The following is a 57,112-nucleotide window of genomic DNA, read 5'->3' as shown; positions in this document are numbered from 1 at the left end:
AGGTGGGGCCTGCTGTACGGCGTGATTCTGTGCAATGCGCGGGCGATGGGCGAGTTCGGCGCGGTGTCGGTGGTGTCGGGCCATATTCGCGGCCAGACCGACACGATGCCGTTGCACGTCGAAATCCTCTACAACGAATACAACTTCTCGGCGGCGTTTGCCGTGGCGTCGGTGCTGGCTTTGCTCGCACTCGTGACGCTGGGGCTGAAGCTGCTCGCCGAGCGCCATATGTCGGCGGAACTGTCGGCCGCGCGCGATGTGCCCGCGTACGCCGGTCCCCTCACGCAATCCGCCGCCGGGTCGTCAGTTATGTCGGCGGTTATGCCGTCGGCTTCACAGTCCCTTTCGCAGTCCATCCACGCAGCGCATGGACCGCAGCAACACCCGCTCAAGCAAGGAGAGCTGTAATGGGTATCACCGTTCGTCACCTGCAAAAGCGCTTCGGCGATTTCGTCGCGCTCGATAACGTCTCGCTCGACTTTCCGCCGGGCGAACTGGTTGCGCTGCTCGGACCTTCCGGTTGCGGCAAGACCACCCTGTTGCGCGTGATCGCGGGGCTCGAATACGCGGACGGCGGCCAGGTCGTACTGCAAGGCCAGGACGTCGCAACGGTCGGCGCGCGTGAGCGTGAAGTGGGCTTCGTGTTCCAGCATTACGCGCTGTTTCGTCATATGACGGTGTTCGAGAACGTGGCGTTCGGCTTGCGCGTGAAGCCGCGCAAGGAGCGGCCGTCGGAAGCGGTGATCCGCGAGAAGGTGCATGAATTGCTGAAGCTGGTGCAGCTCGACTGGCTCGCGCAACGCTATCCGTCGGAGCTGTCGGGCGGTCAGCGGCAACGGATCGCATTGGCGCGTGCATTGGCTGTCGAACCGAAGGTGCTGTTGCTCGACGAACCGTTCGGCGCGCTGGATGCGAAGGTGCGCAAGGAATTGCGAAGCTGGCTGCGGCGCCTGCACGACGATCTGCACATCTCGACGATCTTCGTCACGCACGATCAGGAAGAGGCGCTCGAAGTGGCCGACCGCATCGTCGTGCTGAATCGCGGACATGTGGAGCAGGTCGGCAGTCCGCAGGACGTGTACGACCATCCGCAGACCTCGTTCGTCTACGAGTTTCTCGGCGCGGCCAACCGTCTGCACGGCAAGGTCGACGCAAGCGGCTTCGTGGTCGACGGCGCGGCGCTGCCGGTCGCGATCACCGCGGGCTTCAGCGGTCCGGCTTTTGCGTACGTGCGGCCGCATGATCTGCAGTTGTATCCGCAGGCGTCGGGCCATCGCGAAGGCATCGTCGTCGATGTGCGGCGCGTGGTGACGCTGGGCGGTTCGGTGCGGGTCGAACTCGCGGGACGCGAGGGCAATCTGCTCGAAGCCGAACTCGATCGCGAATCGTGGCGCGATCTGCAACTGTCGGTCGGCGATGGCGTGACCGCCGTGCCGCGTGCATTGCGCGTTTTTCCGGCGCAATGAGCCGGGTGAGAGCAGGGCGGGAAGCCGTGCAAAAGGCACAGTAAAAAGCAGAGTCAAAAAGCCGGGCAGCGGTAGCAGATAGCGCAACCCTGCCCGGCGTTTCAATCGAACTCGAATAACTCAACTCTGGCCGAACCGGAGACATACCGATGAATTTCCAGCAATTGCGCTTCGTGCGCGAGGCCGTGCGTCAGAACATGAATCTGACCGAAGTGGCGAACGCGTTGTACACGTCGCAGTCGGGCGTATCGAAACAGATCAAGGATCTGGAGGACGAACTCGGCGTCGATATTTTCATTCGGCGCGGCAAGCGTCTGACGGGCCTGACCGAGCCGGGCAAGGCGGTGCATCAACTGATCGAGCGGATGCTGCTCGATGCGGAGAATCTGCGCCGCGTCGCGCGCCAGTTCGCCGATCAGGACAGCGGCCACCTGGTGGTGGCGACCACCCACACGCAGGCGCGTTACGCGTTGCCGAAGGTGATCCGTCAATTCACCGAGGTGTTTCCGAAAGTGCATCTGGCGCTGCGCCAGGGCAGTCCGCAGCAGATCGCGCAGATGATCATCAACGGTGAAGCGGATATCGGCATTTCGACCGAAGCGCTCGACCGCTTCCCGGATATCGTCACGTTCCCGTGCTATTCGTGGCATCACGTCGTGGTCGTGCCGCAGGCTCATCCGCTGGTGGGCCGGCCGAATCTGACGCTCGACGAGATCGCCGAATTCCCGATCGTCACCTACGACCAGGACTTCACGGGCCGCTCGCACATCGACCAGGCGTTCGCGAAAGCGGGCGCGCTGCCCGACGTCGTGCTGACCGCAATCGACGCCGACGTGATCAAGACCTACGTCGAACTCGGCATGGGCATTGGCGTGGTCGCGGCGATGGCCTACGATCCGAAGCGCGACACGGAACTGGTCGCGCTCGACACGCAGCATCTGTTCGAAGCGAGCACGACGCGCGTCGGCCTGCGCAAGGGCGCGTTCCTGCGCGCGTACGCTTACCGGCTGATCGAGATGTTCGCGCCGCAGTTGAACGAAGCGGACATCGCCGCGCAGTTGCGCGAAGCGGCTTGACGAATGCGTCGGGCCGTCGAGGTCCGGCGCGGGCAGCGTGAGTGGATTCATGCGCGCAAAGTCGGCGCGGACGGGGCGCCAACCTCGGGCAAGTCCAAAACGAACGGATATCCGTTTTTTCACGCATGGCGGCGCGCGGCGCATCGCTTACAATCGCCGCGATGAATACTATGACTTCCTCTTCCCCGATGCCTTCCGGCCAGGGCGCCACGCCGCCTCTGCCGCCGTCGTTGCCCTGTATAGCCGTGCTGGCGACCGGCGGCACGATCGCCGGGGCGGCCGCGGACGCCACCAATACGTCCGGCTACCAGGCGGGTGTCGTCGGCGTGGAGCAATTGCTGGCCGTGGTGCCGGCCTTGTCCACGGTCGCCCGGATCGCGCCTGAGCAGATTGCCAGCGTCGACAGCAAAGACATGTCGATGCCGCTGTGGACCACGCTAGCGCAACGCCTCAACACATTGCTCGCCGCCGACGACATCGACGGCGTGGTGGTCACGCATGGCACCGACACGCTCGAAGAAACCGCCTACCTGCTGCATCTGACGATCAAGTCGGACAAGCCGGTCGTGCTGACCGCGGCAATGCGTCCAGCGTCGGCGTTGTCCGCCGACGGTCCGCTGAATCTGCTGAACGCCGTGACGGTCGCCGCGCATGCGGGCTCGCGCGGGCAGGGCGTGCTGGTGGCCTTCAACAACCGCATTCACAGCGCACGCGACGTGGTCAAGACGAGCACGTATGCGGTCGATGCGTTCCAGTCGCCCGAGATCGGTGCGCTCGGCTGGGTGCAGGACGGCCGCGTCGAATTTCAGCGCGGCGTGGTGCGTGCGCATACGCTTGCGACTGAATTCGTGATCGGGCCGAACTGGCCGCATGTGGAAATCGTCGCGAGCTATGCGGGCGTCTCGCGGATCGCCATCGATGCGCTGGTGGCCGCCGGCGTGCGCGGTATCGTCGTGGCGGGCACGGGCAACGGTTCGATTCATGTGTCGATGCTGCAAGCGCTCGCCGATGCCGCTTCGCAGGGCGTGGCGGTGGTGCGCTCGTCGCGCGTGGGCTCGGGGCATGTGATGCACAACGGCGCGGCCGCCGACGATACGCTCGGTTTTATCAGTGCGGGCTCGCTGAATCCGTACAAGGCGCGGGTTTTGCTGATGCTGGCGCTGGCCGCGGGCGGCACGGGACCGGTCGCGTTGCAGAAGGTGTTCGATATGTACTGACGCGGGACTGAGTGGTTCACACGCAGTGACGTGGTTGCGCCACGCATGAACGTTCAATGGCAACGCGGCGCTCGGGTCATCGACCCGAGCGCCGCGCTGTCGTTTCCGCATGCGCTTTTCAGCGGCACTGAATGGCCTGTCAAACCCGGCCTATGACGCGAGGCTCATCATACCGGCGGAATTACCAGCACCTGACCCGGATAAATCTTGTCCGGGCTTTTCAGCATCGGCGTGTTCGCCTGGAAGATCACATCGTTCTTCGCGCCGCTGCCGTAGTACTTCTCCGCGATCTTCCACAGATTGTCGCCGGACACGACAGTGTGAAACTGCGTGGGGGCGGCGGCCGGCGTGGTGACGGTCAGTTGATCGTCGACCTTGTCGACGTTCTGCACATTGCCGGCGGCGACGAGGATCTTGTCCTTGGTCGGCTGGTCGGCCGCTTCACCTGCGACCGTGACCGTGTGGCTCGTGCCGTCGTATGACACTTGCAGATTGGTGGCGTCCAGGCCCTGGCTGCGGATATACGTGACGATCGCGTCGCCCGCGGTTTTATTCTGCGCGTCGAGATCGGGCGCGGCGGCCTGGGCGGGCGTAGAGGCGGCGCCGAACAGCTTTTCGCCGGCTTCCTTGATGAAACTGAGAATACCCATTGATCACACTCCTGAGGTGGTGGCGCAAGAACGAATTGCGCACGGGGTTGAGCACTGGTGAGGAAGTCAAGCGAACGGATGCGGATGATGCGCGCTGCGATACTGCGATACGCAGGAAGCACCATCCCGGGGCAACGCTCTGGAACAATACAGGGCACGCGACGTCCGGAACGCAAGCAACTAGACTCAACGAGTGTAGGAGAAAAGCACGGAACGATGTGTCAAAAAAGGTGCGGGGGAATGCGCTGAGTTGCAAGCAAATGCAAACGGACGTGCAAGCGAGCGGCATGCGTGATTGCACCCGCTGCGAGAACCTGGCGGATAAAGCAGAACGATGAATCCGACAGCCGGACACCCGACGACGACGTCTGACCGACCAAGGCTTCCCCGGCATCGCCGGGCGCCGCTGCGGACCCCACTTGCCGCTCTCAGCCCAGAGCGGCACGATTTGCCCGTTGCGCCGCGCATGCTGCACGACGAACGGGCGCCCCACCTGCGCTTGCGATGACGCCGGCGATGCGGCGCTCACGGCAAGCCATATGACTGTCCGATGTATTTTTTATGTGCTGCATATGACGCTTGCGGCACGCTCCCCGATTAGCCTGTCGCTGCTTCGCATGGTCTGTCGCGGTACGCTGCTGCGCGTATTCATACGACTCGCGCAGCAGCGTGGTGAGCGCTGCGTGATTTGCAACGAATGTGTGCAATCAACGCGTGCAACGAACCCCCGCAACAAACACATGCAGCAACCCGCCTCAAGCCGCCTTGGCTGCGCTGCCTGGCGCTTGCGCGACTTCGTAGTTCGCCATGATTTCCAGCGCGCGCACCATCGCCGAGTGATCCCAGGCCTTGCCGCCGTTCGCCGCGCACACGCTGAACAGTTGCTGCGCGCTGGCGGTATGCGGTAGTGCGATGCCCAGCTTGCGTGCGCCGTCGAGTGCGAGGTTCAGATCCTTCTGATGCAGTTCGATGCGGAAGCCCGGGTCGAACGTACGCCTGGTCATGCGCTCGCCATGCACTTCGAGAATCCGCGACGACGCGAAGCCGCCCATCAATGCCTTACGCACACGCTCCGGATCGGCGCCCGAACGCGACGCGAACAGCAACGCTTCGGCAACCGCTTCGATGTTCAGCGCGACGATGATCTGGTTCGCGACCTTGCAGGTCTGACCCGCGCCGTTGTCGCCGATCAGCGAGATGTTCTTGCCCATCAGTTCGAACAGCGGCTTGGCCAAGGTGAAGGCTTTGTCCGGGCCGCCCACCATGATCGTCAGCGACGCTTCACGCGCGCCGACTTCGCCGCCGGACACCGGCGCGTCGAGGTAGTCGACGCCCAGCGCATTGATCTTCTTCGCGAAGGCCTGCGTGTCGAGCGGCGAGATCGAGCTCATGTCGATCACCAGCTTGCCCTTCGTGAGACCGGCGGCGACGCCGTCGTCGGCGAACAGCACGTTGGCGACGTCCGGCGTGTCCGGCACCATGATGATGACGATGTCGGCGGCCTGCGCAACAGCGGTCGAGTTGGCGACGACGCTGGTGGTTTTGGCGAGGTCTTCCGGCACCGGGTAGGCGCCGTTCACGAACAGCGAATGACCGCCCTTGATGAGGTTGCGCGCCATGTGCGCGCCCATGATGCCGAGGCCGATGAAACCGATCTTTGCCATGTGTCTGAATCTCCAGGGTTGTTTGGCGTCCCGCAACGGGACTGCCTTCGGGGCGAGAGGCGCGCGATAGGCGCCTGCTTCGCTCGTTGCGTCTGATGCGCCGCTCAGGCGGCGGCGTGTGCCGCGCCGCGGGCTTGTCCTGCCACGCTTTGCACCCAGCCGAGACCGGCCGTGGTAGTCGTGCGCGGCTTGTACTCGCAGCCGACATAACCGTCGTAGCCGAGCGAGTCGAGCAGCGCGAACAGGTACGGATAGTTGATTTCGCCGGTGCCGGGTTCGTTGCGGCCCGGGTTGTCGGCGAGCTGGATGTGCGCGATCTGCGGCAGGTTCTTTGTGATCGTCGCCGCGAGTTCGCCTTCCATCCGCTGCATGTGATAGATGTCGTATTGCAGGAACAGATTGTCCGAGCCCACCGCGCGAATCACGTCGAGGCCTTCGCCCGAACGGTTCAGCGCGAAGCCAGGAATGTCGTATGAATTGCACGGCTCGACTAGCAGCTTGATGCCGGCCTTCTTCAATTCGCCCGCCGCGAAACGCAGGTTGTCGACGATCGTCGCGCGCGCCTTGTCCGCATCGACGCCTGCCGTTGGAATGCCGACGAGGCAATTGAGCTGCGGCACCTTCAGCGCGCTCGCGTATTCGATTGCACGGCCGACGCCTTCCTGGAACTCGCCCACGCGATCCGGCAGACACGCGATGCCGCGCTCGCCCGCTTCCCAGTTGCCCGCGGGCAGATTGTGCAGCACCAGCTTCAGGCGGTTCTGCTGCAGACGCTCGCGCAGTTCAGCGATCTGATACGGATACGGAAACAGGAATTCGACGGCGTCAAAGCCCGCGTCCGCCGCCGTTGCAAAGCGGTCGAGGAACGGGACTTCGTTGAACAACATGGTGAGATTTGCTGCGAATTTCGGCATGGTGCGTTTGTCTCTCTCGGGTCGGTCAGGGGAATAACTTCGTGACGCGCGTGGCGAAGCGATCGGGCAGCGCGCCGTTGCGACGCTGCCCATCTCGCTCACGTGATGCTGATTTCTTCAGCGCGTCCGGACGTTCAGTCGAGCATGCTGATCGCGGTCGGCGCGTCTTCGCGCTTCGCGGCCAGTTCTTCGAACTCGTTGATCGCATCGATCTCGGTGCCCATCGAGATGTTGGTCACGCGTTCGAGAATCACTTCGACGATCACCGGCACGTCGAACTCCGCGAGCATCGATTGCGCTCTTTGCAGCGCGGGCTTCAGTTCTTCCGGCTTGAACACGCGGATCGCCTTGCAACCCAGACCTTCGGCGACCGCGACGTGATCCACGCCGTAACCGTTCGTTTCCGGCGAGTTGATGTTCTCGAAGCCGAGCTGCACGCAGAAGTCCATCTCGAACGCGCGCTGTGCCTGGCGGATCAGCCCGAGGTACGAGTTGTTGACGACCACATGCACATACGGCAGCTTGAATTGCGCGCCGGCCGCCAGCTCTTCGATCATGAACTGGAAGTCGTAGTCGCCCGACAGCGCGACGATCGGCCGTTGCGGATCGGCGGCACGCACGCCGAGCGCCGCCGGAATCGTCCAGCCGAGCGGGCCGGCCTGGCCGCAGTTGATCCAGTTGCGCGCCTTGTAGACGTGCAGGAATTGCGCGCCGGCGATCTGCGACAGACCGATCGTGCTCACGTAGCAGGTGTCGCGGCCGAACACCTGGTTCATCTCTTCATACACACGTTGCGGCTTCATCGGCACGTTGTCGAAGTGCGTCTTGCGCAGCATGGTCCGCTTGCGTTGCTGGCAATCGGCGACCCATGCGCTGCGGTCCTTCAGCTTGCCGGCGGCCTTCCATTCCTGCGCCACTTCGACGAACAGTTCGAGCGCGGCTTTCGCGTCCGACACGATGCCCAGATCCGGGCCGAACACGCGGCCGATTTGCGTCGGCTCGATGTCCACATGCACGAACTTGCGGCCCTTCGTGTAGACCTCGACGCTGCCCGTGTGACGGTTCGCCCAGCGGTTGCCGATGCCGAGCACGAAGTCGGAGGCGAGCATCGTCGCGTTGCCGTAGCGGTGCGAAGTTTGCAGACCGACCATGCCGGCCATCAGCGGATGGTCATCGGGAATCGCGCCCCACGACATCAGCGTCGGGATCACCGGCACGCCGACGGTTTCAGCAAACGTCACCAGCAGGTCCTCGGCCGCTGCGTTGAGCACGCCGCCGCCCGACACGATCAATGGCTTGTCGGCATCGTTGAGCATCGTCAGCGCGGCTTCGATCTGCTTGCGTGTCGCCTTCGGCTTGTAGACCGGCAGCGGCTCGTACGTTTCGATGTCGAATTCGATTTCGGCGAGCTGCACGTCGATCGGCAGATCGACCAGCACCGGACCCGGCCGGCCCGAGCGCATCAGATGGAACGCCTGCTGGAACACGCGCGGCACCAGCGCCGGTTCGCGCACGGTCACGGCCCACTTGGTGACCGGCTTGGCGATCGATTCGATATCGACCGCCTGGAAGTCTTCCTTGTACAGACGCGCACGCGGCGCCTGACCCGTGATAGCGAGAATAGGGATTGAATCGGCCTGCGCGGAGTACAAACCGGTGATCATGTCGGTGCCGGCAGGGCCGGACGTACCGATGCACACGCCGATGTTGCCCGGCTGCGCACGCGTATAGCCCTCGGCCATGTGCGACGCGCCTTCGACGTGGCGCGCCAGCACGTGGCTGATGTTGCCCGCTTTGCGCATGGCCGAGTAGAACGGATTGATCGCGGCACCCGGCACGCCGAATGCGGTATCGATGCCTTCTTTTTCGAGCACCAGCACGGCTGCGTCGACGGCTCTCATCTTGGCCATGAATGTCTCCTCAATGTCTGGAAATAGGGCGAATAAAAGTTGTTGAGAGCAACTGTAGGCCCGACCTAAAGGTTTGATAAGATCAGTCAGGGTCGCTTATTCCGAAACAAAAAGTATGGAATGTCGTGAGACGTGACTTGCGGCCCGCAGGAGACAACCATGGATCGCTTCAAACAGATCGAAACCTTCGTGCGGGTCGCGGACGCCGGCAGCCTCGCGGCGGCCGCGCTGGAGGAGGGGGTGTCGCCGGTGATACTCGGGCGCCGCATCGATGCGCTGGAAAAGCGCCTCGGCGTGAAGCTGATGTACCGCTCGACGCGGCGGCTGGTGGTCAGTGAAGACGGCACCGCGTTTCTGGAACGCTGCCGGGGCCTGCTCACCGAGTGGGACCAGGCGGAAAACGAACTGAGCGCCGGCCGGCGCGCGGTGAGCGGTCACCTGATCGTGTCGGCGCCGGCCGCGTTCGGCCGCAAGCACGTCGCGCCGCTCGCGCCTGCTTTTCTCGCCGACAAACCGGAGTTGCAGGTGTCGTTCAATCTGACCGACCGGGTCGTGGACCTGGTGCGCGAGGGTTATGACCTGTCGATCCGCATCGGCGGCTCGGTCGATCCGAACTTCGTCGCGGTGAAACTGGCGTCGAACCGGCGCGTGGTGTGCGGCACGCCCGACTATTTCCGCCGGCACGGCAAGCCGAAAACGCTCGAAGACCTGCCGCGCCACAACTGTCTCGCGTTCAATCTGCAGGGTGGGCAGAACCGCGGCTGGTATTTCCGCCGTAATGGCAAGCTCGCGACGGTGCGTGTGGGCGGCAGGCTCGACTGCAACGACGGCGAACTGCTGCATCGTTGGGTCTCCGAAGGACTCGGGCTCGGCTGGCGCTCGACGTGGGAAATCCAGCAGCAACTGGCGCGCGGCGAGCTCGAAACCGTGCTCGACGAATACGCGCTGCCCGACTACGACATTCTCGCGGTCTACCCGCAGCAGCGCTATGTGCCGGCCAAGGTGCGCTATTTCATCGATTATCTGAAAGAGGTGTACGCGAGCAAGGATTACTGGAATCGTCCGTCTTACTAGCGGGCGGTTTTGCGCCGGGTTTTTGCGCGCTTTTTCAGATCCGTGCCCGCAGCGGGAATAAACTCGGCTGGTGTCCGGTTATGCCGTGAGAGGGACATGACGACGAGCCGTGCAGCATAGCCGCAATGCCTTGGAGGGCCGAGGTGGTCCAAACCGATTCAGACGCCGCCGCGCGCGGGCGAAGCGAAACCGACGCAGCCAGGAGCCGCCGTTTTCAGCAGCTCGCGCTGCCGCACCTCGATGCCGCGTACAACCTCGCGCGCTGGCTGTGCGGCAATACCAGCGACGCGGAAGACGTGGTCCAGGAAGCCTTCCTGCGCGCATTCCGGTTCTTCGACACGTTTCGCGGCGACTCCACGCGGCCGTGGCTGCTGGCGATCGTGCGCCGCACCTGGTACACCGAATGGCGGCGGCGCGCGTCGCCGCACGAAATGCTCGAATTCGACGACACCATGGACGACGCCACCTTCGACGGCTGGAGCACAGGCGGGGCGGATCCGCAGGCGCTGCTGATCCGCGACGAGGATACGAAGCTGGTGCACGAGGCGCTGGCGTTGTTGCCGGTCGAGTATCGGGAGGTGCTGATCCTGCGTGAGCTCGAAGAGATGGGTTATCGGGAGATCGCGGCGGTGGCCGACCTGCCGATCGGCACGGTGATGTCGAGGCTCGCGCGCGGGCGTCGCAAGCTGGCCGCGCTGCTGATGGCGAAGCAGGGGGCGGGCTCGCCGGCGTGCGGCGACCCGGCGGCGCGCGCCGGATCGTCTGCCGCCGGCAAGTCGGCCGCCGCAAATGTCACACCGCTCCGGGCGTCCGCCAACGGCCGGCCACTCAACGCCCCCGGCGCAAGCGCCGCGGGCTCCGCACAGGAGACGCCAGATGGACTGTAACGAAGCGCGGCCGCTCCTCGATGCGAACGCCGATCATGAATTGCCCGCGCCGGAAGCCCGGCGCGTCCAGCAGCATATCGAGAGCTGCGACGCCTGCCGGCGCGAAAGCAAGAACCTGCGGGTGTTGAGCGATGCGCTGCGCGCAGCGCCTTATCATCGGGCACCGCAGTCGCTGCGGGACCGGATTGGCGCGGGGTTGCCGCAACTGGACGAGCCGGTTGCCGAGCGTGGGCCGCCGGTTGCAAACGTCAAGTTTCCGCCGCGCGAGCGTGCGCGGCGGGGCTGGCTCGATCGCTGGCTGGATGGCTGGCGCTCTGCGCAAGGCGGCTTCGGCGGGCCGAGTGCCGCGGGCGGCTCGAACGGCGTGCTGGCGCGCGGCTGGCTGGCGGCGCTGGTCGTCGCGTTGGGCGCGGTGGCGGCGGGCGTGGCGTTGAACCTGCACCGTCCCGCGGATGTCTCGCCGTTCGCCGACGAACTGGTGGAAAGCCACGTGCGCGCACAAGTGTCGGGGCGCGACATCGATGTGATTTCGACCGACCGGCACACGGTCAAGCCGTGGTTCAACGGCCGGCTCGACTATTCGCCGCCGGTCGAGGATCTCGCGGCGAGCGGCTTCCCGCTGCAAGGCGGGCGACTCGATTACCTCGCGCATCAGCGGGTGGCGGTGCTGGTCTACCGGTACGGCAAGCACGTGATCGACGTGTATGTCTATCCGCAAGCCGGCTCCGGTGGCACGGGCCGGAATACGGTCGGCGCCGCGCCGGCGACGCTGGGGCGGGACGGCTACTCGATCGCACACTGGAATACGGAAGGCATGACCTGGTGGGCGATCTCGGACGCCGCGCCCGATGCGCTGAGCGGTCTGGAAGCGGCGCTGAAGGCACGCCTGCAAAGCGGCAGCGAGCGTACGGAAGGCGGCTCTTAGGTTGCTCAGCCGGGTGCTCCGCGCCCCTGAACGGTCGACGAATGGTGCGAGCGGGGGGCGGGAAGGCGTGGTGCGGGTCGGCCGCGACTGGCCGGCCCGCTTTGGGCTCCCGCACGAAATGCCTTGCGGCGGCGCGGCCAGCTCCAGCCTAAACCCTTGAAAACACAACCGATTCGTGTGTCGCCGTCACGCAATATCTTGCAACCCGGCCCCAATCGGGTTACACTCTTTGGCTTCTCACTTGCCACACCGGTTCCGACGCCCGGGTGGCTTTAATCCACAAGGAGTGAATATGCGTCATTACGAAATCGTATTTATCGTGCACCCGGATCAGAGCGAGCAAGTGTCCGCCATGATCGAGCGTTACAAGTCCACGATCACGTCGCACGGTGGCCAGATCCACCGTATTGAAGACTGGGGCCGTCGCCAACTGGCCTACATGATCGAGAAACTCGCGAAGGCTCACTACGTCTGCATGAACATCGAATGCGACCAAACCACGCTCGACGAGCTGGAACACGCATTCAAGTTCAACGACGCTGTTCTGCGTCACCTGATCGTCAAGATGAAGAAGGCCGAAACCGGCCCGTCGCCGATGATGAAGGAAGTGCAGCGCGAAGAAGCCAAGAAGTCGGCTGCTACGCAACCGTCCGAAGCGCAGGCTTAAGACACACTATTTAAGCTACCAGAACAGAGCGTCGCGCTCGCCAAGGTTACATGAATCGGCTGCAACTCACGGCCAGCGTCGTCGAACGCGAACCGGTGCGGTACACCCCCGCCGGCGTTCCGATTGCAGGCTGCACGTTGCAGCACCGCACGGAAGTCGTCGAAGCCGGCATCGCCCGGCAAGTCGAACTGACCATGCAGGCGGTGGCCGCAGGCGAGGCGAGCGGTAGGCTGGAAAGCTGTCCGATGGGCGTGGAAACGCTCTTCACCGGCTTCCTGGCGAAAAAGCACCGCAACGCAAGAACTCTGGTATTTCACATCACAGCATTGCAGGACATTGGAAAGGACTGAACATGCCCCGCCCGACTGGTAAGAAATTCGACAAGCGTCGTCAGCAACAAAATCCGCTCTTCAAGCGCAAGAAGTTCTGCCGTTTCACGGCCGCTGGCGTCGATCACATCGACTACAAGGACCTCGAAACGCTGAAGGACTTCATCGGCGAAAACGGCAAGATCACGCCGGCGCGTCTCACGGGTACGAAGTCGCACTATCAACGCCAGTTGGACACGGCAATCAAGCGCGCACGTTTCCTCGCGCTGGTGCCGTACACCGACCAGCACAAGGCCTAACCCGACGACGCGATAAGGAGCATCCGAATGCAAATCATTCTTCTGGAAAAAGTCGTCAATCTGGGCAACCTGGGCGATATCGTTAAGGTTAAGGACGGTTACGCACGTAACTTCCTGATCCCGAACAAGCAAGCTCGCCGTGCAACGAAGGAAGCCCTGGCTGAATTCGAAGTGCGCCGCGCAGAACTCGAAAAGATCGCCGCTGAAAAGCTGGCTGCCGCTCAAGCTCAAGGCGAAAAGCTGGCAGGCTCGACGGTTCAGATCGGCCAGAAGGCTGGCGTCGACGGCCGTCTGTTCGGCTCGGTGACGAACGCCGACATCGCTGACGCACTGGTCAAGCAAGGCTTCGCAGTGGAAAAGGCGCAAGTGCGTCTGCCGGAAGGCCCGCTGAAGCTGGTCGGCGAACACCCGGTCCAGATCTCGCTGCACACCGACGTTCTGGTCGATGTGACGGTGGCTGTGATCGGCGAACACGTCTAAGCACCATGTAGCATTTGCTAGCACGTTGCTGGCGAAGGGCAGGGGCCGGGTAACCGGCCCCTGCTTTTTTTGTGCCCGTTTTTTTTCGTTTTCGCGCTCGCCGCCGTCGCCCGATTACCCGATAATCCCTCTCCATGAACGCACCGTCCAAAGATCCCCAACTCGAGTCGCTGAAAGTCCCGCCGCATTCGATCGAGGCCGAGCAATCGGTGCTGGGCGGCTTGCTGCTCGATAACGCGGCATGGGACCGCATCGCCGACTTCCTGTCACAGAGCGACTTTTACCGCTACGACCACCGCATCATCTTCGAGCACATCGGCAAGCTGATCGCGGCCACGCGTCCGGCCGACGTGATTACCGTGTACGAGGCGCTCGGCACCTCGGGCAAGGCGGAGGACGTCGGTGGTCTCGCGTACCTGAACGCACTGGCGCAAAACACGCCGAGCGCGGCCAATATCCGCCGCTATGCGGAAATCGTGCGCGATCGCGCGGTGCTGCGCCGGCTGGTTTCCGTGGCCGACGAAATCTCGGCCGACGCGTTCAACCCGCAGGGCAAGGAAGTCCGGCAGTTGCTGGACGAGGCCGAATCGAAGGTGTTTTCGATTGCCGAAGACGGCGCGCGCGGCACCCAAGGGTTCCTCGAAATCGGGCCGCTGCTCACCGAAGTGGTCGAACGGATCGACACGCTGTATCACACCGCCAATCCGAGCGATGTGACCGGCACGCCGACCGGTTTCGTCGATCTGGACCGCATGACCTCCGGCATGCACGGCGGCGAGCTGATCATCGTCGCGGGCCGTCCGTCGATGGGTAAAACGGCGTTTTCCATGAACATCGGCGAATACGTCGCGGTCGAGTATGGCCTGCCGGTCGCCGTGTTCTCGATGGAAATGCCGGGCTCGCAGCTCACGATGCGTATGCTCGGCTCGGTCGGCCGGCTGGATCAGCACCGCATGCGAACCGGGCGTCTGACCGACGAAGATTGGCCGAAGCTCACGCACGCGGTGCAGAAAATGAGCGAGGCGCAGATCTTTATCGACGAAACCGGCGGTCTGAACCCGATGGAATTGCGCTCGCGCGCGCGCCGGCTGTCGCGCCAGTGTGGCAAGCTCGGTTTGATCATCATCGACTACCTGCAGCTGATGAGCGGGTCGTCGACCGGTGAAAACCGCGCAACCGAAATTTCGGAAATTTCGCGTTCGCTGAAGAGTCTCGCCAAGGAGCTCGACGTGCCGGTGATCGCGTTGTCGCAGCTCAACCGGGGCCTCGAGCAGCGTCCGAACAAGCGGCCGATCATGTCGGATCTGCGCGAATCCGGCGCTATCGAGCAGGACGCGGACGTGATCCTGTTCATTTACCGTGACGAAGTCTACAACCCGGACAGCCCGGACAAGGGCACGGCGGAGATTATCATCGGTAAGCAGCGGAATGGTCCGATCGGGCCAGTTCGGCTCACGTTCCATGGCCAATTCACGAAGTTCGACAATTTTGCCGGCGCGCAGAATTTCTACAGTGAGTAAAGGGATACGTTAAGCGCCTGTTGTAACGGCGCTTTCAAAAGTGCCGCAACGGCCCCGCAACGGTGCAATATGGCAGTTTTATGTCAGCCATAATGTGACCAATTTTCGGGATCCCAATGCTCGGTCGTTTCATGCCCACCGAGCGGTTTCATGCCCACCGAGCGCAAGTTCTTTGAAATTTTCAATGCGCACGCAACGTGCATCGTCTCGGCGAGCCGCGAACTCGAGCTGCTGATCGACAATCTGCAAGACGCGGAAACCCATAAGCAAAACGTGCAAAAAGCCGAGAAGGCCGCTGACAAGCTCACGCACGAAGCCATCGACCTGCTGCACAAGACCTTCATCACGCCGCTCGACCGCGATGAGATCCACAAGCTGATCACCACGATGGACGACATCCTCGATTTGATGGAGGACGTCGCCACCGCTATCTCGCTGTACGACGTGCAGGCGGTGACCTCTGAAGCCAGCCAGTTGGCGCACATCTGCACGGCGACTTCCGGGCGCGTGCAGTTCGCCGTCAGCCTGCTGTCGGACATGAAGCAGGCCAGCCAGATCCTGAAGGCCTGCGAGGAAATCGACCGTCTGGAATCGGAAGCCGACCGCGTGCTGCGCTCGGCCATGTCGAAACTGTTCTGCGAAGAAGACAACGTCAAGACCCTGATCAAGCTGAAAGCGATTTACGAATTGCTCGAAACGATCACGGACAAGTGTGAGGATGTAGCGAACATCATCGAAGGCATCGTGCTGGAAAACGCATAATGCAGTCGATACAACTTGCAATCTGGGTCGTCGCCGGCCTGGTCGCTGTCGCGCTGATTTTCGACTTCATGAACGGCTTTCACGACGCGGCGAATTCGATCGCCACGGTCGTTTCCACCGGCGTGCTGAAACCGCAGCAGGCGGTGGCTTTCGCGGCGGCATTCAACGTCATCGCGTATTTCGTGTTTCACCTGAAGGTGGCCGCGACCGTCGGCCGGGGCACGATCGATCCCAACATCGTCGATCACTACGTGATTTTCGGCGCACTGGCCGGCGCGGTCGGCTGGAACATCATCACCTGGCATTACGGCATTCCTTCCAGTTCGTCGCATGCGCTGATCGGCGGGCTCGTGGGCGCCGCGCTCGCGAAGTCGGGGTGGGGCTCGCTCAACATGGACGGCCTGCTGAAGACGGTGGCCTTCATCTTCATCTCGCCGCTGCTGGGCTTCGTGCTCGGGTCATTTTTCATGCTGGCGGTGTCGTGGATGTATTTCCGCACGCCGCCGAGCAAGGTCGACCGGCGTTTCCGGCGTCTGCAACTGGTGTCGGCGGGCTTGTACAGCCTGGGCCACGGCGGCAACGACGCGCAGAAAACCATCGGCATTATCTGGATGCTGCTGATCGCGACCGGCTTTGCATCGTCGTACGCGGACGCGCCGCCGCTGTGGGTGATCGGAGGCTGCTATCTGTCGATGGGCCTCGGCACGCTGTTCGGCGGCTGGCGGATCGTCCGCACCATGGGCCAGAAAATTACCAGGCTCAAGCCGGTCGGCGGTTTTTGCGCGGAGTCGGGCGGGGCAATCACGCTGTTTACCGCTTCGTGGCTCGGCATTCCGGTGTCCACCACGCACACGATTACCGGCGCGATCGTCGGCGTCGGCGCGACGCAGAAGCTCAGCGCGGTGCGTTGGGGCGTGGCCGGCAACATCGTCTGGGCGTGGGTGTTGACGATTCCGGCCGCCGCGGTGCTGTCCGCGGCGGGTTGGTGGTTCGGGCACCACTTCCTGTAATGTGTAAGCGCGCCGCATTCAGATCAGCGGCGCGCTGCCCCCATCCATCGGGACTATCGCGCCCGTCACATAGCTCGCGCGGCGGCTCGCCAGAAACAGCGCGACGTCGGCAATCTCCTCCGGTTTTGCATAGCGTCCGAGCGGCACTTTGGCCTGTCCGCGCGCCAGCGCGTCCGCGTTCTCGATGCCTTGCAGCACCGCTTCCAGCTTGACTGCTTCCTCGACGCGCTCGGTCAGCGTCGCCCCAGGGTTGATCGCGTTGATGCGGATGCCGTAGCGCGCGTAGTAGTGGGCGAGGCCGACGGTGGCGAGCATCAGTGCGGCATTCGCGGCTCCGCCGGCGATATGGATATCGCTCGCGATCTTGCCGCCCATGCCGATGATGTTGACGATCGTGCCGGGTTCGGCGCCGCTGCCGGCTTTCGCGCGCTCGGCCATGCGGCGCAGGACTTCCTGCTGCGGATAGATGTAGGGGAAATATTTCGCTTCCATGGTCGCCCTGAACGCGTCGGCGTCGAGCGTTTCCGGGTCATAGCGGCGCGCCGCGCCGGCGCTGTTGATCAGCACGTCGATCGGACCTACCGCGGTGCTGACTTCCTCGACGATGTCGGCGGCGCTGTGCGGTTCGTGCAGATCGGCGCGGGTCCGGTGCACGTGAAAACCTTCCTGCTTCAACTGCTCGTAGGCGCGCGCGAGATTGGCGGGGTCGCGCGAGACGATCGCGACTTTCGCGCCTTCCTGCGCGAACGCCCGGGCGCAGGCGAACCCGATTCCCTTGCTGCCGCCCGCGATCAACACCACCTTGTCTTTCAGCCCGAGATCCATCGTCACCACCCGCTGTCGGAAGAATACCGATGACGATAGCAGATCGGCAGCATTGCTGTGACGCGCTGGCCCTTTGATGCGGCAGAGGAACGCTGGGTGGCGTGGCGGGGCGTGTCGGCGGCCTGTTTTGCGTTCTGTTTGCCGGACGCCTCGGCGACGGCCCTGCGCGCGGCGACTGCCGCGTCAGAAGTTGCCGTTGGCGAAGCGGGCGATCGGATCGTCGTTGGTCTGCGTGGGAGCGGGCATGCCACGCGAGGAGGTCGAGGCTCGCATGATTTGCACGCCGCCATTTGTTTCGGCTTGCTGAGCCTGAGCCTGAGCCTGCTGGGCCTGACGTGTGGCCACCGATGCGGGCGGTGGCGGCTCGAACGCATCGGCGGCGGCGTCGATGGCGTCAGGCGCGTGAGAGACCGCGGTCTGCGGAACCGCGCGGGCGGCTGTCGCAGGTTGAGCCGGTGAGCCAACGGTGGCGTCAGACGCGCTTGCCTGTGCAGTGGGAATCGGCGTCGTCGCCGTTGCGCCCGCATATGCCGGCGCTGTCTGCGCCCCCGGGGCGACGCGCTCCGGCTGCGGCGCCGCAGCCTGATAGCTCGGCGTATCGAATGGTGCGGGTGCGGCAGCCGGCCCGGCCACGCGGCGAATGCCGTCGAAGCGCCTGGCCCAATAAGGGTTGGTCAGATAGTCGAGCCGCACCGTGCCGCCGGTCGATGGCGCGTTGACGAAGCGTAGTTTGCCCACGTAAATGCCGACATGCGAATGCGCGCGCCCCGTCGTATTGAAGAAAATCAGATCGCCTGGCGCAATCCCATCCGGTTCGATCGATTCGCCGCGCTCGCTGATATCGGCCGTGGTGCGCGGCAGATTCACCGAAGCGGCGCGCAACACCACATAGCGAACCAATCCGCTGCAATCGAAGCCGCTATCGGGCGTATTGCCACCCCAGCGGTATGGAATGCCGACCAGACTCATCGCCTGAATCGAGATTTCCTCGCGGCCTATGCTGTGATCGACGAAATTGGGAAAGCCGGGCGGCGGCGCATGATACCCGCCGTTCGCCACGACGTTCGAGCCGCCGGACCCGCGCGACGTCTTCTGCGGCGCGCCGGCGCAGGCGGCGAGCAACAGGACGGTCAGCAGCGAAAATGCGAGTCGGCACATTGAAGACGAGGGCGAGCGTTTAACTCGTTGACTGGCGGACGATGTCCGGATAGTAGCCGTGGAACATGGCTCGGGCAAGAATTGTTGATAACTTACTTCAAGTTCGTGCGCTAAGTGTTGCCCATCGGGGACGCCGGGCCAATAAAAAAGCCGCGTCCGGAACACCGGGCGCGGCTTCGAGGTGAAGCTAACTCGCTGAAACTTAGAGAATTTCCGACGCGTAATCGGCGAGGCGCGAGCGCTCGCCGCGTGCCAGCGTCACGTGCCCGCTGTGCGCCCAGCCCTTGAAGCGGTCGACCACGTACGTCAGCCCCGAACTGCCTTCAGTCAGGTACGGCGTATCGATCTGGGCGATATTGCCGAGGCAAATGATCTTGGTGCCCGGACCCGCGCGCGTGACCAGCGTCTTCATCTGCTTCGGCGTCAGGTTCTGCGCCTCGTCGATGATCAGGTACTTGTCCACGAACGTCCGGCCGCGCATGAAGTTCATGCTCTTGATCTTCAGACGCGAGCGGATCAACTCCTGCGTCGCGGCGCGGCCCCATTCGCCGGCGGCGTCGTCGGTCTTCTGCAGCACTTCGAGGTTGTCGTCGAACGCACCCATCCACGGCTGCATCTTTTCCTCTTCCGTGCCCGGCAGAAAGCCGATGTCTTCGCCGACCGGCACCGTCGCGCGCGTCACGATGATCTCGTTGTAGCGCTTGTCGTCGAGCACCTGCGCGAGACCGGCGGCGAGCGCGACCAGCGTCTTGCCGGTGCCGGCCTGACCCAGCAGCGTGACGAAGTCGATTTCCGGATTCATCAGCAGGTTCAGCGCGAAGTTCTGCTCGCGATTGCGCGCCGTGATGCCCCACACGTTGTTCTTGTGGTGGCCGTAATCGCGCAGTGTTTGCAGCAGCGCCGTCTTGCCGTTCAGCTCGCGCACCAGCGCATGAAAGGTCGGCTCGCCGTTTTGCGGCTCCAGATAGACGAATTCGTTGACCAGCATCGACGCGCACAGCGGACCCGTCACCCGGTAGTACGTGGTGCCGGTTTTGGTGTCCTGCCAGCTCTCCATGCCCTTCGCGTGCCTGGTCCAGAAATCCTGCGGCAGCGCGCGGATGCCCGAATACAGCAGGTCGCTGTCCTCGAGCACCTGGTCGTTGAAGTAATCTTCGGCGGGCAGGCCGAGCGCATGCGCCTTGATGCGCATGTTGATGTCTTTCGACACCAGCACGACCTGGCGATCCATCCGGTCGCGCTGCAACGCGCGCACGACGCCGAGGATCTGGTTATCGGCCTTGCCTTCCGGCAGACCTTCCACCGGCTCGATCGCGGTGAGCTTGGTCTGGAAGTACAGACGGCCGGACGCCTCGCGGCTGCCCAGACGTGCGAGCGAAATGCCGTCGGACATGTTGCCGGCGTTCGCCACCAGCGCATCCAGCGTGCGGCTCACCTGACGGGCGTTGCGCGCGACTTCCGACATGCCCTTCTTGTGGTTGTCGAGTTCTTCCAACGTCATCATCGGCAGATAGACGTCGTGTTCCTCGAAACGGAACAGGCAGCTCGGATCGTGCATCAGCACGTTCGTGTCGAGCACGAACAGTTTCTGGACTTCGACCGGTGCGGCAGCCGTGCCGCGTTTCTTGCTGGTGCCGCGCGTGCTGGGCGCGGCGGCAGGCGTACTGGCCTCGGCCTGTTGCGCGCTCGGCGCGCGTGCGACTACCGGCTGCAGTTGAACCGCGGGTGCGGCAGGTTCGCCGTGCGGACGGCCAGCCGGAACCGGCTGCAACAACGCAGCGGTCTGCTTTGTTTTGCGGCCGCGTGCAGGGGCGGCTTGGGCAACAGCAGCGGGCGACGAAGCCGGCACAGGCCGCAAAGTGGTGGCGGCATTGGCGGCATGCGCCATTGGCATGGCGACGTTCGCGCGGCCGTAATCAGCCGACTCTGCGGATTCCCCGACACCGGCCTGTTTCTTCGCGGCGGAGCGCGCCGGGGTGGCGGCTTTGGCCTTGTATTCGTCAGGTGGCAGGAGATTGCCGAGCTTGCTGGGGGGAGTAGGCAAAGGCATGGTTTCCCTCGAATTTATCGGGTCACATATCGTGCGCCGCCTGTCGCATTCTGCCGGTGCCAGTGAATGCGCACGCAGTTTGCGTCCGGAGGCGCGCATTCGGTCTAGAGATGCCGGTTCGCCTGGTCTTCGATCGGCTCCTTGATGCAGGTGCGCGGCCGAGTGAACGAACGGTTGCGCGCAATTAAAAAAGCCGCCGCCCCGGCGTACGGGGCAAGCGGCTCGCCTTCGGTGCTCGCGTTGCGCCTCACGACTCGCACGGACCCGGTAAAAAGGCCGTCAAGTCTGGCGCAGCGGAGAAAAATTTGGGGTGGACAGGCACTCATTGCAACCCAATATAACGCGCCTCAAAGCGCTTGTACAGCCGCCAGAATATCGTCGACGTGGCCGGGCACTTTCACGCCGCGCCACTCCTCACGCAGCACGCCTTCCGTGTCGATGAGGAACGTGGAGCGTTCAATCCCCCGTACTTCTTTGCCATACATTTTCTTCATTTTGATGACATTGAAGAGCGCGCACAGGTTTTCTTCCGGATCCGAGATCAGCGGGAAGGGCAGTTCGAGCTTGGCCTTGAAATTGTCATGCGAGCGCAGGCTGTCGCGCGACACGCCGAGAATTTCCGCGCCCGCCTTCTTGAACTTCGGATACAGATCGCGGAACTGCAGACCTTCGGTCGTGCAGCCCGGCGTGTTGTCCTTCGGATAGAAATACAGCACCACCTTCTTGCCCCGCAGCTTGGACAGCGTGATCTCGCCACCGGTAGCGGGGGCGGTGAAGTCGGGGATGGGTTGGTCGACTGCGATGGACACGAGGTTCTCCGGTTGATATGGCCGGCGCCGAAATGCTACGGTGCCGGCCTGGCGTCGAGGCTGGTGGGGAGATCGGCCTGGGCGCGGCTTGCGCTCGCGCGGTGGCCGGGTCGTCAGGGTTGGCTGCTGATCGGCCGGTCAGGGCTGGACGATCAACTCGCCGGAGCGCCCTGGAATTTCGCCCCACGTAACAGGGTACGATGGCAGCGCGCTGCGGTCTAGCGTGGCGTAGTAATCGCCCATCGTCGCGAAGCTGTGGCCTTGCGCGCGCCAGCCTTCCAGCAGCTGTTCGAAAATCGGTGCGAGCTTTTGTCCTTCGAGTTCCGCGTGCAGCGTGAACACCTGATCGTGCGGATTGTTTTCGGTGTGCTTGAGCATCCATGCGGCGACGTTGTGCAGATCGATACCGTCCACGCCGAGCACTTCGTCGAGCGTGGGCAGCGTGGTGGGCATCTGCACATGCGTGAGCGTCCTGCCGCCGACCACCGGCAGATACGGCGAGTGGCCACGGCCGTCGGAAGCGTACTGCATGCCCCACGCGTCGATCTGTTCGAACGCATGGCCGTTCATTTGCCAGCCGGCCGCACCATGCGTGACCGGCGGCGCGCCGAACACCTCGACGAAACGATCGTGGCTTTTCTGCATCTGCGCCGTGGTCCATGCGCGATCTTTCGAGCGCACGTTGTCCTGCCAGTACACGTGATCCCACGTATGAATGCCGCATTCGAAGCCGGCTTCATGGATCGCGCGCATCTCGGCCGCGGCCTTCGCGCCGATGTCCGGACCGGGCAGCAGCACGCCGTACATCAACTGTTTGACGCCGTAGTGTTCGACTACCGAGGTGCGCGAAACCTTCTTCAGAAAGCCCGGCCGCAACACGCGGCGCATCGCCCAACCGGTGTGGTCGGGGCCGAGGCTGAAGAGAAAAGTGGCGCGTGCCTTGAAGCGGTCGAAGATACGCGCGAGATTCGGCACGCCTTCGCGGGTGCCGCGCAGCGTGTCGACGTCGATCTTCAGGACGATACGAGCCAAGGATCAGCCCTTATTGCTGTTCGACGAGTGCGCGTGCTTCGCCGACATGGCCGCGATACGCTTCGAAAATCTTGCGCAGCGCTTCGTCGAAGGTCGACTTCGGCGCCCAGCCGAGTTCCTGCATCGTGTTGTCGATCTTCGGCACGCGGTTCTGCACGTCCTGGTAGCCCGCACCGTAGTACGCGCCCGACGACGTTTCGACCAGCTGAACCTGCTTCGCGGTCTCAGCGTATTCCGGGAATTCGGCGGCCAGCTTCAGCATCTTGTGCGCGAGCTCACGCACCGAGAAGTTGTTGGTCGGGTTGCCGATGTTGTAGATCTTGCCCGTCGCAACGCCGTCCCTGTTCTCGATGATTTTCATGAGGGCGCCGATGCCGTCGTCGATATCCGTGAACGCGCGCTTTTGCGCGCCGCCGTCCACGAGGCTGATGTTCTCGCCGCGCACGATATGGCCGAGGAACTGCGTGACCACGCGCGAGCTGCCTTCCTTCGGCGTGTAGATCGAATCGAGGCCCGGGCCGATCCAGTTGAACGGACGGAACAGCGTGAAGTTCAGGCCTTCCATGCCGTAACCCCAGATCACGCGGTCCATCAACTGCTTCGAGCACGCGTAGATCCAGCGCGGCTTGTTGATCGGGCCGTACGACAGTTGCGATTCTTCCGGATCGAACTGCTCGTCCGTGCACATGCCGTAGACCTCGGAGGTCGACGGGAATACGAGGTGCTTGCCGTACTTGACGGCCGAACGCACGATCGGCAGGTTCGCTTCGAAGTCCAGTTCGAACACGCGCAGCGGCTGCTTCACATAGGTCGCGGGGGTGGCGATCGCCACCAGCGGCAGGATCACATCGCACTTCTTGATGTGATATTCGACCCACTCCTTGTTGATCGTGATGTCGCCTTCGAAGAAGTGCATCCGCTCATGATTGACGAGGTCGCCCAGACGTTCGGTCTGCATGTCCATCCCGAAGACTTCCCAATCGGTCGTTTCGAGAATGCGTTTGGACAGGTGATGGCCGATGAAGCCGTTCACACCCAGAATCAGGACTTTTTTCATGAATGTCGGGGAGTTTGGATGAGCTGGGCGAATTCGGCCGGGGTGACGACAGTCTCGCTGCCGTCGTGCTGGTACCGCAATTCGTGGATAGTGATCGTGCGGCCGTCGCCGCAGATCGCAAAAACGGCATTATCGCTTACGTGCAGGCCCGCCGGCAAATCCGGGCGCAGCGCGCCAGGTGCCGCGAGACGCGCGCGGGCGACGATGAAACGCCGGCTGCCGAGGTCGGTGAAAGCGCCGGGATAGGGCGGCGCAACCGCGCGGATCAGGTTGTAGACCTGCTGCGCCGGCTGGCTCCAGTCGATGCGGCCATCTTCCGGCTTGCGCCCACCGTAGTAGCTGCCGTGCGCGAGGTCGTTGGGCAGATGCGGCGCTTCGCCCGCCAGCAAGGCCGGCAGCACGCGCCACAGGGTTTGCTCGGCGGCGACCGTGACCTTGTCGAACACTTGCGCGGCGGTGTCGTCGGGCAGGATCGGCACCGGCGTCTGCGCGATGATCGCACCCGCGTCGGGCTTGGCGGCCATTTCGTGCAGCGTCGCGCCGGTCTCGGTTTCGCCGTGGATCACCGCCCAGTTGGTCGGCACGCGGCCGCGGTATTTCGGCAGCAGCGAGCCGTGCATGTTGTAAGCGCCCCGTGCGGCGAGCGCGAGCAGCTCGACCGGCAACATGTGGCGGTAGTAGAACGAGAAGATGAAGTCCGGCCGCGCGGCGCTGAGCGCGGCGCGCAGTTCCGGGCTCTTCGGATCGTCCGGCGTGACGACCGGAATGCCGTGCTCCGCGGCCAACGACGCGACGCTGCCGAACCAGATGTTTTCGTTCGGGTTGTCTTCGTGGGTGACGACCAGCGCCACATCGACGCCGCGCGCGAGCAGTACCTGCAGGCAGCGCACGCCGACGTTGTGATACGCGAATACGACAGCGCGCGGCTTCATGGAGTTGGCCCCTGATTGGTCAGCGGCGCGGCTTGCACCGCCTGCACCACTGTTTGACGCGGCGTTTCGGTCACGGTCGTGCCGTCGCGCTGCTCGAGAATGGTCTGCACCAGATAGCGCGGACGCGCGCGCACCTGCTGATAGATCCGGCCGATGTATTCGCCGAGCAGGCCGAGCGCGAAGATGATCACGCCTAGCAGGAAGAAGGTGATAGCGAACAGCGTGAACACACCTTGCACTTCCGCCCCGATGATGAAGCGGCGAATCAGCAGCAGCACGAACAGCGCCGCGGACCCGAGCGACAGGATCACGCCGATGAACGACAGCCATTGCAGCGGCACCACCGAGAAGCCGGTGACGAGGTCGAAGTTCAGGCGGATCAGCGAGTACAGCGAGTACTTCGATTCGCCGGCGAAACGCTCCTCGTGCGCGACTTCGATCTCGACCGGATTCTGCGCGAACGTGTACGCGAGCGCCGGGATGAACGTGTTGATCTCGCCGCAGCGGTTGATGGTGTCGATGATGTGCCGGCTGTACGCGCGCAGCATGCAGCCCTGGTCGGTCATCTTGATGCGGGTGATGCGCTCGCGCAGCTGGTTCATCGCGCGCGACGCCTTGCGGCGCCACAGGCTGTCCTGGCGCTGCAGACGGATTGTGCCGACGTAGTCGTAGCCTTCACGCATCTTCGAGACCAGCTTGCCGATTTCTTCCGGCGGATTCTGCAGGTCGGCGTCGAGCGTGATGACGATGTCGCCGCGCGATTGCTCGAAGCCTGCGAGAATCGCCATGTGCTGGCCGTAGTTGCCGTTCAGCAGGATCACGCGGGTCGTGTCGGGCCGCGCGCGGAACTGCTCGGCGAGCAGGGCGGCGGATTTGTCGCGGCTGCCGTCGTTGATGAAGATCACTTCATAACCGGTGCCGAGCGCGTCGAGCGCCGGATAGAGGCGCGCGAACAGTGCGGCCAGCCCGGCTTCCTCGTTGTACACCGGGATGATGATCGACACTTCCGGGGTGACGGCGCGATGTTCCGAATAACTCATTTCCGCTTATTTTCCGTATTGTTCGCAAATTTCATTGACCGCGCGGCACACGCGCTCCACGTCGCCCTCGTTCATCAGCGTGAACAGCGGCAGCGTGACGGTGGTCATGCCGAAGCGCTCCGCATGCGGGAACATGCCTTCCTTGAAGCCGCGCGCGCGGTACAGCGAGAACAGGTGGATTGCAGGGTAGTGCACACCCGAACCGATGCCGCGTTCCTTCAACTGGCCCATGAAACCGGCACGGTCGATCGAGAGTTTTTCGAGCGGCAGCGTGATCTGGAACATGTGCCAGTTGCTGTTTTCGAAGTCGGCGAACGGCAGGCCGACGCCCAGTTTCACCGCCGCGCCGCCTTCGAGGTGCGCGAAATAGGCGCGCACGAGCTTCTTGCGCTGTGCGAGGAAGCGCTCAAGATGCGGCAACTGGCCGAGGCCGACGCGCGCGGCGACGTCAGTCAGGTTGTACTTGCCGCCGAGCACGTCGCAGTCCATGCCGTCGAAGCCCGTGCGGGTGATGCCTTGCAGCCGGTACTTCTGGGCCAGCACGGCTTCCTCCTCGTTGTTCAGCACCAGCGCGCCGCCTTCGATCGAGGTCAGATTCTTGTTCGCGTGGAAGCTGAACGAGACCATGTCGCCGAGCTTGCCGATGCGCTCGCCTTTCCACGTGGAGCCGAACGCCTGCGCGGCGTCTTCGACCACGCGCAGCTTGTGGGCGCGGGCGATCGCGTAGAGCCGGTCCATGTCGACCGGCAGGCCGGACAGATAAACCGGGATCAGCGCCTTGGTGCGCGGCGTGATGGCTTTTTCCAGCAGGTCGAGGTCGATGTTGCGCGTGACCGGATCGATGTCGGCGAACACCGGCGTCGCGCCGGTTTCATAGATCACATTGCTGGTCGAGACCCACGAGGCGGGCGTCGTGATGACTTCGTCGCCCGCGCCCACGCCGGCGATGCGCAGCCCGATTTCAAGCGTCGCGGTGCCGGAATTGAACGTGCGCACCGGACGGCCGCCGCAGAACTCGGACAGCGCCGCTTCGAACTTCTGGTTTTGCGGGCCGGTGGTGATCCAGCCGGAGCGCAGCACGTCGGCGACGCCCTGAATCGTTTCTTCATCGATCTCAGGTTTGACAAACGGCAAAAACGGGACTGTTGACTGGCTCATGAATGCTTCGCTCGATTGAAAGGGGCGCAACCCGAAGGGCGCGAAGTAAACCACAAACTACGCGCAAACCCAAGGTTGCGGCTAAAAAGGCGCAACCGCACAGCATACCGCGGCCCACCTTACGTCATGCTTAGCCGAGCGCAGGGTCCGCCTACCGTATCTTGTGCCGGCCGGGTCGCGCCAGTCCGGCGCGGGCAATAAACGGTAAGAAAACGTGTCCTGCGCGTGTCCTGCGCGTGTCCGGCGGCACGCCGCCGGGGCCATCACGCTAGCTGCGCGCCAGCACGAACACGCCGATCAGGATGATGCCGATCCCGATCAGTTTCTGCATCGACAGCACTTCGCCGAACAGATACCACGCCGCGAACGCGTTGACGATGTAGCCCAGCGACAGCATCGGATAGGCGATCGACACGTCCACCCGCGACAGTCCCACCACCCAGACCACCACGCTGATCACATAGCACGCCAGCCCGCCGATGATCGGCGGCTGCGTGGCAAGCCGGAAGCCGATGGGCAGGATGTTCGCACGGGTGAATTCGAAGTGTCCAACGGCATTCGTGCCGGCTTTGAGCAGCAACTGCGCGCCGGCGTTCAGCGTCACGCCGGCGAGGATGCAAAAGAGGGAAAGCGGGTTCATCGAACGATCAGATCCTGAGATGGGGTCATTGTTGTGGTTTTTCCACGGCCGCCGGTGCGTCGGCCGACGCGAGCGGCTTCATCACGACCACCCGGCGCGAATCGCGCGCGATCACCTGCATCGGCAGGCCTTGCTTGACGAGCCGGTCGTAGGTCGGCGGCGGGATCAGCGCGAGCGCGTAGCGCTCGGCCTTCCAGCGTTCGATCCATGCGTCGACCGACGGCACCCATTTCTGCGGCTCGACGGACACGCCGAACGCCAGTTCGTCGGGATGCTCGACCATGATCATCGTGTGGTCGACGTAGAACGGCAGCGTATGGTCGAGCACGCCCACCGAGTAGAACGGCGTATCCGCCGGCAACTTCGCGAGCTGGGCCTTGATCGCGGGCGCGAGCGGCGCGCCGGAGCTGAGGCGGCCGAACACGTCGTGACCCGTGCCGGCGATCGTGCCGAGCAGCAGCCACGCCGCGCCGAAGCAGGCGAGCGCGCCGAGGCTGCCGCTCCGGCTGCGGCGGTTCAGCCACATCGCGCCGAGCGTCAGCACGAACGCGACGGCAAGCGCGGCCAGCACCCAGGTGCGGTATTCGGCGTACAACTCGGCCGGATTGCGCGCGCTGCCGAAGCGCGTCATGAACAGCGCGGCGAACGCGGCGACGACCAGAAACAGCGCGTAGCCGGCCAGATGCCGGCGCAGCTGGTCACGCGTGACGAGCGGCAGATACATGCCGATCAGCAGTGCGATCGGCGGAGCGATCGGCAGCGTGTAGGACAGCAGCTTCGAATGCGACGCGCTGAAGAACAGGAAGATGAAGCCGATCCACACCAGCATCAGCGTCACCGGCGCAAAGCCGTTCGGCTGGCGCGGCGTGCGCCACGCGTGGCGCACGCTTTGCACCGTCACCGAGAGCCACGGCAGAAAGCCCACCAGCAGCACCGGCACGAAGTAATAGAACGGTCCGGGGCGGTTCTGTTCGGGCGTCAGATAGCGCTTGAACTGCTGAACGATGAAGAAGAAGTTCAGGAATTCCGGATTGCGCTGCTGCACCAGCACGAACCACGGCGTGACGATCGCGAAGAACACGATCAGCCCGCCGATCAGGTGCAGGCGCTTCCACAACGCCCAATCGCGCGCGGCCAGCGTGTAGAGCACCAGCACGGCGCCCGGCAGGATCACGCCGACGAGCCCCTTGGACAGTACCGCCAGCGCCATCGAGCCCCAGCACACCCACATCCAGCCGCGCACGCACGACGTCGACAGGTTGGGACGCTGCGCGAGCAGCAGCGCGCACAGCGTCAGCGCCATCCAGAACGACAGGCCCATGTCGAGCGTGTTGAAGTGGCCCATCAGGTTCCAGTACGGCGAGCACGCCAGCACGATCGCCGCGAACACGCCGGTCGCCGCGTTGAACACGCGCGCACCGGTGAAGCCGATCAGCAGCACGCCGGCGAAGCCCGTCAGCGCGGTGTAGAGCCGCGCCTGCCATTCGCCGACGCCGAACCACGCGAACGTGAGCGCATTCGCCCAGGTTTGCAGCGGCGGCTTCTCGAAGTATTTGTAGTCGTTGTAGCGCGGCGTGATCCAGTCGCCGGTGACGAACATCTCGCGCGCCATTTCGGCGTAGCGGCCTTCGTCGCTGGGCAGCAGGTGGCGCCAGCCGAGCGGCACGAACCAGATCACGGCGAGGGCCAGCACCAGCAGCAGGATCGTGGTGCGATTGAGCGGTAGCCTCGACGGCGTATCGTTCATGGATTTCAACCTGTTGGGCGACACCGCGTGGGCGGCGAAGCGATGTTGTCTGGAAATGGCGACCGGTTATGTCCGGGGCGGCCATTCGCGGGGCTCTGCGCGCGGTCGTTCGGCTGCCGGCCGTTGGTTGCCCGCTGGCAGCCGGCTTCGGCCTCCAGCACGGGCGCTGCGGCTGCCGCGCGCAAGGCGCTATGACGCGACGCGCGCCTGGGTTCGCCTTGCCGGCACGGCATCGATGGCGCGCAGTGTACGTTATCGGCCGTGACGCGGCCAGGGGGCGCGGTTCACGATGCGGCGTCAGCAGTTCAGGTGCGGTGCGTAGCGGTGCTGCATTCGCGCGCCGGCCGGCCCCGCCTGCTGGCGGCGCGCCGGCCCGCGACGAAGGTGCTGCCGCGCCGCTCGCTATGCTTCGATCAGCAACGCGGCCGCGACCTTGCGGCCCTCGGCCATCAGAATGTTGTAGGTGCGGCAGGCGGCCTTGAAATCCATCGTTTCGACGCCGATGCGCTTCGCGGTGAGCATCGCTGTCAGGCGCGGATGTGGAAAGCGCAGCCGTTCGCCGCTGCCGAACACGACCACTTCGGGCGCGGCATCGATCAGCATCGCGAAGTGCTCGGGGCTCAGCTGGTCGAACGACGAGACGGGCCAGGGGATGACCGGTGCCTGCGGCAGCACGAGAATGCTGCCCGAATGGCGCACCAGATTGATTTCGACATAGTCGGCGCCGTAGCCGGTGACGGTGTTGAGGGCGCCGCTGGAATCCTGATGTAATTTCAAATTGGTTTTCCGAAGTCGTCGTGAGACATCATGCGTGTTGTCGGCCTGATCGGGCGGAGCGCGGAGCAGGGCGGTTCGACGCGAGTGGGACACGCGAGCGGGACAGAAGCGGCCGAAAAGGCTTGCCGTTGCGGTTGGTGCATTGCGGAAGTCGGCCAAGATCCGCTAAATTATAACTTTTTAGCCGCCTTGCGGCGCCCCTCGCTCATGTGCCGCCACAAGCCGCACAGCGCACACCGGCGCGGCCCACCGGCTACCTGCCATGGTTTTGCCCGCTTTCGTCGGATTTTGGCTGTTTTTTGCCCGTTTTGCCTCTATTGCCCGTTTTGCCGCTGTACCGGCGCAATCCGCCGCAGGCACGTGTAACCGGCACGAAAGAGGGTGCGGGCAAGGGCTCCGAAAGCGGCACGAAAGCGTGCCCAGAAAAGCGCGCCGACTGCGCAAGCAGCGGCGGCTCGACACGGCGGCCCGATCCGCCCGATTCGCGTCTGGCGGCCGTCGCCGGCCCTGCGCGACCCGATTTCCCCGTATCGGCGAACTTGCCCGGCCTGGCGTTTCCAGCCCGTGCCGGTTCGCTCAAGCCATCAACCAGGATGAAGTGCCCGCCGTGAAACCGATTCTCAAATCCAACAAGTTGTTGAATGTCTGCTACGACATTCGCGGGCCCGTCCTCGAACACGCGAAGCGGCTCGAAGAAGAAGGCCATCGCATCATCAAGCTGAACATCGGCAATCTCGCGCCGTTCGGCTTTGAAGCGCCGGACGAAATCATTCAGGACATGATCCTGAATCTGCCGGGCTCGTCCGGCTACTCCGACTCCAAGGGGGTGTTCGCGGCGCGCAAGGCGATCATGCACTACACGCAGCAAAAGGGCGTGCACGGCGTCGAGCTGGACGACATCTACATCGGCAATGGCGCTTCGGAGCTGATCGTGATGGCGCTGCAGGGGCTGCTCAACGACGGCGACGAAGTGCTGCTGCCGGCGCCTGACTATCCGTTGTGGACCGCCGGCGTGAGTCTCGCGGGCGGCACGCCGGTGCACTACATCTGCGACGAGGCGAACCGCTGGATGCCGGACCTCGACGACATCCGCGCGAAGATCACGCCGAACACGCGCGCGCTCGTCGTCATCAACCCGAACAATCCGACCGGCGCGCTGTACTCGGACGAACTGCTGCTCGGCCTGATCGAAATCGCGCGCCAGCACGGCCTCGTGATCTTCGCCGACGAGGTCTACGACAAGATCGTCTACGACGGCAAGACCCACACGTCGGTGGCGGCGCTCTCCGAAGACGTGCTCACCGTCACGTTCAACAGCCTGTCGAAGAGCTACCGCTCGTGCGGCTACCGCGCCGGCTGGATGTTCATCTCGGGCCTGACCGGCGAGAACCGCCGCAACGGCCGCGACTACTTCGAAGGGCTCGGCATTCTCGCGTCGATGCGGCTGTGCCCGAACGTGCCGGGCCAGTACGCGATCCAGACCGCGCTCGGCGGCTATCAGAGCATCAACGACCTGATCGTGCCGACCGGGCGCCTGTACAAGCAGCGCCAACTCGCGTATGACATGCTGACGGCCATCCCCGGCGTGAGCTGCGTGAAGCCCGAAGCGGCGTTGTACATGTTCCCGCGTCTCGATCCGAAGGTGTATCCGATCCACAACGACCAGCAGTTCATCCTCGATCTGCTGCTCGAAGAGCGCGTGCTGCTCGTGCAGGGCACCGGCTTCAACTGGAAAACGCCGGATCACTTCCGCGTCGTGTTCCTGCCGAACGTGGACGACCTCGCGGATTCGATCAACCGGATCGCGCGCTTCCTCGACGGCTATCGCAAACGTCACACGGCCTAGCGCCACAGCCGACACCCCGTTTCCTTTTAATCATCTACTCGATAACACACGCTGCATGGAACCGATCAAAGTTGGACTGCTGGGCTTCGGCACGGTAGGCAGCGGCACCTTCACGGTACTGCGCCGCAATCAGGAAGAAATCAAACGCCGCGCGGGCCGCGGCATCGAGATTGCGCGCATTGCCGTGCGCAATCCCGCGAAAGCGACCACGGCGCTCGGCAGCGAAGCCGGCACAGTGGCGCTGACCGATGACTTCAACGCGGTGGTCGACGATCCGTCGATCGATATCGTGGCCGAAATGATCGGCGGCACCGGCGTGGCGCGCGAGCTCGTGCTGCGCGCGATCAAGAATGGCAAACACGTGGTCACCGCCAACAAGGCGCTGCTCGCGGTGCACGGCACGGAGATTTTCGAAGCGGCGCGCGCCAACGGCGTGATGGTGTCGTTCGAGGCGGCGGTGGCGGGCGGCATTCCGATCATCAAGGCGCTGCGCGAAGGGCTGACGGCCAATCGCATCCAGTACATCGCGGGCATCATCAACGGCACCACCAACTACATCCTGTCGGAGATGCGCGACCGCGGGCTCGATTTCGCGACCGCGCTGAAGGCTGCCCAGGAACTGGGCTACGCCGAGGCGGATCCGACCTTCGACATCGAAGGCGTGGACGCCGCGCACAAGGCGACGATCATGAGCGCGATCGCGTTCGGCGTGCCGGTGCAGTTCGACCGCGCGTACGTCGAAGGGATCAGCAAGCTCGCGGCGATCGACATCAAATACGCCGAAGAACTCGGCTACCGTATCAAGCTGCTCGGCATCGCGCGGCGCACCGACAAGGGCATCGAATTGCGCGTGCACCCCACGCTGATTCCGGAAAAGCGTCTGCTGGCGAATGTGGAAGGCGCGATGAACGCCGTCGTCGTGCATGGCGACGCGGTCGGCACCACGCTGTACTACGGCAAGGGCGCGGGCGCGGAGCCGACGGCGTCCGCGGTGGTGGCCGATCTGGTCGACGTGACGCGCCTGCACACGGCCGATCCTGAACACCGCGTGCCGCATCTGGCGTTCCAGCCGGACAGCCTGTCGAACACCCCGATCCTGCCGATCGACGAAGTGACGAGCGGCTACTACCTGCGTCTGCGGGTGGCGGACGTGACCGGCGTGCTGGCCGACATCACGCGCATTCTGGCCGACACCGGCATCTCGATCGACGCGCTGCTGCAGAAGGAATCGGAGCAGGTCGACGCGAACGGCAAGGGCGAAACCGACATCATCCTGATCACGCACGAAACGGTCGAAAAGCACGTCAACGCCGCAATCAAGACGATCGAAGCGCTGCAGACCGTTGTCTCGCAAGTCACGAAGCTGCGCATGGAAGCGCTGAACTAGGCCGAACTATGAACTACCTCTCCACGCGCGGCGCCGGAGCCGGCGAGCGCCACACCTTTTCGGAAATCCTGCTGGGCGGACTCGCGAAAGACGGCGGCCTGTACCTGCCCGCTGAATACCCGCGCGTCAGCGCCGACGAACTGACGCGCTGGCGCACGCTGCCGTACGCAGACCTCGCGTTCGAGATCCTGTCGAAATTCAGCGACGACATTCCCGCCGAAGACCTGCGCGCGCTGACGCGCAAGACCTACACGGCCGCGACGTACTGCAACGTGCGCGACGACGAAAGCGCCGCGCAGATCACGCCGCTGAAAACATTGGGGGTCGAGAACGGCGCGCCGCTGTCGTTGCTGGAACTGTCGAACGGTCCGACGCTCGCGTTCAAGGACATGGCGATGCAGATGATCGGCAACCTGTTCGAGTACGCGCTGGCGAGGCACGGCGAAACGCTGAACATTCTCGGCGCGACCTCGGGCGACACCGGCAGCGCCGCGGAATACGCGATGCGCGGCAAGCGGGGCATCCGCGTGTTCATGCTGTCGCCGCACAAGAAGATGAGCGCGTTCCAGACCGCGCAGATGTATAGCCTGCAGGACCCGAACATCTTCAACATCGCGGTTGAAGGCGTGTTCGACGACGCGCAGGACATCGTCAAAGCGGTGTCGAACGATCACGCGTTCAAGGCGAAGTACAAGATCGGCACGGTCAATTCGATCAACTGGGCGCGCGTCGTCGCGCAGGTCGTGTACTACTTCAAGGGCTATTTCGCCGCCACGAAGTCGAACGACGAGCGCGTGTCGTTCACGGTGCCGTCGGGCAACTTCGGCAATGTGTGCGCGGGTCACATCGCCCGTATGATGGGTCTGCCGATCGAGAAGCTGGTCGTCGCGACGAACGAAAACGACGTGCTCGACGAGTTCTTCCGCACCGGCATCTACCGTGTGCGCAAGGCGGCCGAGACGTATCACACGAGCAGCCCGAGCATGGACATTTCGAAGGCGTCGAACTTCGAGCGCTTCGTGTTCGACCTGCTGGGCCGCGATCCGGCGCGGGTGCTGCAACTGTTTCGCGACGTCGAGGAGAAGGGCGGTTTCGACCTCGCGGCGAGCGGCGATTTCGCGCGCGTGAAGGAGTTCGGTTTCGTGTCGGGCAGCAGCAGCCACGAAACCCGCGTGGAGACGATCCGCGACGTGTTCGAGCGTTACGACACGATGATCGACACGCATACGGCCGACGGCCTGAAGGTGGCGCGCGAGCATCTGCAACCGGGCATCCCGATGATCGTGCTGGAGACGGCGCAACCGATCAAGTTCGGCGAGACGATCCGCGAAGCGCTGTTGCGCGAGCCGGAACGGCCGGCTGCGTTCTCGGGCCTGGAGTCGTTGCCGCAGCGCTTCGAAGTGCTGCCGGTAGACGCGCAGCGCGTGAAGGACTTCATCGTGGCGAACACGGGCGGGTAACCGTGTTGTGTGCTGCGTGGGCCGATGGCTCGCGCAGCACGGCTTGAGCGGGCTGAGGCAGTGCTGGATGCGTGTCGAGGCACGTCGAGATGCTTCGATACACGTCGCTAGCTCCGCTGCAAAAGAGCGCTTGCCGCGCAGTTCGCTGGGCCGCTTGCCGCAAAGCTCGCGGCATGTGTCGAAAAAGCAGATCTCCCGCATCACACCAGGCTAAACCCCGCTGCACGCCAGGCCACCCAGGCCGACGGCATCGACCGCTACAATGTTCTTTTAATCTGCGGCTTCGAGATCAGAGATGTCCACACCAACGCCCCGCGCTCCCATGCTCGCCACTGCCGAAGCGTTGGCGACCCTGCTTGGCGCTGCGCACCCGATCGCCGGAACAGAATCGATTCCCACGCTGCAAGCGCTGAACCGCGTGCTGTCGGCCGACGTCACATCGCCGCTCGACGTCCCGCCGATGAACACCAGCGCCATGGACGGCTACGCGATCCGCACCGCGGAGCTGGCGCGCGACGGCGGAAACCGGTTAACGGTTTCGCAACGCATTCCGGCCGGCCATGCGCCCACGCCGTTGCAGCCCGGCACCGCGGCGCGCATCTTCACCGGCGCAACGGTGCCGCCCGGCGCGGATGCGATCGTGATGCAGGAGCAAACCGAAGCCGCCGGCGACGCAGTCACGATTCTCCACAGCCCGCAACCGGGGGAATGGATCACCGCGCAGGGCGCGGACATCCGCAGCGGCTCGATCATCCTGCCGGCCGGCACGCGGCTCACGCCGCAGGCGCTGGGGCTCGCGGCGTCGGTCGGCTGCGCGGAGCTCGAGGTGCGCCGCCGCGTCAAGGTCGCCGTGTTCTTCACCGGCGACGAGCTGACCATGCCGGGTGAGCCGCTCAAGCCGGGCGCGATCTACAACTCGAATCGCTTCACGCTGCGTGGACTGCTGGAAAAGCTCGGCTGCGAAGTGACCGACTATGGCATCGTCGCCGACAAGCTCGATGCGACCCGCGCGACGCTGCGCGAAGCCGCCGAGGCGCACGACCTGATCCTGACTTGCGGCGGCGTGTCGGTGGGCGAGGAAGATCATGTGAAGCCGGCGGTGGAGGCCGAAGGGCGTCTGTCGATGTGGCAGATCGCGATGAAACCGGGCAAGCCGCTCGCATTCGGTGCGGTGCGCCGTGCTGCGGCGCGGGAGAATGCGCAGGCATCGGCATCGGCGGAAACGTTCTTCATCGGCCTGCCGGGCAACCCGGTCTCCAGCTTCGCGACTTTCCTGCTGTTCGTACGTCCGTTCGTCCTGAGCCTGGCCGGCGTGCGGACGGTTGCGCCGCGCGCACTGTCGCTGCGCGCGGATTTCACCCAGAGCAAGGCCGATCGGCGCAACGAGTTCCTGCGTGCGCGGATCAATCCGGCTGGCGGTCTCGATCTGTTCCCGAATCAGAGCTCGGCCGTGCTTACCTCGACCGTCTGGGGCGACGGGCTGATCGACAATCCGCCGAATCACGCGATCAGCGCAGGCGAAACCGTGCGCTTCATCCCATTTTCCGAATTGCTGAACTGAGGCCCGGCGACAGCCGGCGGCATCCCGATGAAGATTAAACTCCGATATTTTGCGAGCGTGCGCGAGGCGCTCAACAGGGCCGACGAAACCGTCGAACTGCCCGACGGCATTGCAACCGTCGGCGACGTGCGCGCGTGGTTGCGCGTGCGCGGCGGAATCTGGGCCGAGACGCTCGCAGAAGGCCGCGCGCTGCGCATGGCCTGCAATCACGTCATGACCGACGCCGGCACGCGAATCACCGACGGCTGCGAAGTCGCGTTCTTCCCGCCCGTCACAGGCGGCTAGGCCGCGACCCCGCTCAACCGCCCAGGAGCCACCGATGCCTGTTCGCGTCCAGACCGAAGACTTCGACCTCACCGCCGAGGTGGCCGCGTTGCGTGCGCGCAATCCGAAGATCGGCGCGGTCGCCTGTTTCGTCGGCACCGTGCGTGATCTGAACGACGGCAGCACCGTCGAGACGATGGAGCTCGAGCATTACCCCGGCATGACGGAGAAGTCGCTGGAAGCGATCGTCGTGAGCGCGCGCGAGCGCTGGCCGGGCATCGAGGTGCTGATCGTGCATCGGGTCGGCAAGCTTGATCCGCTCGACCAGATCGTGCTGGTGGCGACGACGGCCGCGCATCGCGGCGACGCGTTCGCGTCGTGCGAATTCGTGATGGACTATCTGAAGACCCAGGCGCCGTTCTGGAAGAAAGAGAAGACCGAGGCCGGCGAGCGCTGGGTCGACGCCCGCGTCACCGACGACGCCGCGCTCGCCCGATGGGGCATCGACGCGGGGAATCAAACGCAGGAGTAGGCGCGTCGGGCCGCTGTCGAGGCTGCGTGCGGGGTCAAGGCACCCAACGCGCACCCAACGCGCGCCCAACACGCGCCCAACACGCGCCCAACACGCCCAACCTCACTCGTCGCGCGCCCGGCCAATGATCCGTGCCGGAAACGGCTCGCCAGCCGAACGTGCCGCGCGATCGGCAGCGCCGTCATCGGGCGGACGCCGCTTCGGCGCGACGCGTTCGAGCAACGCCTGCTGCTCCGCCGGAATCTTGTAATCCCAGCCGAAGCGGCTCAGTTGCAGGCTCTGCGCGATCCGCAGCGCCGGTTCCATGAAGCGCACCGCCGCGCCCGGCTGATAGCGCGATTCGACCGTATCCAGAAACAGATACAACCAGCGGCTGAAGTGCTGCGGCTCGACCCCTTCGAGCGGCTGATGCGCCTGCTGCACGTTGCCGCGGTACTGCTTCGCGCCCAGCACGAGACTGCCCCAGAACGTGCACATCTTGGGCAGATGATCGTCCCAGCGGCCCGCCAGCGTGGCTTCGAACACCGGGCCGAGCAGCGCATCGGCGCGCACGCGATCGTAAAAGCCATAGACGAGCTCGCGGATATTCGCCTCAGTGGGCTCGGCGGCGCGCTCGACCACCGGCGCGGCAGGGAAGGACGGATTCATGCAGATTCCAGAAAAATGCAGCTTTTGATGGTGGCTCGTCACACAGCGCCGCGGGCGGCACGAATGGCCTCGAACTGCGTGTGAGCGAAAAGACGAAGGGCGCGAATAGCCTGCCTTTCGTGCAAATGGTTTATGCGGGAAACGTTACCATTACTACCGAAAGACGAGCCCCGCGTGTCAGCGCAGAATCATCAAACATGCGTATTGCCTGCATCTTAGGGCGAAGCGGCGGCCCCCGGCAACCCTCGCATCGACGCGGTTATGTTCCGGATCGCGGCTTGCGCTCATTGTGATTACCTGCGCCTATGAGACTGACCGACTATACGGACTACTCGCTACGCGTGCTGCTATACCTCGCTGTCCGGGGCGGGGAATTATCGACGATTCAGGACATTTCTCACGCGTACGGGATCTCCAGGAACCATTTGATGAAAGTGGTGCAGCAACTCGCCGAGCGCGGCTGGGTCGAGACCGTGCGCGGGCGCAACGGCGGTCTTCGGTTTGCCGAACAAACCCGCGCGCTGACCGTCGGCGAGGTTGTCCGCGCGACCGAGAGCGACTTCGCGCTGGTCGGCTGTCTGCCCGACCAGCACGGCGGGCAGCGGCCTTGCGTGATCATGTCGGAGTGTCGTCTGCGCGAGGCGCTCCAGGCGGCGGGCAACGCCTTCCTCGCTGAACTCGACCGATACACCATCGGCGAGGTCACGCAGCCGCACGGTCCGCTGCGCGCGCTGCTCGGCCTGAGCGGCGTGATTCCGATCGTGCCGGTCGCGCCAGCGCCAGGCGACGGCAGTCTCGCGCCGCTGTCCTGACACGCAGCCGGGACATTCTTTCGCTCAAATGTTAAATAGTTGCTGTTGAGCGCAAAAAAGCGCTTGAAACCTGAATAAAACGCCTCATTTTGGTGGTAATCGAAATTGGAGGTCTCTTGATGAGAATCGACAAACTCACCACTAAATTCCAGGAAGCGCTCGCGGATGCGCAGAGTCTGGCCGTCGGCCATGACAATCAATACATCGAACCGGTTCATGTGCTGTCGGCGCTCGTCGCCCAGCAGGATGGTTCGGCACGCTCGCTGCTTTCGCGTGCCGGCGTGCACGTTCAGGCGCTGCAAACGGCGCTCGGCGACGCGATGACGCGTCTGCCGCAAGTGCAGGGCACCGACGGCAACGTGCAGATCGGCCGCGAACTGACCGGTTTGCTGAATCAGGCCGACAAGGAAGCGCAGAAGCTCAACGACACGTTCATCGCGAGCGAGATGTTCCTGCTCGCGGTCGCGGACGACAAGGGCGAAGCCGGCCGTCTCGCGCGTCAGCATGGCTTGTCGCGTAAGTCGCTGGAAACCGCGATCGTCGCGGTGCGCGGCGGCTCGCAGGTGCATAGCGAGGACGCCGAAAGCCAGCGCGAAGCCCTGAAGAAGTACACCATCGACCTGACCGAACGCGCGCGGGCCGGCAAGCTCGACCCGGTGATCGGCCGTGACGACGAAATCCGCCGCTCGATTCAGATCCTGCAGCGCCGCACCAAGAACAATCCGGTGCTGATCGGCGAACCGGGGGTCGGCAAGACCGCGATCGTCGAAGGGCTCGCGCAGCGCATCGTCAACGGCGAAGTGCCGGAAACGCTGAAGGGCAAGCGCGTGCTGTCGCTCGACATGGCCGCGCTGCTGGCCGGCGCGAAGTATCGCGGCGAGTTCGAAGAGCGGCTGAAGGCCGTGCTGAGCGATATCGCGAAAGACGAAGGCCAGACCATCGTCTTCATCGACGAAATCCACACGATGGTCGGCGCCGGCAAGGCCGAAGGGGCGATGGACGCAGGCAATATGCTCAAGCCGGCGCTGTCGCGCGGCGAACTGCATTGCGTCGGCGCCACCACGCTCGACGAGTATCGCAAGTACATCGAGAAGGATGCCGCGCTCGAACGCCGCTTCCAGAAAGTGCAGGTCGACGAACCGTCGGTGGATGCGACGATCGCGATCCTGCGCGGGCTGCAGGAGAAGTACGAGCTGCATCACGGCGTCGATATCACCGACCCGGCGATCGTCGCGGCGGCCGAGCTGTCGCATCGTTACATCACGGATCGGTTCCTGCCGGACAAGGCGATCGATCTGATCGACGAAGCCGCGTCGAAGATCAAGATGGAAATCGACTCGAAGCCGGAAGAGATGGATCGGCTCGACCGTCGTCTGATCCAGTTGAAGATCGAACGCGAAGCCGTGAAGAAGGAAAAGGACGAAGCGTCGCAAAAGCGCCTGCAACTGATCGAAGAAGAAATCGAGCGGCTGAATCGCGAATATTCGGACCTCGAAGAAATCTGGACCGCGGAAAAAGCCGCGGTGCAGGGCAGCGCGCAACTGAAGGAAGAGATCGAGAAAACACGCGCGGAAATCACCCGTCTGCAGCGTGAAGGCAAGCTCGAGAAGGTCGCCGAGTTGCAGTACGGCAAGCTGCCGGGTCTCGAAGCGCAGTTGAAGGAAGTGACGCGCGCCGAGGCCGAGGAGCAGAACAATCCGCAGCGTCCGCGTCTGTTGCGCACACGGGTCGGCGCGGAAGAAATCGCCGAAGTCGTGTCGCGTTCCACCGGCATTCCGGTCGCGCGGATGATGCAGGGCGAGCGCGAAAAGCTGTTGCAGATCGAGGAGAAACTGCACGCTCGTGTGGTCGGTCAGGACGAGGCGATCAACGCGGTGGCCGATGCGATTCGCCGCTCGCGCGCGGGTCTGTCGGATCCCAACCGTCCGTACGGTTCGTTCCTGTTCCTCGGGCCGACCGGTGTGGGCAAGACCGAGCTGTGCAAGGCGCTGGCTGCGTTCCTGTTCGATTCGGAAGATCATCTGATCCGGATCGACATGAGCGAATTCATGGAGAAGCATAGCGTCGCGCGTTTGATCGGCGCGCCGCCGGGCTACGTCGGCTATGAGGAAGGCGGTTATCTGACCGAAGCCGTGCGCCGCAAGCCGTATAGCGTGATCCTGCTCGACGAAATCGAGAAGGCGCATCCGGACGTGTTCAACGTGCTGCTGCAAGTGCTCGACGACGGCCGCATGACCGATGGCCAGGGCCGTACCGTGGACTTCAAGAACACGGTGATCGTGATGACGTCGAACCTCGGTTCGCAGGTGATCCAGGCGATGGTCGGCGAGCCGCAGGAAGCGGTCAAGGACGCGGTCTGGGAAGAAGTGAAGCTGCACTTCAGGCCCGAGTTCCTGAACCGGATCGACGACGTCGTGGTGTTCCATGCGCTCGACCGCTCGAACATCCAGTCGATTGCGCGAATCCAGTTGCAGCGTCTGCATGAACGGCTGGCCAAGCTCGACATGCAGCTGGTGGTGTCCGACGGTGCGCTCGAGCACATCGGCAAGGTCGGCTACGATCCGCTGTTCGGCGCGCGGCCGTTGAAGCGCGCGATTCAGCAGGAGATCGAGAACCCGATCGCCAAGCTGATTCTGGCCGGCAGGTTCGGTCCGAAGGACGTGATTCCGGTGGAAGTGGAAGACGGCCAACTGATGTTCGAACGCGTCGTGCATTAAGCGAAACGCGTGTTCGGCGGCGACGAGCGGTGGTGGCCGAGCCGCTCTCCGGTCGACGTTAGAAAGCGGCAGCGAAGGCGACTTCGTTGCCGCTTTTTTTTTCGCCTCTTCAAAGCAAAGCCAAGCCAGGCCGCTCAGGCGAGGCTGCCCGCATCTTCAAGCGTTGCTGTTGCCCTTGCCGAGCAGTGCCGACAGGCCGCCAAGCGAGCCGAGCACGGTGGTCGCATTCAGCTTGCCCTCGGCCGGTACTTCACCTTCGGGGGTCGCCGCGTTGATGACGTGCGGCAGAATCTGCGACAGCAGGCCCGTGACCTGATCCGGTTGCACGCCGGCTTTCGCCGCAAGGTTGGTAACGGCATCCGAGCCGAGCACACTATGCAGCGCATCGGGTGCGATCGGCTGGTTCTCGCCGTTGCTGACCCACGACGTCACGACGTCGCCGAGGCCTTTTTCCTTGAAGCGGTCGATCAGGCCGTTCAGGCCGCCTGGCTGGTTATTGACGAATTCGAGTGCGGCTGCGACCAGCGCTTGCTGGCTGCCACCTTCCGGCGATTTGCCAAACAGGGAACCGATAGTGTCGAGTAGGCTCATGACGGTCTCTCTTGAATGCCGACGCGTGCGTGACGGGTCGGCGGGTGAAAGCGCCGCGCGGTTGCGCGGCGCAGTGGGAAGGAAGGCGGGTGGCAGCGGGGCGGCTTCGATGCGTGCATGCCAGATGGATCATGCGCACCGGGGAGTCCTCGCGATGCCGTCGCCCACCCCTTTCGCGCATCATTACGCGCCAGAGGCCGCCGCGCCCGAGGCGGCCTTGCTCTTCTTCGCTTTCTTCTTCGAGGCCTTGGCTTCAGAGGCATCGGCCGGCGCGTTCGCCGCGGGCGCGGAAGCCGCCGCCGCTTCAGACGCCGCGGCCTTGCTCTTCTTCTTCGACTTCGACGCTATCGTGCCGGACGCTTCCGCTGGCGCAGCCGTGGTCGCGGTCGTGGCCGCGGATGTGGCCGGTGCCGCGGTGGTCGCCGCAGGCGCGGCTGCCGGTGGCGCCTTGGTGCTCGCGCTGCTGCCCGATTTCGTGGCGGGCTTGGCGCCGGTAGGCGGCGCGGCCGAGCCGTTGATCGTCAGACCGGCCGCTTCGAGATTGGTGACTGATTTGGTGCCAATGCCCTTGACGCGGGCGGCGAGATCATCGGCATCTTTGAATGGGCCATTCCTGGTGCGTTCGTCGATGATCGCCTTCGCATGCACCGGACCGATTCCCTTGACCGATTCGAGCGCCGCCTGATCGGCGGAATTCACTTCGACGGCCGCCGCAAATCCGGCCGACAGCGACAAAGCCAAAGCAACGCAAAGCATTAAAAGCTTCTTCAGCATGGCAAGCACTCCATTGAGGGCAAACAAGTAAGCCGGGAACGGACGACGCATTCTGTCAGCAGGCGCTGCGCTTAAGCATAGAACAAATCGCGCGCCGTTATTTGTGAGCGCCGACGATTTATACCGACCGATTCGTGACAAGTAAATCAGTGTGGACAATATTTAAACTTTTTGCCCGGCTATTAGGCTCTTGTGAGTTTATCCATCAATGCGGCACATCATAAGAAATCACAGCACAGACAAATGACAGCGACGAGCGCTTGACTTAGAGTGCACTCGAAGTCCTAACCTGAGTCCGTCATGTCGAAAATCTCAACCGCACTCACTATCGGTCAGGTTGCCGAAACGATCGGCGTCTCCACGCATACGCTGCGTTATTACGAACAGGCCGGGCTGATCCGCCCGGTCGGGCGCACGCAGGCGGGGCATCGCCTGTATTCGCCGGCCGATCTCGACTGGCTGCTGTTCGTGATGCGTCTGAAGGCGACCGGCATGCCGATCGCCGGGATGCAGGCGTTCGCGGCGCTGCGCGCGCAAGGCCAGCCGACGATGGGCGCGCGCCGCGACTTGCTGGCGGCGCACCGGGATGCGGTTTTGGCGCGGATCGCCGAGTTGCAGAGCAACCTCGGCGCGATCGTCGACAAGATCGCGTACTACGAGGCGGCCGGGCAGAACGCCGGCGCGGGTGATCCGGCACGACAGACCGACGCAACCTCATCGCTTTGACATTCGGAAAAGGACTCGCCATGGACTACGCACAAAACGACCGCTACACCCGAGGCTGGGACAAGCTCAGAGAGATCGACGGCTCGGCCGGCGAACAGGTGATCGCCGCGCTTGCGCCGATCGCGCCGGATTTCGGCCGGCTGCTGATCGAATTCGGCTTCGGCGATATTTATAGCCGGCCGCAGCTCGATCTGCGCGCGCGTGAAATCGCGACGATCGCTTCGCTCGCGACGCTGGGTTGCGCGCAACCGCAGTTGAAGGTGCATATCGAGGCGGCGTTGAATGTCGGCTGCACGCGCGAGGAGATCGTCGAAGTGTTCATGCAGATGGCGCTCTATGCGGGCTTTCCGGCCGCGCTGAATGCGTTGTTCGCCGCGCGTGAGATTTTCGGGCGGCACGCTCAGGCGGTTGAGGCGGAGCAGCAGGCGAGGGGAGTTGAGGTGGCGGAGGAAGTGGACGTGGGTTCGTAGCCGCGGTCGTGGGACGGGCAAGCGGAGTCTTTCAAACCGCCGAATCCGCCACAACCACCGCATCCGCGCGCAAATACCGCTTGCTCACCCCTCGCCAATACATCAGCAACCCGAAGCCGGCAATCGCCAGACTCGCCGTATTCGCGACCCAGAAGCCACGCGCGCCGGTCAGCCATTCCGGCGTGACGCCGCTCACGTTGAAGCCGAGCAGATACCCGCCGCCCAGCCCCACGCCCCACAACGCAACCGCATAGATGACGGTCGGCACGACCGCCACCTTGTATGCGCGCAGCACGAACGCGGTGGTGATCTGCAACGCATCGAACAGGTGGTAGCACGCGACGATCAACACCAGCGGCAGCGCCGCCGCCACGACCTGCGCATTCGGCGTATAGCCTTCGATGATGTACGGCCGCAGCACCAGCACGATCGCCCCATAACAGCAGGCGATCGCGACGGCCATCATGATGCCGTGCCGCGACAACGTGCGCGCCGCTTCCGGACGATGCGCGCCGAGCGCCTGAGCGACCAGCGTCGACGCAGCAATGCCGATCGACAGCGGCGTCATGTACAGCACCGCGCCGATGTTGCCGGCGATCTGATGGCCTGCGAGCGTCGTCGTGCCGAAGCGTGCGATGAAGAGCGCCATGAACGTGTACGACGTCACTTCGATCAGATACGACAGGCCCATCGGAATGCCCAGCCGCAACTGTGCCGCCTGGCGCTGCCAGACCGGCCAGCAGAAGTGCGCGAAGATCGCGAACGGCTTGAATAGGTCGACACGCGTCAGCAGCATCATGCCGACCACGGCAAGCCCCCAGTTGAGCGTCGCGCTGGCGAGTGCGCAACCCGGACCGCCGAGCGCCGGCACGCCGAGTCCGCCGAAAATGAACCACGTGTTGAGCGGAACCTTGAGCAGCAGCGCGCCGATCTGCAGAATCATCACGAGCCGCGGCTGGCCGACCGCATTGGTAATCGAACTGTAGACGCGAAAAGCGAGGCCGGCCGGCAGGCCGAAGGCCAGAATCCGCAGGTAGCCGACCGTGCGTTCATGCAGCGCGTCCGGCACGCGCGCCAGATGCAGCACAGGCCCGGGGAAAAACAGAATCAGGAAGCCGATCACGGTCAGCGCCAGCGCGAGCCACAACGACTGGCGAACTTCCTCGCCGATCTCGAGGTAGCGGCGCGCGCCGTAGAGTTGCGCGGTGATCGGTTGCAGCGCGGTCAGAATGCCGGTCAGGCCGATGTAGACGGAGATATAGATCGACGAGCCGAGCCCGAGCGCGGCCAGATCGACCGCCGAGTAACGGCCGACCATCGCCGTATCGATCACGCCGAACGCGATGATCGCCAGTTGGCCGATCCATACGGGCCATGCCAGCGCCGCGATCTTCCGTACGTCGGCGAACATGGTCAGTCGAGCTTCTTGTGCCAGCTGCGGCGTTTGACGACCGGCGGCTTCGGACGGTCGATCCGCACGTACAGGCGGAAGCGTTCGTCGCGGTCGGCCACGCGGCGGCCTTCCCACACGAGCTTCCAGATGTAGTCGGGCAGCGCGCTCGGGTCGCCGTACTCCTGCGAGTCCTGGCGCAGGATCACGTCGCAGTCCTGGTCGAACGAGAAGTGCATGTCGCCGAAATAGGCGAAGGTCGCGATCTGCGCATTACCGAGCCGCACCGGCGAAATGCAGGTGTAGTCCTCCGGCAGATGGCTCGCGATCTGTTCGGCGACGTCCTTGTAGGTCCGGCTGTAGTTGACGACCGGCAGCCACAGCGTCATCAGCAGCACCCACATCAGCGTCGTGCCGGCGCTCGAGAGCACCACGCTGCGCCACAGGACTTTCGGATGACGCGCGAGACGCCAGCGCACCAGCACGAACCAGCACACGGTCACGGCAACCGCGCACACGAACGACAGGACCTTGAACTGCGGCGCGAAGCCCGGCGCGAGACGCGCGAGGTTGCGCGCGAGCGGATGCGGGAAGCCGGTCAGCCCGGCCGCGTACACCAGCCAGACGAAGCTGCCGAGGATCGTGAAGCTCAGCAGCGCGAACCAGTCGATCGCGTTGATCGCGCCGCGTTTGAGCGTGGGCAGCGCAAAGGCGGCCAGCACCGCGAGCGACGGTAGCAACAGCATGTAGAGCCGGTTCGACTGATGACTCTGCAGGATCACCAGCGCCAGCAGCGGCCCGATCACCGACAGCGGAATCGCCACGTGCGGCGCGCGCCGCAGGCCCTTCCAGCTGAACCACGACCACAGCGCCAGTGGCCATGCCGGCCACGTGAAGAGCGGCAGGTTTTTCAACGCGTACGCGGCGACCGAGCCAGGCGGCCCCGCGAACGAACTCAGGCTCACGCGCACCCATTGATTCAGGTACCAGACGGCGTCCTCGGGAAAGGCGGCGAGCGCGGCAATCGGCCACGACACCGACACCACGAGCGCCACCGGCAAACCCGCCAGCAGCAGCCAGCGCGAGCGCGTTTCGCGCACGATCAGGGTCATCGCCAGCGTGCCGAGCAGCAGGGCGCCGACCAGCACCGGGCTGCTGGCCAGTGTGACGAGGCCGAGCGCGAGGCCCCAGATCAACGCGCCTTGAACCGGCTTGTCGATCATGCGCACGAGCCCATACACGAGCATCGCGATGCCGACGAACTGCGCCAGTTGCGGCGTGGTTTCGTGACCGCGTTCGGCCAGGCCGAAGCAGGCGAGCAGGATCAGCAGCGCGCCATCGGCAAGCGTGCGGCCGTAGTCGCGCGGTTCCGGCTCGCCGCCGAACGCGTACTTGAACGGCTGCACTTCGGCGCGCCGGCCGAGCAGGTAGGCGGCATACCAGACGAACGCGCAGGCCGCGCAAAACAGCAGGCCGGTGAATACGCGCGACGCGTTGCTCGCGTCGACCCATGGCGCGAGCACGCGGATCGCGCTGGCGCCGAGCCAGTAGCCGAGCGGGCCGTCTTCCGTCAGGTATTTGCCGACCAGATTCGGCAGCAGCCAGTCGTGAGCGCCACCGTTCGCCATGGTCCACATGACACCGAAGCCGGCTGCGTCCTCGTTCTTCCACGGATCGCGGCCGAATAGCCCGAACGACGCGTAGACGATACAGATGGTCAGCAGCAGCCAGCGCGGCAACGCACTGGTCGCGGAGGCGGTGAGGCGAACGACAGGTCTCATGCGGTGTGTGGACATTGGATAAGCGGTGCAGCCGGGACCGGACGGCATGGCTGCCGGCCGGAATGGCCCTTTTGGAGCATCCGGCATTGTAGTCGTGCCGTGCGATGCGCGTCACGGTCGGTAACGGCCCGCAACGTCGTTGCTAAAGCTGTAACGCGGCGCCGCAAGCGCGGGCGGCCTGGTCGGTGCCCACGCCATCGGTGACGCGAATGCTACCAATGAGGCGACAAATGAAGCGGCAAGCAAGGCCACAAACCAGGCGACAAAAAAGGGCAGCTCACGCTGCCCTTTTTCGCTGCTTCGCTGCCGGCCAAAGCCGGCGACGACGCGGGTATTACTTCGCTGCTGCCTTGCCGGTAGCGCGCGAACCGAACTTCTTGTTGAACTTCTCGACGCGGCCTGCCGTGTCCATGATCTTTTGCTGACCGGTGTAGAACGGATGCGATTCCGACGACACTTCGATCTTGGCGAGCGGGTAGGTCTTGCCGTTGAATTCGGCGGTTTCACGCGTCTGGATGGTCGAGCGCGTCACAAACTTGAAGTCGTTCGACATGTCGATGAACAGGACTTCGCGATAATCCGGGTGAATGCCTTCTTTCATGGTCTTTCCTTTAATCTGGCGGTAGCCAACCCGCGTGCAAGGCCGCATTGAGCGCGGACCGCATCTAGGCGCGAGCCACTTGCCTATGGTCGAAAAACGGCGATTATGCCAGAAAATCAGTCGCTTGACGACTTTCGTGCCAGTTTTCTGCTAGCGTTTTGCCAGCAGTTCGTGGCGTTTGGGCATTTGGGCGGTAGCGGTGCCGGCCGGCGCGGTGCGCGGGGACTTTTGGCCGCGGCCCTTATCCAGCGGACATGAGGCGTGGAGAGAGGATGCTGTCAGGCGGGAGCGAAGCTCAGCTCGACGCGCGCCGGATCCTGGCGGTAATAGCGCGCAAGCAGCCGGTACAGCTCCGGATACTCTGCCTCGAACGCCCGCGGCTTCACGAACAGCGCCTCGCTGCACACGGCAAAAAATTCCGCTGGATGGTCCGCCGCGTACGGATCGATCAGCGATTCGCGCTCGAAACGCGCCCAGCGACGCTGCGGCACCGCGTCGACCCGGGCGCAGAACTGGTCGTATGCAGGGTCGAACACGTCCGCCCACGCCTGCGCGTCGAGCGGTGCGTGCCAGCGGCGCATCAGCGGCGGGTGGCCATCCGCCTCACCGTTCAGCATGTCGATCTTGTGCGCGAATTCGTGAATCACGACGTTATAGGCGTCCGAGCCGTCCGTCATCTGCGCGTCTTCCCACGACAGCACCACCGGGCCGCCTTCCCACGCCTCGCCGCTCGCGTCGTGTTCGACCTCGTGCACCACGCCGTCTTCGTCCTCGACGGTCTTGCGGATCACGAATTCGCCCGGATAGACGATCACGCCGACCCAGCCGCGATACAGGTCGAGACTCAGGTTCAGCACTGGCAGACACGCCTGCGCGGCGATCGCCACAGTCATCGCGTCGGTCAGCTCCAGCTCGTGCGCGGTCGAGAATTCCTTTTGCGCGATGAACAGGCTGGTCAGTTCGCGCAGACGCACGAGGTCCGGCGCGTCGAGGTGCGCGAGAAACGGCAGGCCGTCGAGCGTGGCTTGCCAGAGCGCGTCGCCGATCGCGTAGTCACGCAGCGCGCGCTCGCGCCGGCGCGTGCCCAGCCATTGAGTGAGTTTCGAGAGCATGGCCTGATGAAACCCTTAGTCGATCTGTTTTTGCCACGCGGCGAAAATGCCGCCGCATATCGCTACGCCGATCAGAAAGTAGAAGCCGTCGAGCGACGCCAGAAAGCTTGCCTGCTGCGCGACCGTCCGGCTGACTTCCACGAGCGCCAGCGAGTGCGCCTCGGTCGGCGAGCTGCCCGCGGCGGCGAAGCTTTTCGTCAGCGTGGCGAGCGAGTTCTGGAACACAGGATTGTACGGATTCACGAACTCCGCGAGGCGAGTTTGATGCAGTGCCTGCCGATGCTGTTCGACGATGATGACAGACGCCGTCGCGAACGAGATCGTCAACTGCCGCACGATGTTTTTCAGCCGGTAGCCGTGCGTGAATTCTTCGATCGCGAAGATTCTGAACGTCAGATTGGCGACCGGCAGCACGATGAACAGCAACAGCAGTCCGCGTAGCAGCAGCGGCACGATCAGCGCCGCCTCGCCGACGCCCGGCGACATGTGTGTCATCCACGCCGCGGCGAATGCGGCCACCGCGAAGCCCGGCACGATGATCCACTTCTTGCGCGGCAGCAGCTTCGCATAGTGCAGATAGACGAACAGCGCGCTCGCGGAAATCAGCGACGTCACGCCGACCAGCCGCCCGGTGTTTTCGACCGGAAAGCCGAGGCCGCTCTCGAGAAAGCGCGAGATCAGATAGCTGAACACCGTGGAAATGTAGTAGTAGAACATGTACAGCACGAGCCCGGCCTGGAAGACCTTTTCGCGCAGCGCATGCAGGCGCATCAGCGGCGCGGGATGATGCCACTGCTGATAGATGAACCAGCCCAGCGCGACGATGCCGGCGACCGTCAGCAGAATCAGCCCCGGCGACGCGCTGAACAACTGGAAGCGCACCTGCTGCATCACGATTTGCAGCGCGCCCTGGGCGAACGCAAAGATCAGATACGGCCAGAAGTGCGCCGATCCGCGCTCCTCGGGCAGGCGGTTGCCGGAGTTGGGCAGCGCGAGCAAAGCCAGCACGGCGAACAGCACGCCCACGGGCGCCGTGCACGCAAACAGCGCGCGCCAGTCGAAATGCGCGACCAACTGGCCGCCGACCAAAGGCGCGAGCGCGCTGCTCAACACGATCAGCAGGAGAAACGCGCGCGTGGCCGCCGGTCGCCGCTGCGGCGTGAAACTCATCTGGATCAGGATGCGGCAGGTGCCCATCATCGGGCCGATGAAGTAGCCTTGAAAGCCGCGCGCCAACGCGAGCTCGATCGACGATTCGCTTAGCGCGGCGGCCACCGCGCCGGCGCAATAGAGCAGCATGCAGCCGGCCACATAGCGTCGGTAGCCGAAGCGCTCGACCCACCATTGCTGCTGCAGGATGCCGAGCACCGCCGCGACTGCATAGGCGCTCGAGGCCCACACCAGTTCATCGGGCGATGCGTTGATGCCGCCGGCGATATAGCTCGTGAAAAACGAGAAGATCGAATTGTCGAAGTAGTCGAGGCCGGTGACGACCGCCAGCACCCATGGGAAAAAATCGCCGCGCAACTTTTCGACGCTGAACAGCGCGACGCGGGACGACGCGGCGATCATGACGATTCGCCCGGCGTGGATTCGCCCGGCGTGGATTCGCCCGGCGTGGCTGTGCGTGGCTTTTTGATGCGCTTTCCGGGTGAAGAGTTGCCCGCTTTAACAAGCGCGCTGCGGCGTTGCTCGAGCAGCGCGTCGGCATTTTCGCCCGCGAGGCGCCGTTCGAGATAGTCGAGGTCGGGGCTCAGTTCAGCGCGTAGCTTCTGCGCTTCCTTGAGTTCGCGGCGCATCGTTTCGATGCGCGCGTCGAGCGCGTCGACCTGTTGCGCAAGGGCGTCGCGAATCTGCTGCAGCGACTCGGTCGAGAAACGATGGCCGCCTTCGACGGGTTCAAGTGGACGCTTGAGCATTTCGGTGATGCCGTGCAGCGAAAAGCCGAGCGAGCGCAAACGCAGAATGCGGCCGAAGCGCTTCAGGTCTTCGTCGTCGTAAAGCCGGTAGCGGCCCTCGCTGCGCGTGGGCGAGACGAGGCCGCGTTCCTCGTAGTATTTCAGCGTGCGCGGCGTGACGCCGAGGCGTTCGGCGGCGTCGCGCACGGTCAGCAGCGCGGGTGAGTCCTTCGACATAAGCAGTGACAGACATGACGGACTGAGCGCATTGTACTCAAACATGTACGTTCACGTACATGTTGTGACGCCGGCCAGTTTTCTCGGTTCGGGCTTTACCGTCCCCGACGAGCAATACCGGCGGACGAAAAAAAACCGCTCGTTTGTGGCGAGCGGCTCTTTGATGCGGTACGACTGATGCGGCTGTGCCGGCGCGAGGCCTTAGCTGCCGCCGCCGCGGCGCATCATGTCGAAGAACTCGGAGTTGCTCTTCGTCTGGCGGATCTTGTCGAGCAGGAATTCCATCGACTCGACTTCGTCCATGTCGTGAATGAACTTGCGCAGCACCCAGATCTTTTGCAGGACTTCGGGCTTGATCAGCAGTTCTTCACGGCGCGTGCCGGACTTGTTCAGGTTGATCGACGGGTAGACGCGCTTCTCGGCGAGGCGGCGTTCCAGGTGCACTTCCATGTTGCCGGTGCCCTTGAATTCTTCGTAGATCACGTCGTCCATCCGGCTGCCGGTTTCGATCAGCGCCGTGCCGATGATGGTCAGCGAACCGCCTTCCTCGATATTGCGCGCCGCGCCGAAGAAGCGCTTCGGGCGTTGCAGCGCGTTGGCGTCGACACCGCCCGTCAGCACCTTGCCCGAAGCCGGCACGACGGTGTTGTAGGCGCGCGCGAGACGCGTGATCGAGTCGAGCAGAATCACCACGTCGTTCTTCATTTCGACGAGGCGCTTGGCTTTTTCGATCACCATTTCGGCGACTTGCACGTGACGCGCAGCCGGTTCGTCGAACGTGGAGGCGATCACTTCGCCGGCCACCGAACGCTGCATTTCGGTCACTTCTTCCGGGCGTTCGTCGATCAGCAGCACGAACAGCACGACGTCGGGATGGTTCTGCTTGATCGCGTGGGCAATGTGCTGAAGCATCACGGTCTTGCCGGACTTCGGCGATGCGACCAGCAGGCCGCGCTGGCCCTTGCCGATCGGCGCGATCATGTCGATGATGCGGCCCGTGACGTTTTCCTCGCCGCGCATTTCGCGTTCGAGCAGCAGCACCTTGTTCGGGTGCAGCGGCGTCAGGTTTTCGAACATGATCTTGTGCTTCGAGGCTTCCGGCGGCTGGCCGTTGACCTTGTCCACCTTCACCAGCGCGAAATAGCGTTCGCCGTCTTTCGGCGTACGCACTTCGCCTTCGATCGTGTCGCCCGTATGCAGGTTGAAGCGGCGGATTTGCGACGGGCTGATGTAGATGTCATCCGTGCTGGCGAGGTACGAGGTTTCCGGCGAACGCAGGAAGCCGAAGCCGTCCGGCAGCACTTCGAGCGTGCCGTCGCCGAAGATCGTGTCGCCCGTTTTGGCTCGTTTTTTTAGAATGGCGAACATCAATTCCTGCTTGCGCAGGCGGTTCGCACTTTCGATCTCGAGGCCATTGGCCATCTCGATCAATTCGGACACGTGCAGAGTCTTAAGCTCGGATAAATGCATACGGAGAACCCGCAGGAGAAGGTGCGACGAAATGAAATCTGGGAGGAGAGTGAGCGGAACCGCTCAAGGACTTACACGTCTTCTCGACGTTTTGCGGATTCTAGCATAGCACACGCCAATTTCCGCTAGTGCGACGGCATGGCATCTTTCTTGTCGAGCGTGTTGCCGGCTGACAACACGCTCCACTCAACGCGCCGGCGAGTCTCGACGGACCCGCAGCGCGCCGCTTTACAGGTTGCCGTCGAGGAACGCGGTGAGTTGCGACTTCGACAATGCGCCGACCTTCTGCGCGGCGACCGCGCCATTCTTGAACAGGATCAACGTGGGGATGCCGCGCACGCCGAACTTGACCGGCGTCGATTGATGCTCGTCGACATTGATCTTGGCGATCTGCAGACGATCAGCGTAATCCTTCGCGACTTCGTCGAGGATCGGCGCGATCATCTTGCACGGACCGCACCATTCAGCCCAGAAATCGAGCAGCACGGGTTTATCGGATTTCACGACGTCCTGTTCGAACGATGCGTCGCTAATATGCTTGATTTGTTCGCTCATTGTATGAATACCTCTATCGGTTCGAGGCCCGCCTGAATTGCTCGCCACGATACGTCAAAACCTAAGGAAACTTCCGTTCGCTTTGCCGCACTCGGAGTCTTGCCGACACACACACGGAAACGTTGATGCGTTTATCCTGGGGATGTGCGGAAGGCTCGCGCCTGCGGGTCATCCGTACGGCAGTTTAGCTTAATTCGCTATGCGTTGCCGGGGGCGATAGTACTCATCAGGGGCAGTTGGGCCAACGGCTGCCGGTGAAGTGCCCTACGTTCCAATGACTGCGCATTCCAATCACCGCGACGCAGCTTATCTGGTGGCTGGCGCGGCGAACTCAAGTAGCTCGCAGGCGTACTTGAGGGGTGTCGACTATATGGTGCGAGGAGCCTGATTCGGCGCGTCGATGTCGCTTTGCTCGTATTAACAGTCGCGCGATGGGCCAAGCGGTGATAGAATGTTTCGTGACGGGCCTCCTCGCATGGAGGGATGGTCAACCTGGTCAGGTCGGGAACGAAGCAGCCACAGCCGTTTTCCACCAGTGCCGAGGGTCGGGCTCGTCACCTTCCTTTTTCTGTTTGCGTCCGCGGGCTTCTCCGCAATATCTCCGAACTCGTGTTTTACCCTTAGTGTCGCCGTCCCAGGTGCATGCCGTCATGTCGCGGTCGTCTTTCGCGCGTTTGATCTATTTTTTTCTATCGGTCCGTTAGCCTGTTTCAATGAAGCGGCGACACGCGTTCATGTGCCGTCTCGATTCGGTTTTGAGCGGCATTGTTACTGATACAATTTCCGGATGACCTATCAAGTTCTCGCACGCAAATGGCGGCCGAAGGATTTTGCTTCGCTCGTCGGACAGGAGCACGTGGTGCGCGCGCTCACGCACGCGCTCGACGGCGGCCGTCTGCACCATGCCTATCTGTTTACCGGCACACGCGGCGTCGGCAAAACCACGCTGTCGCGCATCTTCGCCAAGGCGCTGAATTGCGAAACCGGCGTGACCTCCACGCCGTGCGGCGTGTGCCGTGCGTGCCGTGAGATCGACGAAGGGCGCTTTGTCGATTATGTGGAGATGGACGCGGCGAGCAATCGCGGCGTCGACGAAATGGCCGCGCTGCTCGAGCGCGCGGTGTACGCGCCGGTCGACGCGCGCTTCAAGGTCTACATGATCGACGAAGTGCACATGCTGACCAACCACGCCTTCAACGCAATGCTGAAGACGCTGGAAGAACCGCCGTCGCACGTCAAGTTCATTCTCGCCACCACCGATCCGCAGAAGATTCCGGTCACGGTGCTGTCGCGCTGTCTGCAGTTCAATCTGAAGCAGATGCCCGCCGGTCATATCGTGTCGCATCTCGAGCACATCCTCGGCGAAGAGAAGGTGCCATACGACGCCCAGGCGCTGCGCCTGCTGGCGCGCTCAGCCGACGGCTCGATGCGTGATGCGCTGTCGCTGACCGATCAGGCGATTGCCTATTCGGCCAATCAGGTGAATGAAGAGGCGGTGCGCGGCATGCTCGGCGCGCTCGATCAGAGCTATCTGATCCGTCTGCTCGACGCGCTTGCGGACGGCGACGGCGCCGCGGTGCTGGCGGTCGCCGACGAGATGGCATTGCGCAGCTTGTCGTTTTCGACGGCCTTGCAGGATCTGGCGAGTTTGCTGCATCGGATTGCGTGGGCGCAATTCGCGCCTTCGTCGGTGCTGGACGAGTGGCCGGAGGCCGGTGATCTGCGCCGTTTTGCCGAAGCATTGAGCGCCGAGCAGGTGCAGTTGTTCTATCAGATTGCGACGATTGGTCGAAGCGAACTCGGGCTCGCGCCGGACGAATACGCGGGCTTCACGATGACGTTGCTGCGGATGCTGGCGTTCGAACCCGCGCCGACCGGCGGTGATGGCGCGGCGGGTGGGGCGCGCGCGCCTGGCCAGGCGGGTGCGGGCGGTGCGAAACGCACTGGCGCGCCGACGGTCGCAGCGTTGCGAGCCTTGTCGGGTTCGCCCGTGACGGCTGGTGCGCTGCCAACGGGGGCGCTGGCGAACTCGCGCGCAGCGATGAGTGCTGCCGCGCCGGTCCTTGAATCGCCGGCTGGTAATGCGATGGTGGACAAAGGCGCTGCGTCTGGTGGGGCAGCCGAATCAGCGATGTCATCTGCGGTGCAAAGCACCGATGCAACTGGCGCGCGGCCGGCATTAGCGGATTCCGCGCAAGACGCGCCAGCACAGCGATCGCCCAGTGCGCAAGCCGCAATCGTTGCTGAGTCGGCGCCGGTCATCGATGAAGTGAAGTCGGCGCCAGCGCTTGCGCCTATCGACGCTGACGCGGCGCCTGCGCCAGCGACGGTCGATGCGACGCCCGCAGCTGCCAAGGCGAGCGCCGCACCTGCGTTGGCTCCGTGGGACGACGCGCCCGCCGATCCGGCTTCGAACGAAGTATCTGCAAAAACCGGTCTCGACGACGCAGCGGCAAATGAAGTCCCTGCTAACGCCGCCCCTGACGATCCCGTCGCCAACGAAGTCCTCGCTGCACCCAGTCTCAATGACCCGGCGCCGGCCCCGGCGCTCACCGCGCCGGCAACCGCCGCGCTTGCGCGCACGGAGCAAGTTGCCACAGACGCCGCGTCACGAGAACCTCCGCCCGCCGCCGAATCCGCGCCGCGTCGCGCAGGCGGCGCGAGCGCCGCGCTCGACGTTTTGCGCAGCGCCGGCCTGAAAGTGTCGTCCGATCGTGGCCGCGCCACCGCGGCAGCGGCCGCGAAACCCGCCGCGCCGGTCACGCCGAAACCCGCCGCGCCGCGCGTGGTCGTCCCCGTGCCGACGCCGGGTGCGCCGCGCCGCGCGCAGCAGCAAGACGCCGCACCGGTCGCTCGTGCGCCGTCGGCGCCGGCCGAGCGCAACGGCGCGGAGCAGAACGGCTCGTCGGTGCCGCCATGGGACGACATGCCGCCCGACGACTACATGCCGATCTCGGCATCGGACGACGGCTATTTCGGCCCGCCGGACGACAACTACATGCCCGTGTTCGACCGCGGTCCGGACGACGTCCGCGTGAACGCCACGGCCGCTGCCACGCCGGCGCCGGTGGTCGATTCACGGCCGCTGCCGCCCGCCGTGCCGCTCGATCCGCTCGGTTTCAAAGGCGACTGGCCGGCGCTTGCTGTCGATCTGCCGCTCAAGGGCATCTCGTATCAGCTCGCGTTCAACAGCGAGCTGATGGCGCTCGAAGGCAACACGCTCAAACTGAATGTGCCGGTTCCGCAGTACGCGGAGGCGTCGCAGGTCGCTAAACTGAAGGCCGCGCTTGCCGAGAAGCTCGGCCAGAATGTCGACGTGCTGGTCGAAATCGGTCCGGCACGCCGCACCGCCGCCGCGCACGACGCCGCGATGCGCGCGCAGCGTCAGCAGGAAGCGGAGCGCGAGATCGGCGCCGATCCGTTCGTGCAGTCGCTGATCCGCGAGTTCGGCGCGAGCATCGTGCCCGGCTCGATCCGCCCGATTACCCCGGACGCCGCCGCGAACGGCGCGTCGTCGGTCCACTGATTCGCCGCGCTGTTCCGCCGTAACGCGCCCGATTTCCAGATTTCACGCTATCAAGAAGGAGCATGTCCATGATGAAAGGCCAACTCGCCGGGCTGATGAAGCAAGCCCAGCAGATGCAGGAAAACATGAAGAAGATGCAGGAGCAACTCGCGCTGATCGAAGTCGAGGGGCAGTCGGGCGCCGGTCTCGTGAAGGTGACGATGACCTGCAAGAACGACGTGCGCCGCGTATCGATCGACCCGAGCCTGCTCGCCGACGACAAGGACATGCTGGAAGACCTCGTCGCCGCTGCATTCAACGACGCCGTGCGCAAGGCCGAAGCCACCGCCCAGGAAAAGATGGGCGGGATGACCTCGGGCCTGCCGCTGCCGCCGGGCTTCAAGCTGCCGTTCTGAACGACGCCGCCCAGGCGGGCGAGCGCCGCGGCTGCTGTCGCCGCGGCGTGAACGGAGCGCGCGAGGCGGACGCTCGAGTGGGGTGCGCGAAGTGAACGCATCGCGCCATTTGCACGTGCATTTCATTCGCAGCAGTTCGCATCGGTCCGCGCCCGTTCGCTCAAGCTGTCCGCCTGACGCGAGCATCTGCGCCACAGCCGCGCTGACACACGCTTGACCGAACCCACCGCATCGCCACCCGCATACACGGGCACTATCCACTTCGACGCCGATCCGCATGAAAC

At 63.9% G+C, this 57,112-nt stretch carries 52 protein-coding genes, 1 other RNA gene and 2 pseudogenes (1 of these 55 cut by a window edge); 28 read left to right on the top strand and 27 right to left on the bottom strand.

The annotated features are described in order from the left end of the window. From HV744_RS07860 to HV744_RS07845, 4 genes and pseudogenes are all read left to right on the top strand, one after another. Positions 1-408: pseudogene (locus HV744_RS07860) on the top strand (sulfate ABC transporter permease subunit CysW); the annotation flags it as partial. Continuing rightward, on the top strand, positions 408-1,466 hold the full coding sequence (locus tag HV744_RS07855) for a sulfate/molybdate ABC transporter ATP-binding protein (protein WP_175148956.1): 1,059 nt from the start codon (positions 408-410) through the stop codon (positions 1,464-1,466). The pseudogene HV744_RS07860 and the gene HV744_RS07855, both read left to right, overlap by 1 nt. 149 nt (positions 1,467-1,615) lie before the next feature. Further along, entirely contained in the window at positions 1,616-2,542 is a 927-nt protein-coding gene (locus tag HV744_RS07850) for a CysB family HTH-type transcriptional regulator (protein ID WP_175148955.1), read from the top strand. A 161-nt stretch (positions 2,543-2,703) separates the two neighbouring features. Beyond that, complete coding sequence (locus tag HV744_RS07845) at positions 2,704-3,759, top strand: asparaginase (RefSeq protein WP_175148954.1); 1,056 nt, start codon at positions 2,704-2,706, stop codon at positions 3,757-3,759. Positions 3,760-3,926: 167 nt separating this feature from the next. Here HV744_RS07845 and lysM read toward each other — a convergent pair whose 3' ends face one another. The 4 genes from lysM to gcl form a co-directional block, all read right to left on the bottom strand. Further along, a complete protein-coding gene (lysM, locus tag HV744_RS07840; RefSeq protein ID WP_175148953.1) occupies positions 3,927-4,409 on the bottom strand; it encodes a peptidoglycan-binding protein LysM in 483 nt (160 codons plus the stop codon). 755 nt (positions 4,410-5,164) lie between these two features. Next, positions 5,165-6,073 carry a 2-hydroxy-3-oxopropionate reductase gene (locus HV744_RS07835; RefSeq protein WP_175148952.1) on the bottom strand — a complete coding sequence of 303 codons (909 nt, stop codon included), beginning with the start codon at positions 6,071-6,073 and terminating at the stop codon, positions 5,165-5,167. A gap of 104 nt (positions 6,074-6,177) precedes the next feature. Further along, positions 6,178-6,987 (bottom strand): hydroxypyruvate isomerase, encoded by an 810-nt coding sequence (hyi, locus tag HV744_RS07830; protein ID WP_175148951.1) that lies wholly within the window; start codon positions 6,985-6,987, stop codon positions 6,178-6,180. A gap of 134 nt (positions 6,988-7,121) precedes the next feature. Then, positions 7,122-8,897 (bottom strand): glyoxylate carboligase, encoded by a 1,776-nt coding sequence (gcl, locus tag HV744_RS07825; RefSeq protein WP_175148950.1) that lies wholly within the window; start codon positions 8,895-8,897, stop codon positions 7,122-7,124. 159 nt (positions 8,898-9,056) lie between these two features. Here gcl and HV744_RS07820 point away from each other — a divergent pair, with 159 nt between their 5' ends. From HV744_RS07820 to HV744_RS07775, 10 genes are all read left to right on the top strand, one after another. Then, positions 9,057-9,971, top strand: a complete 915-nt coding sequence (locus HV744_RS07820; RefSeq protein WP_175148949.1) for a LysR family transcriptional regulator — start codon at positions 9,057-9,059, stop codon at positions 9,969-9,971. A 143-nt stretch (positions 9,972-10,114) separates the two neighbouring features. Further along, positions 10,115-10,858 (top strand): RNA polymerase sigma factor, encoded by a 744-nt coding sequence (locus HV744_RS07815; RefSeq protein WP_175148948.1) that lies wholly within the window; start codon positions 10,115-10,117, stop codon positions 10,856-10,858. After that, positions 10,848-11,783, top strand: a complete 936-nt coding sequence (locus HV744_RS07810) for an anti-sigma factor family protein (RefSeq protein ID WP_175148947.1) — start codon at positions 10,848-10,850, stop codon at positions 11,781-11,783. The genes HV744_RS07815 and HV744_RS07810 overlap by 11 nt, the downstream gene beginning before the upstream one ends. A 292-nt stretch (positions 11,784-12,075) precedes the next feature. Next, on the top strand, positions 12,076-12,450 hold the full coding sequence (gene rpsF, locus HV744_RS07805; protein ID WP_175148946.1) for a 30S ribosomal protein S6: 375 nt from the start codon (positions 12,076-12,078) through the stop codon (positions 12,448-12,450). A gap of 50 nt (positions 12,451-12,500) precedes the next feature. Further along, positions 12,501-12,800 (top strand): primosomal replication protein N, encoded by a 300-nt coding sequence (gene priB / locus HV744_RS07800; protein WP_121318445.1) that lies wholly within the window; start codon positions 12,501-12,503, stop codon positions 12,798-12,800. Positions 12,801-12,802: 2 nt separating this feature from the next. Next, positions 12,803-13,078, top strand: a complete 276-nt coding sequence (gene rpsR, locus HV744_RS07795; protein WP_007182109.1) for a 30S ribosomal protein S18 — start codon at positions 12,803-12,805, stop codon at positions 13,076-13,078. A gap of 27 nt (positions 13,079-13,105) precedes the next feature. Further along, positions 13,106-13,558 (top strand): 50S ribosomal protein L9, encoded by a 453-nt coding sequence (rplI, locus tag HV744_RS07790; protein WP_175148945.1) that lies wholly within the window; start codon positions 13,106-13,108, stop codon positions 13,556-13,558. Between the two features lie 134 nt (positions 13,559-13,692). Beyond that, positions 13,693-15,078 carry a replicative DNA helicase gene (locus HV744_RS07785; protein WP_175148944.1) on the top strand — a complete coding sequence of 462 codons (1,386 nt, stop codon included), beginning with the start codon at positions 13,693-13,695 and terminating at the stop codon, positions 15,076-15,078. A 150-nt stretch (positions 15,079-15,228) separates the two neighbouring features. Beyond that, a complete protein-coding gene (locus HV744_RS07780) occupies positions 15,229-15,840 on the top strand; it encodes a DUF47 domain-containing protein (RefSeq protein ID WP_175148943.1) in 612 nt (203 codons plus the stop codon). Beyond that, positions 15,840-16,850 carry an inorganic phosphate transporter gene (locus tag HV744_RS07775; protein ID WP_175148942.1) on the top strand — a complete coding sequence of 337 codons (1,011 nt, stop codon included), beginning with the start codon at positions 15,840-15,842 and terminating at the stop codon, positions 16,848-16,850. Before HV744_RS07780 ends, HV744_RS07775 begins: the two co-directional genes overlap by 1 nt. A gap of 18 nt (positions 16,851-16,868) precedes the next feature. Here HV744_RS07775 and HV744_RS07770 read toward each other — a convergent pair whose 3' ends face one another. The 12 genes from HV744_RS07770 to HV744_RS07715 form a co-directional block, all read right to left on the bottom strand. Further along, positions 16,869-17,675: an SDR family NAD(P)-dependent oxidoreductase gene (locus HV744_RS07770; RefSeq protein ID WP_175148941.1), complete on the bottom strand. Its 807-nt coding sequence runs from the start codon at positions 17,673-17,675 to the stop codon at positions 16,869-16,871. A 183-nt stretch (positions 17,676-17,858) separates the two neighbouring features. Continuing rightward, a complete protein-coding gene (locus HV744_RS07765; protein WP_175148940.1) occupies positions 17,859-18,833 on the bottom strand; it encodes a C40 family peptidase in 975 nt (324 codons plus the stop codon). A 202-nt stretch (positions 18,834-19,035) separates the two neighbouring features. Next, the gene (locus HV744_RS07760) at positions 19,036-20,883 is read right to left on the bottom strand and encodes a PhoH family protein (protein WP_175148939.1); all 1,848 of its coding nucleotides are present in this window, start codon (positions 20,881-20,883) and stop codon (positions 19,036-19,038) included. A 347-nt stretch (positions 20,884-21,230) separates the two neighbouring features. After that, the gene (locus HV744_RS07755) at positions 21,231-21,692 is read right to left on the bottom strand and encodes a peroxiredoxin (RefSeq protein WP_175148938.1); all 462 of its coding nucleotides are present in this window, start codon (positions 21,690-21,692) and stop codon (positions 21,231-21,233) included. Positions 21,693-21,830: 138 nt separating this feature from the next. Beyond that, the gene (locus HV744_RS07750; RefSeq protein WP_175148937.1) at positions 21,831-22,724 is read right to left on the bottom strand and encodes a polysaccharide deacetylase family protein; all 894 of its coding nucleotides are present in this window, start codon (positions 22,722-22,724) and stop codon (positions 21,831-21,833) included. Positions 22,725-22,734: 10 nt separating this feature from the next. Next, entirely contained in the window at positions 22,735-23,781 is a 1,047-nt protein-coding gene (locus HV744_RS07745; protein ID WP_175148936.1) for a bifunctional UDP-4-keto-pentose/UDP-xylose synthase, read from the bottom strand. Next, entirely contained in the window at positions 23,778-24,713 is a 936-nt protein-coding gene (locus HV744_RS07740; protein ID WP_175148935.1) for a formyltransferase, read from the bottom strand. The genes HV744_RS07745 and HV744_RS07740 overlap by 4 nt, the downstream gene beginning before the upstream one ends. Then, the gene (locus HV744_RS07735; RefSeq protein WP_175148934.1) at positions 24,710-25,753 is read right to left on the bottom strand and encodes a glycosyltransferase; all 1,044 of its coding nucleotides are present in this window, start codon (positions 25,751-25,753) and stop codon (positions 24,710-24,712) included. The genes HV744_RS07740 and HV744_RS07735 overlap by 4 nt, the downstream gene beginning before the upstream one ends. Before the next feature lie 6 nt (positions 25,754-25,759). Then, complete coding sequence (locus HV744_RS07730) at positions 25,760-26,911, bottom strand: DegT/DnrJ/EryC1/StrS family aminotransferase (RefSeq protein WP_175148933.1); 1,152 nt, start codon at positions 26,909-26,911, stop codon at positions 25,760-25,762. A 268-nt stretch (positions 26,912-27,179) separates the two neighbouring features. Beyond that, complete coding sequence (locus HV744_RS07725; RefSeq protein ID WP_175148932.1) at positions 27,180-27,551, bottom strand: SMR family transporter; 372 nt, start codon at positions 27,549-27,551, stop codon at positions 27,180-27,182. Positions 27,552-27,576: 25 nt separating this feature from the next. Further along, a complete protein-coding gene (locus HV744_RS07720; RefSeq protein WP_175148931.1) occupies positions 27,577-29,298 on the bottom strand; it encodes a glycosyltransferase family 39 protein in 1,722 nt (573 codons plus the stop codon). 402 nt (positions 29,299-29,700) lie between these two features. Continuing rightward, positions 29,701-30,075: an Mth938-like domain-containing protein gene (locus HV744_RS07715; protein WP_175148970.1), complete on the bottom strand. Its 375-nt coding sequence runs from the start codon at positions 30,073-30,075 to the stop codon at positions 29,701-29,703. A 598-nt stretch (positions 30,076-30,673) separates the two neighbouring features. Here HV744_RS07715 and HV744_RS07710 point away from each other — a divergent pair. The 6 genes from HV744_RS07710 to HV744_RS07685 all read left to right on the top strand — a co-directional run bounded on the left by HV744_RS07710 (position 30,674) and on the right by HV744_RS07685 (position 37,125). Then, on the top strand, positions 30,674-31,921 hold the full coding sequence (locus tag HV744_RS07710; protein ID WP_281363633.1) for a pyridoxal phosphate-dependent aminotransferase: 1,248 nt from the start codon (positions 30,674-30,676) through the stop codon (positions 31,919-31,921). 55 nt (positions 31,922-31,976) lie between these two features. Beyond that, complete coding sequence (locus HV744_RS07705) at positions 31,977-33,308, top strand: homoserine dehydrogenase (protein WP_175148929.1); 1,332 nt, start codon at positions 31,977-31,979, stop codon at positions 33,306-33,308. A gap of 8 nt (positions 33,309-33,316) precedes the next feature. Then, the gene (gene thrC, locus HV744_RS07700; RefSeq protein WP_175148928.1) at positions 33,317-34,768 is read left to right on the top strand and encodes a threonine synthase; all 1,452 of its coding nucleotides are present in this window, start codon (positions 33,317-33,319) and stop codon (positions 34,766-34,768) included. A 322-nt stretch (positions 34,769-35,090) separates the two neighbouring features. Next, positions 35,091-36,329 carry a molybdopterin molybdotransferase MoeA gene (locus HV744_RS07695; RefSeq protein WP_175148927.1) on the top strand — a complete coding sequence of 413 codons (1,239 nt, stop codon included), beginning with the start codon at positions 35,091-35,093 and terminating at the stop codon, positions 36,327-36,329. Between the two features lie 27 nt (positions 36,330-36,356). Then, complete coding sequence (moaD, locus tag HV744_RS07690; RefSeq protein WP_175148926.1) at positions 36,357-36,614, top strand: molybdopterin converting factor subunit 1; 258 nt, start codon at positions 36,357-36,359, stop codon at positions 36,612-36,614. Between the two features lie 34 nt (positions 36,615-36,648). Continuing rightward, entirely contained in the window at positions 36,649-37,125 is a 477-nt protein-coding gene (locus tag HV744_RS07685) for a molybdenum cofactor biosynthesis protein MoaE (RefSeq protein WP_175148925.1), read from the top strand. 102 nt (positions 37,126-37,227) lie between these two features. On the opposite strand, the gene HV744_RS07680 is transcribed toward HV744_RS07685, so the two are convergent. Then, on the bottom strand, positions 37,228-37,773 hold the full coding sequence (locus HV744_RS07680; RefSeq protein ID WP_175148924.1) for a group III truncated hemoglobin: 546 nt from the start codon (positions 37,771-37,773) through the stop codon (positions 37,228-37,230). Positions 37,774-38,078: 305 nt separating this feature from the next. Between HV744_RS07680 and HV744_RS07675 the strand changes: the two genes are divergently transcribed. Then, positions 38,079-38,585, top strand: a complete 507-nt coding sequence (locus tag HV744_RS07675; protein WP_175148923.1) for an Rrf2 family transcriptional regulator — start codon at positions 38,079-38,081, stop codon at positions 38,583-38,585. 119 nt (positions 38,586-38,704) lie between these two features. Continuing rightward, positions 38,705-41,302 carry an ATP-dependent chaperone ClpB gene (gene clpB / locus HV744_RS07670; RefSeq protein WP_175148922.1) on the top strand — a complete coding sequence of 866 codons (2,598 nt, stop codon included), beginning with the start codon at positions 38,705-38,707 and terminating at the stop codon, positions 41,300-41,302. A 156-nt stretch (positions 41,303-41,458) separates the two neighbouring features. Here clpB and HV744_RS07665 read toward each other — a convergent pair whose 3' ends face one another. Beyond that, positions 41,459-41,893 carry a YidB family protein gene (locus HV744_RS07665; RefSeq protein WP_175148921.1) on the bottom strand — a complete coding sequence of 145 codons (435 nt, stop codon included), beginning with the start codon at positions 41,891-41,893 and terminating at the stop codon, positions 41,459-41,461. A 183-nt stretch (positions 41,894-42,076) separates the two neighbouring features. Beyond that, positions 42,077-42,667, bottom strand: coding sequence for a ComEA family DNA-binding protein (locus tag HV744_RS07660; protein WP_175148920.1), 591 nt, complete (start codon positions 42,665-42,667; stop codon positions 42,077-42,079). A 300-nt stretch (positions 42,668-42,967) separates the two neighbouring features. Here HV744_RS07660 and HV744_RS07655 point away from each other — a divergent pair. Continuing rightward, positions 42,968-43,495 (top strand): annotated as a pseudogene (locus HV744_RS07655) (MerR family transcriptional regulator). Further along, positions 43,414-43,863 (top strand): carboxymuconolactone decarboxylase family protein, encoded by a 450-nt coding sequence (locus tag HV744_RS07650; protein WP_175148918.1) that lies wholly within the window; start codon positions 43,414-43,416, stop codon positions 43,861-43,863. Before HV744_RS07655 ends, HV744_RS07650 begins: the two are co-directional and overlap by 82 nt. 31 nt (positions 43,864-43,894) lie before the next feature. On the opposite strand, the gene HV744_RS07645 is transcribed toward HV744_RS07650, so the two are convergent. The 8 genes from HV744_RS07645 to trxA all read right to left on the bottom strand — a co-directional run bounded on the left by HV744_RS07645 (position 43,895) and on the right by trxA (position 52,907). Next, positions 43,895-45,274, bottom strand: a complete 1,380-nt coding sequence (locus HV744_RS07645; RefSeq protein ID WP_175148917.1) for an MATE family efflux transporter — start codon at positions 45,272-45,274, stop codon at positions 43,895-43,897. Between the two features lie 2 nt (positions 45,275-45,276). Continuing rightward, positions 45,277-47,034, bottom strand: a complete 1,758-nt coding sequence (locus HV744_RS07640; protein WP_175148916.1) for an ArnT family glycosyltransferase — start codon at positions 47,032-47,034, stop codon at positions 45,277-45,279. A gap of 334 nt (positions 47,035-47,368) precedes the next feature. Next, a complete protein-coding gene (locus HV744_RS07635) occupies positions 47,369-47,635 on the bottom strand; it encodes a type B 50S ribosomal protein L31 (RefSeq protein WP_042323790.1) in 267 nt (88 codons plus the stop codon). Positions 47,636-47,913: 278 nt separating this feature from the next. Beyond that, a complete protein-coding gene (locus tag HV744_RS07630; RefSeq protein WP_175148915.1) occupies positions 47,914-48,747 on the bottom strand; it encodes a M90 family metallopeptidase in 834 nt (277 codons plus the stop codon). A gap of 15 nt (positions 48,748-48,762) precedes the next feature. Then, positions 48,763-50,319: an MFS transporter gene (locus HV744_RS07625; protein WP_175148914.1), complete on the bottom strand. Its 1,557-nt coding sequence runs from the start codon at positions 50,317-50,319 to the stop codon at positions 48,763-48,765. Next, complete coding sequence (locus tag HV744_RS07620; RefSeq protein WP_175148969.1) at positions 50,316-50,882, bottom strand: MerR family transcriptional regulator; 567 nt, start codon at positions 50,880-50,882, stop codon at positions 50,316-50,318. Before HV744_RS07620 ends, HV744_RS07625 begins: the two co-directional genes overlap by 4 nt. 201 nt (positions 50,883-51,083) lie before the next feature. Next, positions 51,084-52,352 carry a transcription termination factor Rho gene (gene rho, locus HV744_RS07615; RefSeq protein WP_006048863.1) on the bottom strand — a complete coding sequence of 423 codons (1,269 nt, stop codon included), beginning with the start codon at positions 52,350-52,352 and terminating at the stop codon, positions 51,084-51,086. Positions 52,353-52,580: 228 nt separating this feature from the next. Then, on the bottom strand, positions 52,581-52,907 hold the full coding sequence (gene trxA, locus HV744_RS07610) for a thioredoxin TrxA (protein ID WP_006048864.1): 327 nt from the start codon (positions 52,905-52,907) through the stop codon (positions 52,581-52,583). Between the two features lie 460 nt (positions 52,908-53,367). On the opposite strand from trxA, the gene ffs reads away from it, so the two are divergent. The 4 genes from ffs to recR all read left to right on the top strand — a co-directional run. Next, positions 53,368-53,466: signal recognition particle sRNA small type (gene ffs / locus HV744_RS07605), an RNA gene on the top strand. A gap of 228 nt (positions 53,467-53,694) precedes the next feature. Then, complete coding sequence (dnaX, locus tag HV744_RS07600; RefSeq protein ID WP_175148913.1) at positions 53,695-56,433, top strand: DNA polymerase III subunit gamma/tau; 2,739 nt, start codon at positions 53,695-53,697, stop codon at positions 56,431-56,433. A 68-nt stretch (positions 56,434-56,501) separates the two neighbouring features. After that, a complete protein-coding gene (locus tag HV744_RS07595; RefSeq protein ID WP_007182071.1) occupies positions 56,502-56,828 on the top strand; it encodes a YbaB/EbfC family nucleoid-associated protein in 327 nt (108 codons plus the stop codon). A gap of 277 nt (positions 56,829-57,105) precedes the next feature. Then, on the top strand, positions 57,106-57,112 hold the start of the coding sequence (recR, locus tag HV744_RS07590) for a recombination mediator RecR (protein ID WP_175148912.1). Its footprint extends 590 nt past the window's final position; the window shows 7 of its 597 coding nt (coding positions 1-7); its start codon is at positions 57,106-57,108; its stop codon lies off the right edge, out of view.

The organism is Paraburkholderia ultramafica (genome assembly GCF_902859915.1).
GTDB classification, from domain to species: Bacteria; Pseudomonadota; Gammaproteobacteria; order Burkholderiales; family Burkholderiaceae; genus Paraburkholderia; species Paraburkholderia ultramafica.
The sequence above is the reverse complement of the archived record's forward strand: the minus strand, read 5'-3'. Positions and strand labels throughout refer to the sequence as shown.

What these genes read in the sequence shown, in the direction of transcription:
- HV744_RS07855 (WP_175148956.1), top strand. Translation starts at nt 408, where the DNA reads ATGGGTATCACCGTTCGTCACCTGCAAAAGCGCTTCGGCGATTTCGTC.
- HV744_RS07850 (WP_175148955.1), top strand. Translation starts at nt 1,616, where the DNA reads ATGAATTTCCAGCAATTGCGCTTCGTGCGCGAGGCCGTGCGTCAGAAC.
- HV744_RS07845 (WP_175148954.1), top strand. Translation starts at nt 2,704, where the DNA reads ATGAATACTATGACTTCCTCTTCCCCGATGCCTTCCGGCCAGGGCGCC.
- lysM (WP_175148953.1), bottom strand. Translation starts at nt 4,409, where the DNA reads ATGGGTATTCTCAGTTTCATCAAGGAAGCCGGCGAAAAGCTGTTCGGC.
- HV744_RS07835 (WP_175148952.1), bottom strand. Translation starts at nt 6,073, where the DNA reads ATGGCAAAGATCGGTTTCATCGGCCTCGGCATCATGGGCGCGCACATG.
- hyi (WP_175148951.1), bottom strand. Translation starts at nt 6,987, where the DNA reads ATGCCGAAATTCGCAGCAAATCTCACCATGTTGTTCAACGAAGTCCCG.
- gcl (WP_175148950.1), bottom strand. Translation starts at nt 8,897, where the DNA reads ATGGCCAAGATGAGAGCCGTCGACGCAGCCGTGCTGGTGCTCGAAAAA.
- HV744_RS07820 (WP_175148949.1), top strand. Translation starts at nt 9,057, where the DNA reads ATGGATCGCTTCAAACAGATCGAAACCTTCGTGCGGGTCGCGGACGCC.
- HV744_RS07810 (WP_175148947.1), top strand. Translation starts at nt 10,848, where the DNA reads ATGGACTGTAACGAAGCGCGGCCGCTCCTCGATGCGAACGCCGATCAT.
- rpsF (WP_175148946.1), top strand. Translation starts at nt 12,076, where the DNA reads ATGCGTCATTACGAAATCGTATTTATCGTGCACCCGGATCAGAGCGAG.
- priB (WP_121318445.1), top strand. Translation starts at nt 12,501, where the DNA reads ATGAATCGGCTGCAACTCACGGCCAGCGTCGTCGAACGCGAACCGGTG.
- rpsR (WP_007182109.1), top strand. Translation starts at nt 12,803, where the DNA reads ATGCCCCGCCCGACTGGTAAGAAATTCGACAAGCGTCGTCAGCAACAA.
- rplI (WP_175148945.1), top strand. Translation starts at nt 13,106, where the DNA reads ATGCAAATCATTCTTCTGGAAAAAGTCGTCAATCTGGGCAACCTGGGC.
- HV744_RS07785 (WP_175148944.1), top strand. Translation starts at nt 13,693, where the DNA reads ATGAACGCACCGTCCAAAGATCCCCAACTCGAGTCGCTGAAAGTCCCG.
- HV744_RS07780 (WP_175148943.1), top strand. Translation starts at nt 15,229, where the DNA reads ATGCCCACCGAGCGCAAGTTCTTTGAAATTTTCAATGCGCACGCAACG.
- HV744_RS07775 (WP_175148942.1), top strand. Translation starts at nt 15,840, where the DNA reads ATGCAGTCGATACAACTTGCAATCTGGGTCGTCGCCGGCCTGGTCGCT.
- HV744_RS07770 (WP_175148941.1), bottom strand. Translation starts at nt 17,675, where the DNA reads ATGGATCTCGGGCTGAAAGACAAGGTGGTGTTGATCGCGGGCGGCAGC.
- HV744_RS07765 (WP_175148940.1), bottom strand. Translation starts at nt 18,833, where the DNA reads ATGTGCCGACTCGCATTTTCGCTGCTGACCGTCCTGTTGCTCGCCGCC.
- HV744_RS07760 (WP_175148939.1), bottom strand. Translation starts at nt 20,883, where the DNA reads ATGCCTTTGCCTACTCCCCCCAGCAAGCTCGGCAATCTCCTGCCACCT.
- HV744_RS07745 (WP_175148936.1), bottom strand. Translation starts at nt 23,781, where the DNA reads ATGAAAAAAGTCCTGATTCTGGGTGTGAACGGCTTCATCGGCCATCAC.
- HV744_RS07740 (WP_175148935.1), bottom strand. Translation starts at nt 24,713, where the DNA reads ATGAAGCCGCGCGCTGTCGTATTCGCGTATCACAACGTCGGCGTGCGC.
- HV744_RS07735 (WP_175148934.1), bottom strand. Translation starts at nt 25,753, where the DNA reads ATGAGTTATTCGGAACATCGCGCCGTCACCCCGGAAGTGTCGATCATC.
- HV744_RS07730 (WP_175148933.1), bottom strand. Translation starts at nt 26,911, where the DNA reads ATGAGCCAGTCAACAGTCCCGTTTTTGCCGTTTGTCAAACCTGAGATC.
- HV744_RS07725 (WP_175148932.1), bottom strand. Translation starts at nt 27,551, where the DNA reads ATGAACCCGCTTTCCCTCTTTTGCATCCTCGCCGGCGTGACGCTGAAC.
- HV744_RS07720 (WP_175148931.1), bottom strand. Translation starts at nt 29,298, where the DNA reads ATGAACGATACGCCGTCGAGGCTACCGCTCAATCGCACCACGATCCTG.
- HV744_RS07705 (WP_175148929.1), top strand. Translation starts at nt 31,977, where the DNA reads ATGGAACCGATCAAAGTTGGACTGCTGGGCTTCGGCACGGTAGGCAGC.
- thrC (WP_175148928.1), top strand. Translation starts at nt 33,317, where the DNA reads ATGAACTACCTCTCCACGCGCGGCGCCGGAGCCGGCGAGCGCCACACC.
- HV744_RS07695 (WP_175148927.1), top strand. Translation starts at nt 35,091, where the DNA reads ATGCTCGCCACTGCCGAAGCGTTGGCGACCCTGCTTGGCGCTGCGCAC.
- moaD (WP_175148926.1), top strand. Translation starts at nt 36,357, where the DNA reads ATGAAGATTAAACTCCGATATTTTGCGAGCGTGCGCGAGGCGCTCAAC.
- HV744_RS07685 (WP_175148925.1), top strand. Translation starts at nt 36,649, where the DNA reads ATGCCTGTTCGCGTCCAGACCGAAGACTTCGACCTCACCGCCGAGGTG.
- HV744_RS07680 (WP_175148924.1), bottom strand. Translation starts at nt 37,773, where the DNA reads ATGAATCCGTCCTTCCCTGCCGCGCCGGTGGTCGAGCGCGCCGCCGAG.
- HV744_RS07675 (WP_175148923.1), top strand. Translation starts at nt 38,079, where the DNA reads ATGAGACTGACCGACTATACGGACTACTCGCTACGCGTGCTGCTATAC.
- clpB (WP_175148922.1), top strand. Translation starts at nt 38,705, where the DNA reads ATGAGAATCGACAAACTCACCACTAAATTCCAGGAAGCGCTCGCGGAT.
- HV744_RS07665 (WP_175148921.1), bottom strand. Translation starts at nt 41,893, where the DNA reads ATGAGCCTACTCGACACTATCGGTTCCCTGTTTGGCAAATCGCCGGAA.
- HV744_RS07660 (WP_175148920.1), bottom strand. Translation starts at nt 42,667, where the DNA reads ATGCTGAAGAAGCTTTTAATGCTTTGCGTTGCTTTGGCTTTGTCGCTG.
- HV744_RS07650 (WP_175148918.1), top strand. Translation starts at nt 43,414, where the DNA reads ATGGACTACGCACAAAACGACCGCTACACCCGAGGCTGGGACAAGCTC.
- HV744_RS07645 (WP_175148917.1), bottom strand. Translation starts at nt 45,274, where the DNA reads ATGTTCGCCGACGTACGGAAGATCGCGGCGCTGGCATGGCCCGTATGG.
- HV744_RS07640 (WP_175148916.1), bottom strand. Translation starts at nt 47,034, where the DNA reads ATGAGACCTGTCGTTCGCCTCACCGCCTCCGCGACCAGTGCGTTGCCG.
- HV744_RS07635 (WP_042323790.1), bottom strand. Translation starts at nt 47,635, where the DNA reads ATGAAAGAAGGCATTCACCCGGATTATCGCGAAGTCCTGTTCATCGAC.
- HV744_RS07630 (WP_175148915.1), bottom strand. Translation starts at nt 48,747, where the DNA reads ATGCTCTCGAAACTCACTCAATGGCTGGGCACGCGCCGGCGCGAGCGC.
- HV744_RS07625 (WP_175148914.1), bottom strand. Translation starts at nt 50,319, where the DNA reads ATGATCGCCGCGTCGTCCCGCGTCGCGCTGTTCAGCGTCGAAAAGTTG.
- HV744_RS07620 (WP_175148969.1), bottom strand. Translation starts at nt 50,882, where the DNA reads ATGTCGAAGGACTCACCCGCGCTGCTGACCGTGCGCGACGCCGCCGAA.
- rho (WP_006048863.1), bottom strand. Translation starts at nt 52,352, where the DNA reads ATGCATTTATCCGAGCTTAAGACTCTGCACGTGTCCGAATTGATCGAG.
- trxA (WP_006048864.1), bottom strand. Translation starts at nt 52,907, where the DNA reads ATGAGCGAACAAATCAAGCATATTAGCGACGCATCGTTCGAACAGGAC.
- dnaX (WP_175148913.1), top strand. Translation starts at nt 53,695, where the DNA reads ATGACCTATCAAGTTCTCGCACGCAAATGGCGGCCGAAGGATTTTGCT.
- HV744_RS07595 (WP_007182071.1), top strand. Translation starts at nt 56,502, where the DNA reads ATGATGAAAGGCCAACTCGCCGGGCTGATGAAGCAAGCCCAGCAGATG.